Origin of the sequence: Acinetobacter portensis (genome assembly GCF_023158935.1) — a bacterium.
Lineage (GTDB): Bacteria > Pseudomonadota > Gammaproteobacteria > Pseudomonadales > Moraxellaceae > Acinetobacter > Acinetobacter faecalis.
The window spans coordinates 346,029-401,854 of record NZ_CP096120.1; the positions used below are offsets into that span (position 1 = coordinate 346,029).

Consider the following 55,826-nt stretch of genomic DNA (forward strand, 5'->3'; position numbering starts at 1 on the left):
TAAGTAACAAGTAAAGGAATCTGACAATGCCTCGTTCTCTGAAAAAAGGCCCATTCGTCGATGCGCACTTGTTCGCTAAGGTTGAAGCGGCTATCGCGGCTAATAACCGTAAGCCGATCAAAACTTGGTCGCGTCGTTCGATGATCCTCCCGGATTTTGTTGGTTTAACAATTTCTGTCCATAATGGTCGTAACCATGTTCCAGTGATCGTATCTGAACATATGGTTGGTCATAAACTCGGTGAATTCGCGCCAACTCGTACCTATCGTGGTCACGGTGTTGACAAGAAGTCTAAACGTTAAGGTGCTATGATGGAAGTTACTGCTAAATTACGCGGTGCCGCTATCTCGGCACAAAAAGCACGTTTGGTTGCAGATTTAATCCGTGGCAAATCTATTGCTCACGCGCTTAATATCTTAAACTTCAGCAACAAAAAAGCTGCAGTTTTGGTTAAAAAAGCATTGGAATCTGCAATTGCGAATGCTGAACACAATAACAGTTTAGATGTAGACGACCTTAAAGTTTCTACGATTTACGTTGATGAAGGCACTAGCCTTAAACGTATTTTGCCACGTGCTAAAGGCCGTGCAGATCGTATTACTAAGCGTACTTGTCACATTACCGTTAAGGTAGGGGTTTGATATGGGTCAGAAGGTTCATCCAATCGGTATCCGCCTAGGTGTTGTGAAACGTCATAACGCTAATTGGTATGCGAGTCCGAAACAATACGCTGAATACTTGCTTAAAGATTTGCAAGTTCGTGAGTTTTTGAACAAAAAACTTAAGAATGCAATGATCAGCAATATTCTTATCGAACGTCCTACGGGCGCTGCTAAAATTACTATTAGCACTGCACGTCCTGGTATCGTTATCGGTAAAAAAGGCGAAGACATTGAGAAATTACAACGCGAATTAACATCTATTATGGGTGTTCCTGCGCAAGTAAGCATCAACGAAATCGACCGTCCAGATTTAGATGCTCGTTTAGTTGCTGAAGGTATTGCTTCACAATTAGAAAAGCGTGTTATGTTCCGTCGTGCTATGAAGCGTGCGGTTCAAAACTCTATGCGTGCTGGTGCTAAAGGTATCAAAGTTGAAGTTTCAGGTCGTTTAGGCGGTGCTGAGATTGCTCGTACAGAATGGTATCGTGAAGGTCGTGTACCTTTGCATACTTTACGTGCTGACATTGATTACTCATCAGTTCGTGCTGAGACTACTTACGGTACGATCGGTGTTAAAGTTTGGGTATTCCGTGGTGAGATTTTAGGTGGCATGAAACAAGTCATGAACCCTGCTCCTGCTGAAGAACGTCCAGCTAAACGCGGTCGCGGTCGTGGTGAAGGTCAAGAGCGTCGTGGTCGTCGCAATGATCGTTCTGCTGAAAAAGGAGAATAATCCATGTTGCAACCTAAACGTACTAAATTCCGCAAAGTGCAAAAAGGCCGTAACACTGGTTTAGCACATCGCGGTAGCACTGTATCTTTCGGTACAATTGCACTTAAATCAGTTGAACGTGGTCAAATGACTGCGCGTCAAATTGAAGCAGCGCGTCGTACAATCAGCCGTCGTATTAAACGTGGTGGTAAGATCTTTATCCGTGTTTTCCCAGACAAACCAATTACTAGTAAGCCATTAGAAGTTCGTATGGGTAAAGGTAAAGGTTCTGTGGAATACTGGGTTTGCCAAATCAAACCAGGTAAAGTCTTGTACGAAATTGATGGTGTTAACGAAGAATTGGCACGTGAGGCATTTGTTCTTGCTGCTGCTAAGCTTCCGTTTAAAACCACTATCGTGACTCGGACGGTAATGTAATGAAAACTAAAGATCTACGTGAAAAGTCGGTAGAAGAATTGACAGCTTTGCTTGATGAGCAACAGTTGAACCAATTCCGTCTTCGTATGGCTAAAGCAACTGGTCAATTGGGTAAATCGCACGAAGTTGCGCTTACTCGTAAGACTATTGCTCGCATCAAGACCCTCCTTACCGAAAAACAGGGGAACGCACAATGAGTGAGCAAACAGTTCGCACGTTAACAGGTAAAGTAGTAAGCGACAAAATGGAGAAATCTATTGTTGTTCTTATTGAACGCCGCGTTCAACACCCGTTGTATGGCAAATCAATCCGCCGTTCAACAAAATTACACGCTCATGATGAGAACAACACTGCTAAAGTTGGCGATGTTGTAACCATTAAAGAAAGCCGCCCAGTTTCTAAAACTAAGTCTTGGACTTTAGTTGAAGTGATTGAAGCAGCTGCTGAGTAATTAGACGTTCTTGTTGCATCATCGGTTAATTTCGAGTACTCTTTGAGCCTTTCGAAATGTGACCGGTGATGCTCGGTTTTGGAGTAGGGCAATGATTCAAACCGAAAGTATGCTAGACGTAGCAGACAACAGTGGTGCTCGCCGCGTACAATGTATTAAAGTACTAGGTGGTTCACATCGTCGTTATGCTTCTGTTGGCGACATTATTAAAGTTACTGTAAAAGAAGCTATTCCTCGTGGCCGTGTTAAAAAAGGCGACGTGATGAATGCTGTAGTTGTTCGTACTAAGTTCGGCATCCGTCGTCCAGACGGTTCTGTGATCCGTTTTGATGATAATGCTGCTGTTATCTTAAATACGAACAAAGCGCCGATTGCAACTCGTATTTTCGGACCAGTGACTCGTGAACTTCGTACTGAACAGTTCATGAAAATTATTTCATTGGCTCCTGAAGTACTATAAGAGGCGATCATGGCTAAGATTAAAAAAGGCGATCAAGTAATTGTGATCGCAGGTAAAGAAAAAGGCAAACAGGGTTCTGTTCTGTCTGTTTCAAACGACCGTGTTCTAGTTGAAGGCTTGAACTTGGTTAAGAAGCATCAAAAGCCGAACCGTGCAACAGGTGCTGAAGGCGCTGTAGTTACACAAGAAGCTTCGCTTCATATCTCAAACGTGGCAATTTTTAATGCTACAACCCAAAAGGCTGACCGTGTTGGTTACCAAGTGATTGATGGCGCGAAAACTCGCGTTTACAAATCAAATGGTGAATCAGTGGCGGTAGCGAAGTAATAGGTTGATTTAGGCTATGGCCAGACTTAAAACACGTTATAACGACGAACTTAAGGCTCAGTTACAAGAAACTTTAGCTCTTAAGAATGTGATGGATATTCCACGCATTACTAAAATTACCATTAACATGGGTGTTGGTGCAGCTTCAGCTGACAAGAAATTGTTAGATGGCGCTTTAGCTGACATGCAAGCTATTGCTGGTCAAAAACCAGTTCTTACATTAGCTCGCAAATCAATCGCTGGTTTCAAAATCCGTGATGGTTGGCCGATTGGTTGTAAAGTTACTTTACGCGGCGAACGTATGTACGAATTCTTAGACCGTTTGATCTCTATCGCGATCCCTCGTATCCGTGACTTCCGTGGTTTCTCTGCGAAATCATTCGATGGTCGTGGTAACTACTCAATGGGTCTTAAGGAACAAATCATGTTCCCTGAAATCGATTTTGATAAGATTGACCGTATTCGTGGTATGGACATTACCATCACTACGACTGCTCGTACTGATGACGAAGGCCGTGCGCTTATGCGTGCATTCGGCTTCCCGTTCAAATAAGAGGTCGATATGGCTAAGAAAGGTATGATTAATCGCGAATTGAAACGCGAAGCTACTGTAGCTAAATACGCTGCGAAACGTGCTGAACTAAAAGCAATTATCGCAAACGTAAATGCATCAGATGAAGAACGTTTCGAAGCGATGATGAAATTTCAAGCATTACCACGTAATGCGTCTCCAGTACGTCTGCGTAACCGTTGTGGTTTAACTGGTCGTCCTCATGGTTACTTCCGTAAGTTCGGTCTAAGCCGTAACAAATTACGCGATACAGTAATGCAAGGTGATGTACCGGGCGTTGTTAAGGCAAGCTGGTAAGGAGCACTATAAATGAGTATGCAAGATACCGTTGCCGACATGTTAACACGTGTTCGTAACGCACAAATGGCTAAGAAACAAACTGTTTCTATGCCAAACTCAAAGTTAAAAGTTGCAATCGCTAACGTTCTTCAACAAGAAGGTTATATTGCTGAAGTAGCTGTTGCTGATGCTGAAGGTAAAGCAACGCTTACTTTGACTTTAAAATATTTCGAAGGCAAACCAGTTATCGATACTGTTAAGCGCGTAAGCCGTCCAGGTCTTCGCCAATATCGCGGTAAAGATGCACTTCCTAGCGTTAAGCAAGGTTTAGGTATTGCAATTGTTTCTACAAGCAAAGGCATCATGACTGATCGCGCTGCACGTGCTGCGGGCATCGGTGGTGAAGTTATTGCTTTTGTTTCTTAATAGGTGATTCCTCATGTCTCGTGTGGCTAAAGCCCCAGTAACTGTACCTAACGGTGTAACAGTTACTCAGAACGGCCGGCAGGTCGAAGTGAAAGGCACTAAAGGTACATTGTCTTTCAACCTGCATGCGCTGGTCGAGCTTAAACAGGAAGACGGTACATTAGTTGTTGCTCCAGTTAAAGAATCTAAAGATTCTTGGATGCAAGCTGGTACTGCTCGCGCTGTTCTTAACAACCTTGTTAAAGGTGTTAGCGAAGGTTTCGAACGCAAGTTACAACTTATCGGTGTTGGTTATAAAGCTGCGGTTAAAGGTAATGTTATTAACCTTAGCCTTGGTTTCTCTCACCCGGTAGATTACAACCTTCCTGAAGGTGTAACTGCAGAAACTCCAACTGCTACTGAAATTATTCTTAAATCTGCTGATAAAGCAGCTTTAGGTCAAGTAGCTGCGGAAATTCGTGGTTACCGTCCTCCTGAGCCTTATAAAGGTAAAGGTGTTCGTTATTCTGACGAAGTTGTACTTCGTAAAGAAGCTAAGAAGAAATAAGGCGCGAGGTTCTTATGAACGAAAAGAAACAATCCCGTTTGCGTCGTGCGAAAAGCACACGCTTGCACATTCGTGCATTGGGTGCGACTCGTTTGTGTGTAAACCGCACTCCGCGTCACATCTATGCTCAAGTTATCTCAGCAGATGGTGGCAAAGTATTAGCTCAAGCTTCTACTTTAGATGCTACTCTACGTGCTGGTACAACTGGTAACGTAAATGCAGCCCAACAAGTTGGCGCTTTAATTGCAGAGCGTGCGAAAGCTGCTGGTGTAACTAAAGTTGCATTTGACCGTTCTGGTTTTAAATATCATGGTCGTATCAAAGCCTTGGCTGATGCTGCTCGTGAAAACGGTTTGGAGTTCTAATCATGGCTAAAGTTGAACAAAACGAAGGTCTTGTTGAAAAGCTGGTTGCCGTTGATCGTGTAGCCAAAGTTGTTAAGGGTGGTCGTATCTTCTCTTTCACAGCGTTAACTGTTGTGGGTGATGGTAATGGTCGCGTAGGTTTCGGTCGTGGTAAAGCACGTGAAGTTCCAGCTGCTATTTCTAAAGCGCTTGAAGCTGCTCGTCGCAACATGATTACAGTTGATCTAGTTGATGGTACTGTTCAGCATCCTATTAATGCTCGTCACGGTGCAAGCCGCGTTTACATGCAACCTGCTTCTGAAGGTACTGGTGTAATTGCTGGTGGTGCTATGCGTGCAGTTTTAGAAGCTGTTGGCGTACGTAACGTATTAACTAAATGTTATGGCTCTACCAATGCTGCTAACGTAGTAAACGCAACTTTTAATGGTTTGCGTGATATGACTTCTCCTGAGAAAGTCGCTGCGAAACGTGGTTTGACAGTAGCACAAATTCAAGGGTAATCAATCATGAAAACGATTAAAGTTACCCAGACTAAATCTTCAGCTCATCGCTTGAAAAATCATAAGCTTAGCTTGCAAGGTTTAGGTCTGCGTCGTATTGGTCATACTGTAGAAGTGCTAGATACGCCTTCTAACCGCGGTATGATCAACCAAGTCTACTATATGGTTAGTGTAGAGGAGTAAGCCATGACTCTGCGTTTAAATGAACTTGCACCTGCAGAAGGTGCAAAACGCGACAATTTACGTAAAGGTCGTGGTATCGGTTCTGGCGTTGGTAAAACCGGTGGCCGTGGTGTGAAAGGTCAAACTTCACGCTCTGGTGGTGGTGTACGTGCTGGATTCGAGGGTGGTCAAACTGCGTTGTATCGTCGTTTACCTAAATTCGGTTTCACTAGCCAAATCGCTTTGAAAACTGCTGAAGTACGTTTATCTGAGCTTTCTAAAGTTGAAGGTGATATCGTTTCACTTGAAACTTTAAAAGCAGCGAATGTTGTTCGTAAAGACATGATTCGCGCTCGTATCGTACTTTCTGGTGAAATTACTCGTGCTTTCACTGTTAAAGGTGTTGCATTGACTAAAGGCGCTAAAGCTGCTCTTGAAGCTGCTGGCGGCAAAGTCGAGGAGTAATCCCCAGTGTCTATGACTCCTAGTTCTTCAGGTCATGTAAACATGATGAAAGGTCAACCATTTCACGTGAAATACCGTGAAATTATTCGCCGAATGATGTTCCTCATTGGTGCTTTGTTGGTTTTTCGACTAGGAGCGCATATTCCAGTACCGGGTATCAATAATGCTGCCCTAGAGAATCTTTTTAATGCAAACCAAGGTACTATCCTTGGTTTGTTTAACATGTTCTCTGGTGGTGCATTAGAGAGAATGTCTATTCTTGCTTTAGGTATTATGCCGTATATTTCTGCATCTATTATTGTGCAGTTAATGTCTACGGTTGTTCCTTCGCTCGAAGCTTTGAAAAAAGAAGGCGAGCAAGGTAAGCGTAAAATAAATCAATATACGAGACAAGGCACATTGTTTCTTGCATTAGTGCAAGCAATTGGTATGTGTGCAGGCTTAATTAGTCAGGGTATTACTTTGACAAACGGCATGGCATTCTACATTCCAGCAGTGACTTCTTTGGTTGCTGGTACAATGTTCTTAATGTGGTTGGGTGAGCAAATTACTGAGCGTGGGGTGGGTAATGGTATTTCCATGATCATCTTCGCTGGTATTGTTGCTGGATTGCCAAACTTAGTTTTGCAATCACTTACTTCGGTGGATAATGGTCAATCAAGCTTAATAGGCTTGGCAATATTTGGTTTATTATCTTTGGGGGTTTTAGCAGCAATTGTGTTTATTGAGAAGGCGCAACGTCGTATTCCTGTAAACTATGCTCAAAAACAACAAGGTCGTCGTGTATTTACTGCGCAACAGACTCATTTGCCATTGAAAATTAATATGGCTGGTGTGATTCCTGCAATTTTTGCAAGTTCATTGCTTTTGTTCCCTGCGAGCTTAGGGCAGTGGGTAGGAAGTTCTGATGAAAATGCAGGATTTATTCAACGTAGCCTACAAGATTTAGCATTAGTTCTGTCACCTGGTCAGCCGTTGTATTTGGTGCTCTTTGGTGCGTTAATTATCTTTTTCTGTTATTTCTATACTGCGCTAGTATTTAGCCCTAAAGAAGTTTCAGAAAACTTGAAACGCAGCGGAGCTTATGTGCCTGGTATACGCCCAGGTGAGCAAACTGCTCGTTACTTAGATCATATTCTCAATCGTTTGACTTTTATTGGCGCGATTTACATAACAGTGATCTGCTTAATGCCGATGATTCTACAAAGCTCTTTTGGTATACCATTTAGCTTGGGTGGAACATCTTTGCTAATTGTTGTGGTTGTTGTGATGGACTTTATGGCTCAGCTTCAAGCACATCTCACATCGCACCAATACGATAATCAAACATTAATGAGAAAAACGACTGCTCATCCTAAGGGATAAGCGCACTTAGAGGTTTCATCATGAAAGTACAAGCTTCTGTTAAGAAAATTTGTGGTAGCTGTAAAGTTATCCGTCGTAATGGGGTTATTCGCGTAATTTGTAGCGCTGAACCTCGTCATAAGCAGCGTCAAGGTTAATTTAATCAAGACCTGTTGATTTCAGTAGGCTAATTAGGTTATTATCCGCCCCTCAAGATTTTTGTGGGGCGGTTGATTATCCAATTGCCTTTTTGGAGAAAATTGAATGGCTCGTATTGCCGGTGTAAACATTCCGGATAACAAGCATGCTGTTATCTCTCTAACGTATATCTTTGGTATCGGTCGTCATACTGCTAAGTCTATTTTGGCTGCTGTTGGTATTGCAACTACTACTAAGATTCGTGAATTAGATGACGCTCAGCTTGATGCGATTCGTGCAGAAGTTGCTAAGGTTCCTACCGAAGGTGATTTACGTCGCGAAATTTCCATGAACATTAAACGTTTAATGGATTTAGGCTGCTACCGCGGTCTTCGTCATCGTCGCAGCTTGCCTGTCCGCGGACAACGCACAAAAACTAACGCTCGTACCCGTAAAGGTCCGCGCAAACCTATTAAGAAATAAGATTTCTGGAAGCTAAAAGATGGCTAAAGATACTCGCACACGCAAGAAGGTCACTCGTACCGTCTCTGAAGGTGTTGCACACATTCACGCTTCTTTTAATAACACCATTGTGACTATTACCGATCGTCAAGGTAATGCACTGGCTTGGGCTACCTCTGGTGGACAAGGCTTCCGTGGATCACGTAAATCAACTCCGTTTGCTGCTCAGGTAGCTGCTGAAGTTGCTGGTAAAGCTGCTTTAGATTACGGTTTGAAAAACCTGGACGTCCTTGTAAAAGGTCCTGGTCCTGGTCGTGAGTCTGCGGTTCGTGCTTTAGGTGCAGTGGGTTATAAAATTAACAGCATTACCGATGTGACGCCAATCCCGCACAACGGTTGCCGTCCACCTAAAAAACGTCGCGTGTAAGGAGAAACATTCATGGCTCGTTATATTGGTCCAAAATGCAAACTCTCTCGCCGCGAAGGGACAGACCTGCAACTTAAATCAGGCGTTAAACCGTTTGATGTTAAGACAAAAAAACATGCTAAAGCTCCTGGCCAACATGGCGGGGCTCGTGGTAGCAAACAATCTGAGTACTCACTACAATTACGTGAAAAACAAAAAGTACGTCGTATGTACGGTGTTTTAGAGCGTCAATTTAGTAATTACTATAAAGAAGCTGCTCGTGTTAAAGGCGCAACTGGTGAAAACTTGTTGAAATTGCTTGAAAGCCGCCTAGATAACGTTGTTTATCGCATGGGTTTTGGTTCTACACGTGCAGAAGCTCGTCAGCTAGTATCTCACCGTTCAATCACTTTAAATGGTCGTCGTGTTAACATCGCGTCTATCCAAGTTAAAGCGGGCGATGTGATTGCAGTTCACGAAGGTGCTAAACAACAATTACGTATTAAAAACGCAATTGAGTTAGCTGCTCAACGTGGTATTCCTTCTTGGATGGAAATTGACCATTCTAAGTTGGAAGGTACGTTTAAAGCTGCACCAGATCGTTCTGATTTACCTGCTGAAATCAACGAAAGCTTGATTGTAGAATTGTATTCTAAATAATCCTTGAGGAAGCAATATGACGCGTACTGCAAATGAGTTTCTAACTCCGCAAGCGATCAAGGTCGAAGCGGTTAGCGGGACCTCGGCAAAAGTTATTCTAGAACCATTAGAGCGTGGCTTTGGTCATACTCTGGGTAATGCTTTACGTCGCATCCTTCTTTCTTCTTTACCTGGCGCTGCTGTGGTTGAAGTTGAAATTGAGGGTGTTGAGCACGAGTACAGTACCTTGGAAGGCTTGCAGCAGGACATCGTCGAGCTCTTGCTGAACCTAAAAGGATTGTCTATTAAGCTGTTCGATCAAAATGAAGCTTATTTGACATTAGAGAAACAAGGTCCTGGCGACGTAACAGCCGCTGACCTTCGTTTACCTCATAATGTTGAAGTGGTTAACCCTGAACACTTGATCGGTACTCTTAGTGCTTCTGGCTCTTTAAAAATGCGCTTGAAAGTTTCTCAAGGCCGTGGTTATGAAACTTCTGATTCACGCTTCCCTGAAGGCGAAACTCGCCCTGTAGGTCGCTTACAATTAGATGCTTCTTATAGCCCGATCAAACGTGTGTCTTACATCGTAGAAAATGCGCGTGTAGAACAACGTACTGACCTTGATAAGCTGATCATTGATCTTGAAACAAATGGTACTGTAGATCCAGAAGAAGCTATCCGCAAAGCGGCAACAATTTTGCAACAACAAATTGCAATTTTTGTTGATCTTCAAAAAGATCAAGCACCAGTTGCTCAAGAGCCTCGTGAAGAAGTTGACCCAATCTTGCTTCGTCCAGTAGATGATCTAGAGCTTACTGTTCGTTCTGCTAACTGTTTGAAAGCAGAAAATATTTACTACATCGGTGATCTTGTTCAACGTACTGAAGTTGAGTTGTTAAAAACTCCTAACTTAGGTAAAAAATCGTTGACTGAGATTAAAGATGTTCTGGCTTCAAAAGGCTTGCAACTCGGCATGCGTTTAGAGAACTGGCCACCGGCTAGTCTCCGTATGGACGATCGCTTTGCCTATCGTAGCCGTTAATTAAGTAGGACTATCACCATGCGTCATCGTAATAGTGGTGTGAAATTAGGCCGTACAAGCAGTCATCGTAAAGCGATGTTCCAAAACATGGCTAATTCTTTGTTCGAACATGAGTTAATTAAAACTACTGTTCCTAAAGCTAAAGAATTACGTCGTGTTGCTGAGCCTTTAATCACTTTAGCTAAAGTCGATACAGTAGCAAACCGTCGTTTGGCGTTTGCTCGTACTCGTTCAGCAGCAACTGTTGGTAAATTATTTACCGTTCTTGGCCCTCGTTACAAAGAACGTAACGGCGGTTATCTACGTGTGCTTAAAGCAGGCTTCCGTGCAGGTGATGCTGCGCCAATGGCTTATGTTGAGCTTGTAGATCGCGAAGTTAAATAATTTCGTAAGAATAGCTTCTGTTGTTCTTAGAAAAAGCCGGTTTTTAACCGGCTTTTTTTATTTTTAAAATAAGTAAAAAATCTGTCGTGAATAAATATTTTTAAGTTATATAAATAATAATTGATCGAGTCTTATTGGGTGGTAAATAAATTTGTATTTATTGTCTTCTGTATGAATAAGCTTAAATTTAATTCGTATCATGACTTTGCATATAAATACATCGAAACTTTTTAAGGGCTAGGTTACACTAGAGATTATTGAAATACGTTTAAATTTTGGATAAAACGATGACTGAAGAAATTAGTTTAGAAGAACGTAAAGTTATTTACCGTGCACGTCGTGGCTTAAAAGAAATTGATGTGTATTTTGATCCGTACGTTAAAAACTACTATTTGAAAGCAGATGTTGAAGAAAAAGAGATGTTTAATGAGTTAGTCGCTCAAGAAGATCCTGATCTTTTAGACTGGTTTATGGAGGTTTCTGAGCCACCACGTCCAGAACTTAAAGATTTTATTAAGAAATTGAAATTTTATGTGCATGGTGCATAGGGAATTTCATTTGAAACACAGTCGAATTTCGATTGTGTTTCAATTGGTGATTATTCTCTTAATTATTTTCATTCTATATCAATTATTAAATATTCTATTTCTAATCTTTTCTATTATTCTTTTAGTTATTTCATTTTTATTCTTTAATAAAAAAGAAAAAATTGAGTATTTAGCTTATTTAGATGATGATGTTTGGAGTCTTAAATTTAAAAATAATAAAGAAATATATAGAGTTGGTATTAAAAATATTTTAAATCATCAATTATATGTAGTGGTTCAATTCAAGCAATCTGAGCAAAAACCAATTGTTATTTGGTTTGATCAGTTAAATCGTACACAGTGGAAAAACTTAAAAGTATTGTCGGTGTTAAAATAAAAATCATGTAATAAATATGAAAAACTAAGCATTGTTAGACAATTTTTATACAATATTATTTCATTTCAATATACATTGTTGTAAGAGAGAACCTTACCTCTAAAGATCTTTTTTATTATTTTCGAACAAGAGAGCCTATTTAGGCTATCAGTTTATAAGTAGCATGTGCAGAACCGTCGCAGTGCTACTTTTTTTTATTTAAAGTTTATAAAAGTATTATTTTGATTTTAGCTATTTTTTAGTTTGTTTTGTAATAATGGACTACATAATAAAATGGCAGATAAAATAAATGCAAAGCCAATGATGCTATAGATATCTGGCATTTCATACCAGAAGAAATATCCCCAAATTCCAGCAAAAATAATAGCAATGTAATTTACTGGTCCAATTTGACCTGCTGGTGCAAGTTTATAAGCATTTGACATAAAAATTTGACTGATATTTGCAAGAATTCCTGCACAAATTAAATAACCAAGTTCTGTATAGGTGTATGGGCGCCAGACAAAAAACATAGGAATTGATGAGATTATTGTGCCGAAAAAGCAAAAATAGAAAACAATACGTTCAGGTGGTTCTGTTGAAGTTAATGCACGTACAGTCACAAATGCCATTGCGGCTAGAAAGCTTGAAACTAGACCGATGATAGAGAGTAAATTAAATAAGCCTGAGTCTGGTTTTGCAACAAAAAGTACGCCAAATAATCCAATAACCGCAGCTAAAAGCATCGTTTTGGTAATTTTCTCTTTCAAAAAAAGCCATGCTATTAATGGAATAAAAATTGGAGATGAATAAGAAAATACCATTGCATTTGAAAGCTTTAAATGTGCAATTGCATAAAAGAAACCATACATTGCTATAAGCCCGATGATTGAGCGCCAAGTATGCATCCAAAGCTTTTCAGTTTTAAAAAATACAGAACCATATTTTATGATGAAGGGTATGAAAATACATAGACCAACAATATTTCTAAAGAATACAACTGTTGCGTTATCTACTGTATAAGACGCATAGCGAATACAAACACCCATGAGTGAAAATAGAAGTGCTGAACAGGTTAAGCAAAGAATCGCGATTGGAAGATTCTGCTTTGAAGAAACATTGGTCATAAAAAAGGCTAGAATGGGTTTTAATTATTCTAGCCGAATTATCTATAAATGATAATTTATTTCGATTCAGTAAGTTGTGCTTCAAGTAATTTGATTTGTTCTTCTTTTAGCTGAATAAGTTGGTCAGCATCTGAATGTTGTGCTTTCAAAAGATCTTCCTGTTCTTTTAGCTGACTTTGAATATCATCTAATTTAGCAGCTTCTTCTTTTGCTAAAGATGCATTTTCAGGAACAGCTTCTTTAAGAATATCTTCTGAAACTAAAACTGAACTACTTTCCTCAAGAGTAATAATTTCACTTGCAGGTATTTCATTCGTCTTATTGAGTGCAATAGCTTCAGAAGCAGGTGATGTGTTATCACTTGGGTTTTCATCTTGCTTAGATGAAAAATTTAAATAAGCAAAAATACCCGCAATAATGAGAAGTAAAAAACCAATAATTCCCAATATTTTTTTTGAATTCTTTGTTTCTTTTATTGCCATGTGATCAATCCTGTCATTATTTTTGACGTGGTTTGAATTGTATTACCCCAATATCATCGGGAATAGCTGGAACCTCAGGCTCATCAATATGAGTCGGGCGGTTTTCGCTATAGCCACAATCAATACATTCAATCCACTCATTATCACCAGAAGTAAGCATGACAACACGGTCTAAGGCCTGACATTTTGGGCATTTTGCACCAGCGATGAAACGACGCTTAAGAGTCATCATACTTACCTAAATTTAAACTAAGACAGGTAGTTTAAGATTTTACTAGGCATTCGTCCAACCTTGATGACGTAATAATGCATCAATTTTCGGCTCACGTTTTCGGAAATTGATAAATGCATCAAGTGCTTGATCTTTTCCGCCAACTGCTAGAATAAACTTTCTAAACTGTTTTCCTGTTTCTGTGTTGAAAATGCCATCTTGCTCGAAACGATCAAAGGCATCACTTGCTAAAACCTCTGCCCATTTATAAGAGTAATAACCCGCAGCATAACCACCTGCAAAAATATGACTAAAACCATGTTGGAAGCGATTATAAGATGCTGTAGGCGCAACTGAATATTTATGGCGAATATCATCCATAGTTGCTTGGATGTTTGCCGCATTTAAAGCAGGATTGGCTTTATGAATATTTAAGTCAAATAAGGCGAATTCAATTTGACGTAAGGTTTGCATACCAGATTGGAAGAAACGTGCATCTAAGAGCGCTTTTAAAAGTTCTTTAGATAAAGTTTCTTTGGTTTCGATATGTTCGCTGAGCAAATCTAAACTTTCATGATCCCAAGCCCAAAACTCCATAAATTGGCTTGGAAGCTCCACAGCATCCCACGCTACGCCATGTGTACCTGCAACAGAAATATTGTCTACTTCAGTTAACATGTGATGTAAGCCATGTCCAAATTCATGGAATAGGGTAATCACTTCATCATGGGTTAATAGCGCAGGTTGGTCGCCCACAGGTGGAGTGAAGTTACACACCATGTAGCAAATTGGGTTTTGTAAACCGTTGCTTGTTTGCATGCGAGAACGGAAGCCACTCATCCATGCACCGCCACGTTTTCCGCTACGTGCATAAAGATCGAAGTAGAAGCCACCAACAACTTTACCTTGATCTTCCAGTTCAAAATAGCGTGCATCTTCATGCCAAACAGGTGCTTGGCGTTCCACAATATTGATGCCATAAAGACGATTCACAATGCTGAATAAGCCTTGCAAAATTTTAGGTGCAGGGAAGTAGGGTTTTAATGCTTCTTGTGAAAGATTAAATTGCTGAACTTTGAGTTTTTCTGAGTAGTAAGTGGTATCCCAAGGTTCTAAATTTGAAATACCATCTTCAGATGCAATGGCTTTTAATTCTGCAATTTCTTTTTCCGCAGGTGCGCGTGCATGTTCTGCTAAATCGATAAGGAACTTATCTACAGTTTCAACATCTGGTGCCATTTTGCTTGCAAGAGAAAGTTCTGCATAGTTTTGGAAACCAAGAAGTTGCGCCATTTCTTGACGTAAACTTAGAATTTCTTCCATCACCGCTGTATTGTCAAATTCAGGATGATCACTTATTTCTGATGCACGTGTTGTATAGGCTTTATAAAGCTCTTCACGTAATTCGCGGTTTTCGGCATACGTCATAATCGCAAGATAAGATGGAATATCTAAAGTTGCGACAGTTTGTTCTAACTCACGTTGTTGACCATATTGTTTTAATAGTTCAACACTGCTTTGCGGCAAGCCTTTAAGTTGATCTTCAGAAAGTGCTTTGAAGTAAGCTTGTGTTGCATCTAACACATGGTTTGAAAAGTCAGATGATAGTTGAGATAAACGTGCAGAAATTTCTGCATAACGTTTTTTTGCTTCGCCCTCTAACGCAACACCTGAAAGTTTGAAGTCACGTAAGGCAAGTTTAATAGCACTTTGTTGTGCTTCAGAAAGTGTCTCAAAATTCGCAGAATCATGCACATTTTGATAAGTTTGATAAAGCGCAGTGTGCTGACCAAGCTCTGTGTAATATTCACTTAAAGAAGGAAGTAATGCTTGATAAACTTCACGTGTTTCTGTGTTGTTCATAACTGCATTAAGGTGCGATAAAACACCCCAAGCTTCACTCATATTATTTTCAAGCGCATCAACTTGATCGAGTGTTGCAAGTTGTTCATTTGTAGATGCAGGAACTTCTGTAAGAGCTTTTAAGAAGCTTTGTCCTTGTTGAATGGCGTGTTCAATATTTTGTTTTAATGATTCAAGTGTAATTTGATCGAACTGTGGTACTGGCAAAGTTGCCTTTTCTAAAGTCATCGCAATGCGCCATAAATTTTCTAAGTTGATAGTAGATGTAAGGGCGGTAGGAAGATAAATCAAGAAGATTTATACGCTTTACTTGAATTAATCATTTAGATTTACTTTTTATAGATAAAAAAGAGCGCCGAAGCGCTCTTTTTTAGTTTTAAGAATTAATCTATTTTTGCTTTCGCATTAGATTTTTTCTTTTTTGCTTTGGCTTTTTTCTTCGCCTTCGCTTTCTCTATTTTTTCAGCCGATTTTTTCGTTGGCTTTGTATAAGAGCTTGGCTGACCTTTAGCTTTTTTCTTACGAAGCGGTTTTTCACCATTTTCGCTAGACACAGTTTTTGGATGCTCCCCAAAAACTTCTTCTTTAGTGTGAGAAGGGGCTTTTGCTGCAACTCTTGGTGCTCGGCTACGAATAGTTCGACCTGCATGCGTTAATTGTTGAAGCAATTCGAAGTCAATCTTACGATCTTCCAAGTTTACTGCTGCAACTTTAATTTTAACTTCATCGCCTAAGCTAAACGTTTGCCCACGGCCTTGACCCACCAAACTTTGACTTGCTTGATCGAATACAAAGAAGTCATCGCCCAATTGGCTGACGTGAATCATGCCATCTACATAAAGGTCTTTGAGTGTTACAAATAGACCAAATTCAGCAACGGCAGAAATAACACCTACAAACTCTTCACCTAGGTGCTGATGCATGTAGTGGCATTTCAACCATGTTGTTACAGAGCGAGATGCTTCATCTGCACGACGTTCAGTTGCAGAAAAATGAGTTCCTGCTTCTTCTAAAGCACCGCCAGAAAGTGGAGATGGCTTTTGTTTTAAGTGTGCTTTGATTGCTCTATGTAACAACAAGTCAGGATAGCGACGAATTGGCGATGTGAAATGCGTATATGCATCGTATGCCAAACCGAAGTGACCTGCGTTATTTGGACCATAGTAAGCTTGCATCATTGAGCGTAAAAGTACGGCATGAATGCTTGGTGCATCAATACGGTCTTTGGTTGCTTCAATAACAGCTTGATAGTCTGCTTGAGTAGGTTGTTCTGGGAATTGCAAACCTAATAATTTTACAAAGTCGCGAACTTTTTGAATACGTGAAAATTCAGGTGACTCGTGAATACGGTAGAGCATTGGAATTTCATTTTTCAATGCATATTCTGCTGCTGCAACGTTAGCAAGCAACATGCACTCTTCAATTAGTTTATGTGCATCGTTACGGCTACGTGGCAAGATTTGATTAATTCCACCAAGTTCGTCGAATGTCATGTATGTTTCAACAGTTTCAAATTCCATAGCATGACGTTCTGCACGTAAGCCTTTTAGAACTTGGTATAACTGGAACAACGTATTTAACGATTTGCGAACGTCACGATCTTCTGTAATTGCACTGCTGTCGCCATCAAAATATTGGGCAACTTTGTCATAGGTTAAACGTGCTTTTGAATGCATAACAGATGGATAGAATTCATAACCAGTTACTCGACCTGCACGTGATAATTTTAAATCACACACCATGCATAGGCGGTCAACATTTGGGTTTAATGAACATAAGCCATTTGAAAGCGCTTCTGGAAGCATTGGTAGAACGAAATGAGGGAAATACACAGAAGTACCACGTTCTTGTGCTTCATCGTCTAGTGGCTTGCCTGTACGCACGTAATGGCTTACATCGGCAATAGCAACAACAACACGATAACCGCCACCTGGACGTTTTTCTGCATATACAGCATCATCGAAGTCACGAGCATCTTCACCATCAATAGTGACTAATGGTAAATCACGTAAATCGATACGATCTTTTCGGTCTTGTGCAGTTGGTTCTTTGAAGCTTTCAGCATCCTCAATCACTTCAGCAGGGAATTCATACGGCAAACCAAATTCTAAAATAGTTTGCGGAATAATAATTTCCGTATCTGCTTTATCTGCCATAGATTGAACAATATGACCTGTCGCAAATTCTTCACGTGTTGGATAGCTGTCTAGCTCTACACGTAAAGAATCACCAACATTCACTTTTGCATGTTCAATCAGTTCTTTTTCTAAAGTAATAGGTTGATGTGCATTTGGATTTGAAGGTTGAATGAAATATTCGCCTTCATGCACAGCCAATTTACCAATAATTTGTTTCACACGATGTTGCACAACTTCTGTAATAAAGCCCCAAGCTTTACCTTTACGATCTACAGATGTTTGGCGCACTTTAACGCGGTCGCCATTAAACACAAGGCGAAGTTCACGCTCAGGAAGCAATAAATCATCATGACCTGAAATATTTGCGTTACCCATACCTTTTGAATTGATATAGACAGTTGCTTCGTGAACAGGTTGTTCTTCTGCAATTTGGAACTTAAACCCATCTTTCATGAGTTGACCGTCACGCACCATTGCAATTAAACGATGGCTTAAAGCATCAATACTTTTTTGATCTACAATTTTAAAATGCTCGACTAAATCTGCATGAGATAAAGGCGTAGCTTGTTTTTCAATAGTCTCAGTAATGAGAGTACGGCTTGGAATGGGATTTTCGTAACGTTCAGCTTCTGCTTTCGCTTCAGGATCGACCCAATTTTTCATAATATCTATGACTTCAAGTTAGAAGAATAGGTTTAGCATAAGTCATGCAAGGAAATACTGCACGCAATTGATGACAATATTGTGCATTCAGTCGGATTTTATAAAATAATTTGTGTAAACAGATTTTAAAATATCAAAAAACAACCAAAATTTAGAAAATAAACATTAAATTGTTTAAAAAGTATTTAATTGATCGAAAATATGAAAAATATATAAAGACTAGGCTTGCAGTAATTTCATTATCTTTGTATTATGGCGCCTCGTTACGGTGAGATGGGTGAGTGGCTGAAACCACATCCCTGCTAAGGATGCATACGGGTAACTGTATCGAGGGTTCGAATCCCTCTCTCACCGCCAACGAATAACTTGAAATGCGCTCATAGCTCAGCTGGATAGAGCACTTGGCTACGAACTAAGGGGTCGGGAGTTCGAATCTCTCTGAGCGCACCAATCAAGTTAATCGTGAACGAAGTCGAAAGACACTCAGGTACGCGCTCATAGCTCAGCTGGATAGAGCACTTGGCTACGAACTAAGGGGTCGGGAGTTCGAATCTCTCTGAGCGCACCAACTTAAACATTATTGCAAGTGTTTAAAATAAAGAACCGCACATGTTGCGGTTTTTTTGTGTCTGTAAATTTTGAAGATTAGGCTTATTAGCTCGGAATTTTTATTTTTCAACTTATAAAATAAATATGTGAATTGCTTAAAATGGTAAAATAGATGAAAGATTGTGCACAAAAGTGCATATCGAATAATTACTAAACACTTGAAAACTTATTTTAGAAATAAGGCTTAACATCTTTGAATTATCACGTATAATGCGTCACATCAAGACATCGCGCTCATAGCTCAGCTGGATAGAGCACTTGGCTACGAACTAAGGGGTCGGGAGTTCGAATCTCTCTGAGCGCACCAACTTGATCATCTTAACGATGTAAAACTAGAAAGAAACTGCACTTGTTGCAGTTTTTTTTGTGCCTGAAATTTATAAAAATAAAAACCGTCACTCAATTAGCTGAATGTTTAGCATATAAAAACATAAGATCGCCATATTTCTAGTGTAATATTTAGCTCACTTTATAAAATATTGATGATGCATAGATGTCTGAAACTAAGCCTACTTTATCTTTACGTTATTTTCTAAACTTAGAAGAATCGCAAGATGGTTTCGCACTTGCGACTTTTGGTAAAAAGCAATTTACACGTTTCATTACGCCTGCTGTAAGCCTTGGTATTATGATTTGGGGCTTTTATTTGGGTTTTGAAGGTGTTGGGCGTTATTACGTTGCTTTAGGTGCAGTATTTTTATTATTACAATTATTTATGCGCTATTGGTTTTTACCGATGATGTTTAAGCGTCAATTTGTGAAATATCAGTTTGGTAAAAGCGAGCAAGGTTTAGATTTATACCAAGACTATGCAGATTTATATGCAAATGGTCGTAAAGCAACTGTGAATTATACTGATGTGCAAAATTTTGCCAGTGGTAAATTGACATATATGCTTGAGCTAAAAAATAAAACTGTGATTATTGTGCCAAAGCGTGCAATTAATGATTCGGCAGACAAAACCATCTTTGAAAATACGTTTAATAAAAAATAGTTTAACTTCAGTGATAGAAAGGGAACATCATGAATACACGTCCATCTAAAATTGTTTGTGTCGGTCGTAGCTATGCAGATCATGCGAGAGAATTAGGAAATGCAATTCCTGATCGTCCTGTTTTGTTTATGAAGCCACCAAGTAGTTTAATTTCGTTGGAAGAGGGTATTTCGTGGAACTCTGACTGGGGAAGTTGTCATTATGAGTGCGAACTTACTTTGCGTATTGACCGCACTTTAAAAGCGGAAACAGACCCGAAGAAAGCATTAGAAGCAATTGGCGCAATGACTTTGGGTTTAGATTTAACCTTGCGTGATGTACAAGATGATTTGAAAAAGAAAGGTCATCCTTGGGAACGTGCGAAAGCATTTGATGGTTCATGTATTCTTGCAGATTGGATTGATGCTTCTGAAGTTCAAAATTGGGATGATGTGCATTACACACTTCATATTAATGATGAGTTGCGTCAAAAAGGCGATACATCTTTCTTAATTTTTGATATTGGTTCTTTACTTGCAGATATTAGCCAAGTTTTTACATTAGAAGCTGGTGATGTGGTGATGACGGGTACGCCTGCAGGTGTTGCTGCACTTGCAAAAGGTGACCGTTTAAAAATGACGTTAAAAGGTCAAGCACAAGATTATGTTTGGAATGCGGAAGTGAAAGCTTAAGTATTTCATCTAAGAATCTAAGGTGTTAAAAAAGGACTGCATGTGCAGTCCTTTTTGTTGCTTGGCATTTTAAATAATGTGCATATAGATTATTTAAGTAAATCTGAAAATTTACTGCTTAATTTTAATAATTTAGGTGGAATAGCAAAGTTGCAGTAGCCTTGCGTAGGATTCTTTGCAAAATAATTTTGATGATATTCTTCAGCAGGATAGAACGTTGGAACTGGGCTAAGCTCTGTCACAATGTTCAAGTCTTCATCTTTTAAAGATTGAATCATTTTTTCTGCTTGTCGCTTTTGCTCATCATTAAAATAATAAATTACAGAGCGATATTGTGTGCCGACATCATTCCCTTGGCGGTTTAGCGTTGTAGGATCGTGAATCGCAAAAAATACATTCAATAATTGCTCATATGAAATTTGAGTTTCATCAAACTCAATTAAAATAACTTCAGCATGGTTGGTATCGCCACGGCAAATATCATCATAAGTTGGGTTTGTTGTATGTCCGCCTGCATAGCCGCTTGTGCTGTGTGTTACCCCTTTAAGTTGCAAGAAAACAGCTTCTGTACACCAAAAACATCCGCCACCAAATAATGCTTTTTGCATGAAATTATCCTAAATATTTATATTGTTTAAATATATGGGGAAGTTTTGAATGTTTACAATATTATTCATATAAATAGATACAAAAAAAGCCTGCATAAAGCAGGCTCTTTTTATTTGATTAACGCGGTTGAATTGCGCTTTCAAATTGAATCATTGTTGTGCCTTGAGCATCTAGTAAAGATAAAGTTTTACCTTCTACTTTGTAGTTTGTTACTTGCGCTAAAGCTTTGTTGAACAGTTGATCAACATTTGAATTATTTAGGCAAGCCATACGTGTTGTTGCAACTTGGCTGAAAGAAATTGAGTTTTTACCAGCGTCGAAAGAACCCATTAGGCGGTTACAGCCATCTGAACCTGTTACACGCTTAGTTGCTTCATCAAACTGTAAGCTTGCAATATTACGTTCTGAAGGATTTGTGATAAGTGCTGCATTACCAATTTTAGTTGCAACCCAAGTTTTGTTTTGTAATTGATTAAGGTTTGCTGTTGTCCCTGGTAATTGTGGTAATGATTGGCAACCAACGAAAGCCAATGTTGAACCTAAAAGCGAAACTGCTAAGAATTTTTTCAATATTTTTAAATGTCCTTATGAATTGATTTAATTAATATAACTAAAAAAATTAGAAACTTATGCAATTATTTGTATATAAATTTTACAAATTTATAGGCTTCTTGTTTTAATCTGCTTGTGACTTTGGTTTGAGTAGTTGCTCTCGAATAATTTTTGAGTACTTTTCACTCGTTAAATCATCTATATTTTTTACTTTTGGATTTACATGTGCTTTTTCATACCAAGTTTTCATAGACCAATCGTGGTTAAGAGCATTCAAGTCGTATAAATAATTAGGTAAGTAGCCAGAAGCAAGAAGACGATAATCGACAGGTAATTGATTGTTTGAAACTGATTGAATCATGTCAAAAACAAGCGTGGTGCAGTTGCTTGTAAGTGTGTTGTACCATTTAGCTTCTTGTTCTAATTTGGCAGATTTCTTTAAGTACTCTTCAAATAATGCACGCATTTCAGGTTTAGGCATTGCGACAGGAAAAAAATAAACTTGTTCACCGCGAACGTTGCTACGCGTATAAATAATATCTTTTTCATCTGCTGCAATTAGGCTTAATTCAAACTTTCTAAAAAAACCGCCAAGTGCAGAAAAATCTTCATTTTTTTCTTTGCGAATTTCAATAGAAAAAGTTAAAGGTGCATTATTTTTAAAATCGAAACTGACAAGCGTGTGAGCAATTTCTGGACCCATCCAATAAGATGTAATGATATTTACACCTGAAAGATCATTTAAATTAAAGGTGCGTGTTTCCCATTTTTCATCAAAGTCTTGTTCTGTACGCCATGTGAAATTTCGAACATTATGAAGCGTAACAATATCGCCGTGTTGTTCAAAACTTAGTGATTTTGCAACGTCGGGATTCCATTCACGGTCTTGAAGTGGTGGGATACTGAAATACCAAATTAAGGCGCATAAAAAGGCAAAAGAATAAATGAGGATGTTTTTAGTTCGGCTTAAAAGTTTTTTACAAAAATGAATACCTAAAATACTCAGTGCAAAAAGAATCCAAAGACCAATAATAATTTTGCTAAAAAGTGGGCTAATAGGTTCTTGAAACCAGATTGCCATGCATAGCCATATGGAGCTAAAAAGAACAAATAGATTAAAAAGGGAATGAGCGATGGTCATTCCCAGTTTTTTTAAATTTTGATTTTTACCAATATTTTGCATATGGCGTCTATTTTATAAAAATAATTATCTTTATTTTCGGTAAGTTGCGAACTCAAAAGCAATACCTGTTTTGTCATCTATATGTTTTTCAGAAGCAACTTTCATAAAGTTGTCTGGAATTTCTGGATAGTGTGCATCGCCTTGTACGTCAAGCTCTACATGAGTGAGTTCTAAACGGTCTGCAATACCAATGGTTTGTTTGAAAATTTCACCACCACCAATAATAAATACAGTGTCAGGTTTTTCTGATGCTTTTACATCTTCAACAGCTTGAGTTAATGCATCTTCAATGCTGTAAGCAACTTTAGTGCCTTCAAAAGCCCAATTTGTATCTCGGGTAATAATCCAGTTCACACGCTTTGGTAGTGTACGCCCCATAGATTCTAGGGTTTTACGTCCCATGACTACAACGCCACCTTGGGTAATTTCTTTGAAGTGTTTGAGGTCTGCAGAAATATGCCAAGGTAAGTCATTACCTTTACCAATGCAGTGTTTCTGATCCATTGCAACTACGTGAACAACTTCTAAATTTTGAAATGACATAAGACTTTAACCCTTTGAATCCTTCCTAATTTTCCCTTTATTAAATCAAAAGGTCTATATAAAAACTCCCCCTTTTACAAAAGGGGGATTTAGGGGATTATTTTATAAAAATTAAACCGCTACAGGCGCTTTAATACCTGCATGTGATTCATAACCTACAATTTCAATATCTTCAAATTTAAAGTCAAAAATATCTTTAATTTCAGGATTAAGCTTCAATTGACATAAAGGCAAAGGTTCACGGCTAAGTTGTAATTTGGTTTGTTCAAAATGGTTTGCATATAAATGTGTATCGCCACCAGTCCAAACAAAATCGCCAACGTCTAAGTCACAAACTTGCGCAATCATGTGTGTAAGTAAGGCATAACTTGCAATATTAAATGGTACACCTAAGAACACATCTGCACTACGTTGATAAAGCTGACAAGATAATTTGCCGTTATGTACAAAGAATTGGAACAATGTATGGCAAGGCGGTAATGCAACTTGACCTGCTTCGTTTGGGTTCCAGCCAGACACAATTAAACGACGTGAGTTTGGATTGGTTTTTATTTCATTAATGAGCCATTTAATTTGGTCGAAACCATCTTGCTCATATAAACCATTTTCTTTTTTTGTGCCGCCAAAGTTACGCCATTGGTGACCATAAACAGGACCAAGTTCGCCTTCAGGACGACCAAAACGTGCAGTTTGTTCTGCCGTAGACCATTCATCCCAAATACTTACTTTATTGTCTTGTAAATATTTAACGTTAGTATCGCCTTTAAGGAACCAAAGTAGCTCAATAACAATTGAGCGGAAATGTACTTTTTTGGTGGTTAAAAGCGGGAAGCCTTTAGAAAGGTCAAAACGCATTTGGTGACCGAATACAGAACGTGTACCTGTACCCGTGCGATCACCTTTATCGCCACCGTTGTCTAGGATATGTTGTAGTAGGTCTAAATACGCTTTCATAAATGTCCTGTCATTTTCCTCTATAAAAAAGTAGCTTTTAGCTAAAAGTTTAGAGGCGATATAAAATAATTTTCTACAACGAGTATACTCATGTATAGAAATTTTTAATAGATGATGAAGATAAAGTTAAGTTTTTATGAGATTAATTATTTAGCAGTTTTTTGAATTGTAAATATTAAATTAAAACAAATACTTGATGTGATTTTTAATGTTTTTTAGTATTAATAAAAATGCAGTTAAAAGTCATTATTTGTCTATATTTTTTACTTGTAAAAGTGAAGAAATAAGAAAGGATGGGAAATTAAATTTTGCATTCCTAAAAGTTTTTGAACTAATAAAAATGATAAATTAGATTTATATCATATGCAGGCTATAATCAAATTAATCCAAAAATATACCCAGTCTAGTGGAGTCAATCGACATGGCAGGCGAAATCCAAAAAGCAAAGACATTGTACGATAAATTGTGGGATGACCACTTAGTAAAACAACGTGATGATGGTTCGGCTTTACTTTATATCGATCGTCATTTATTGCATGAAGTAACATCTCCACAGGCATTTGAAGGCTTACAACTTGCAGGTCGTAAACCTTGGCGTTTAAGCGCTAACGTTGCAACACCTGACCATAACGTTCCTACATCTAAAAAAGAACGTTCTGAAGGTATTTCGGGAATTGAAGATGATACGTCTCGTATCCAAGTACAAACTTTAGATGACAACTGTAAGACTTTTAATGTTGTTCAGTTTGATATTAACGATGTACGTCAAGGTATTGCACACGTTGTTGGCCCTGAACAAGGTTTAACTTTGCCAGGTATGACAGTGGTTTGTGGTGATTCGCATACTGCTACGCATGGTGCTTTTGGTTGTTTAGCACATGGTATTGGTACATCTGAAGTTGAACACGTATTGGCAACTCAATGCTTAGTTCAAAAGAAAATGAAAAATATGTTGGTACGTGTTGACGGTAAATTAGGTCAGGGTGTAACACCAAAAGACGTAGTTTTAGCGATTATCGGTAAAATCGGTACCGCAGGTGGTACAGGTCATGCAATTGAATTTGGTGGTCAAGTATTCCGTGATATGTCGATTGAAGGACGTATGACTGTATGTAACATGGCGATCGAAGGCGGTGCGCGTGTTGGTATGGTTGCTGTTGATGAAAAAACTATTGAGTACGTAAAGAATCGTCCTTATGCACCGAAAGGCGAGCAATGGGATCAAGCGGTTGCGTATTGGAATACTTTACATTCTGATGAAGATGCACACTTCGATACAGTTGTTGTATTACAAGGTGAAGAGATTGAGCCACAAGTATCTTGGGGAACTTCTCCTGAGATGGTAATTCCTGTTTCTCAAGCTGTTCCAACTTTAGAACAAGCTAAAGATGAGGTTCAGCGTAACGATTGGATGCGTGCTTATAACTATATGGGCTTAAATGCAGGTCAGGCATTGTCTGATATTCAATTAGACCGCGTATTTATTGGCTCTTGCACAAACTCACGTATTGAAGATATTCGTGCTGCTGCTGAAGTTGCGAAAGGCAAAAAAGTAGCATCATCTATTAAACAAGCGATGGTTGTTCCAGGTTCAGGTTTGGTGAAAGCACAAGCAGAAGCTGAAGGCTTAGACAAAATTTTAATGGAAGCTGGTTTTGAATGGCGTGAGCCAGGTTGTTCAATGTGTTTAGCTATGAATGCTGACAAATTACAACCAGGTGAGCATTGTGCATCGACTTCAAACCGTAACTTCGAAGGTCGTCAGGGTAATGGCGGTCGTACGCATTTGGTGAGTCCAGCAATGGCAGCAGCTGCTGCAATTGCAGGTCATTTTGTTGATGTTCGTACATTCTAATAGGAGCTAAAAGATGAAAGCTTATACCGTTGAACAAGGTATTGTTGCACCATTAGACCGTGCTAACGTTGATACAGATTTAATTATTCCAAAGCAGTTTTTGAAATCAATTAAGCGTACTGGTTTTGGCGAAAACTTATTTGATGAATTACGTTATTTGGATGAAGGTTATTTAGGTTTAGATAACTCTAAGCGTCCTAAAAACCCAGATTTTGCATTGAACCAACCGCGTTACCAAGGTGCTTCAATCTTAATTTCACGTGCTAACTTTGGTTGTGGTTCAAGCCGTGAACATGCGCCGTGGGCATTGGAAGAGTATGGTTTCCGTACTGTAATTGCGCCAAGTTATGCAGACATTTTCTTTAATAACAGCTTTAAAAATGGCATGTTGCCTGTGATTTTATCTGAAGAGATTGTAGATCAGTTATTTAAAGAATGTTTTGCAACTGAAGGCTATCAATTAACGATTGACCTTGAAGCACAAGAAGTACGTACACCAAGTGGCGAAAGCTTTAAGTTTGAAGTAGATCCATTCCGTAAACATTGTTTATTGAATGGTTTAGATGATATTGGTTTAACTTTACAAGCAAGCGATGATATTCGTGCTTATGAAGAAAAAACTAAAGCATCACGCCCTTGGGTTTTTAGTGAAATTAAGGGCTAATTTTTCAAAGATTTTATCGTAGTTTAATGCTTTAACTCTTGATAATATCAAAGCATAATAATTTCTATTATGAATTTGACATTCTTGGGTTGGTCTAAAATGAAAATAAAATCTTTTGGTCAAATTATTTTATTGTGTAGTGCTGTTATGACTTTAGCAGCCTGCCAAAGCTTAGACACTGCTAGATTAAAAAAAATTCAGGAAACACCAAGTACACAAGCGAATACAAAACTTTATTGCTCGGGTGTAGAGGTGTGTGAATTTGAACGTTTGGGACCAACCTTCATTGTAAAGGAAAGAAACCATCGAATTAATCGAGATGCGATGGAACAGGGAATTGTCAGAATTAATCTGCAAGCCATAGATGCAAACAAAGTGTATTTGTCTGTTCAACCTAAGCAACATGAAGTGGTTATTCGTTTTTATCCAGTGTCTAAGGATCGTGCTGAAAAGTTGTATGTCATACATAACTTTAAGGCAAATCAGAAATACACATTTAATATGTACCGTAAACGAAATAATGTAAGCGGTAGCCTTCTGAATGTATCTGCACCAGAGCCGTTATGTGTAGATCTAAAAGAAGGGCAAAAAGTGATTCGACGTTTCTGTAAGCCTTACAATGTCTTGAGTGGACTTGGTGAGTTTACAGAGAAAAAACTTTAATATTTCATCAATCTTAGATTGATACTAAAAATGGAAAAACTCATGTCAAAACATATATTGATTTTACCGGGTGACGGCATTGGTCCTGAAATCGTAAAAGCTGCTGAACAAGTGCTTACACGTGTAAATGAAAAATTCAACTTAGGTTTGACGTGGGAACAAGGTTTATTGGGCGGTGCTGCAATTGATGCACACGGTTCACCATATCCAGAAGTGACAGCAGAACAAGCGAAAAAAGCTGATGCGCTTTTGTTAGGTGCTGTTGGTGGTCCTAAGTGGGACACAATTGAGCGTTCAATTCGTCCAGAACGTGGTTTGTTAAAAATTCGTAGTGAATTAAATTTATTCGCTAACTTACGTCCTGCAATTCTTTACCCACAATTGGCAGATGCTTCTAGCTTAAAGCCTGAAATTGTTGCTGGTTTAGATATTCTAATTGTTCGTGAATTAACAGGTGGTATTTACTTCGGTCAACCACGTGGTATTCGTGAATTAGAAAATGGCGAAAAACAAGGTTTCAACACAGATGTTTATTCTGAGTCTGAAATTAAACGTATTGCTAAAGTTGCTTTTGAATTAGCAGGTTTACGTGGCGGTAAAGTATGTTCTGTAGATAAAGCAAACGTACTTGAAGTGACTGAGCTTTGGAAGCAAACAGTAACTGCACTAAAAGAAGAGCAATATTCAAATATCGACTTATCTCATATGTATGTAGATAACGCTGCTATGCAATTGGTACGTGCGCCTAAACAGTTTGATGTAATTGTGACTTCTAACCTGTTTGGTGATATCTTGTCTGATGAAGCTGCAATGTTGACAGGTTCTATTGGTATGTTGCCATCTGCATCTTTAAATGAAGAAGGTAAAGGGATGTATGAGCCATGTCATGGTTCTGCACCAGATATCGCAGGTCAAAACATTGCAAACCCATTAGCAACTATTTTATCTGTTGCGATGATGCTTCGTTATACATTCCGTGAAGAAGCTGCTGCTCAAGCAATTGAAGATGCTGTAGGTAATGTATTAGATCAAGGTCTACGTACTGCTGACATTATGTCTGAAGGCAATACAAAAGTAGGTACGGTAGAAATGGGTCAAGCAGTTGTATCTGCATTGAATTAAGTTTTACGTGTATTAAAAAACGCAGCGTATTCGCTGCGTTTTTTTATTTCAGTATTTTTTTAATTGAAAATTAATTTTCCAATATTTACATATTTGACATTCATTTTTTAGACATATAAAAAAAGCCACTTCACAGTGACTTTTTTTGCTATCGCTAAAACTTAACGTGCACGGTAAGTGATACGACCCTTAGTTAAATCATAAGGTGTCATTTCAACTTTAACACTGTCGCCAGTTAAAATACGAATATAGTGTTTACGCATTTTACCAGAAATGTGGGCAATCACTTCGTGACCGTTTTCTAAACGTACACGGAACATAGTATTAGGAAGCGTTTCGGTGACAACGCCTTCGAACTCGATGAGTTCCTCTTTATTGGCCATAGCCTACCTGAGTATCAAATTGGAAAGGCGCAAATTATAGTCAATTTTTTTGCATATTACAAGGTTCTAAGCCTTGAAGTATGGTCATCTGTCAATCAAATAAGCGAATAGTGCGTTTAAAGTTTTTTTGATAAAACAAGGGTTGCTCTGTTGTCAGTTTGGTCAATCACAGTTAATCTAATTTGAATGTTTTAAGTATAAATGAAGAACATACAAGGAAGGTTTTTGAGTGAGTCAGCAAACAGATGCATCGGTAATACTGCGGTTGGGCTACCAAGCGATTCGTCGTGCTGGTTTACCTACAGATGAAATTTTGACAAAGGCAGGTGTTGCTTTAGGTCAAGTTGATGCCAATGATCGTACTCCACTAAATGCCCAATATGCGTTTTGGGTGGCAGCAGAAGAAGTCAGTCGTGACACAGATATTGGTTTGCATTTAGGGGAACACTTACCGCTATATCGTGGGCAAGTCATTGAACATCTGTTTATTTCTTCTGAGAATTTTGGTGAGGGCTTAAAACGTGCCTTAGCATATCAGCGTTTAATTAGTGATGCATTTAATGCAACATTGGTGGTTGAAGATGGACGTTGCTACCTTACCAATGGCATACAAGCTCATGCTGAAAATATTGTAAATCGGCATTTTTCTGAATGTGCGATGAGTGGTGTACTTCGGTTCTTTAAATTTATTACTGAAGGTCGTTTCGAACCCATCTATATCGATTTTAATTTTAGTCAGGGTGCTTCTGACGATGAATATTTACGTGTGTACGAATGCCCTGTAAGTTTAGGGCAAAAAGAAACGCGTCTTTATTTTGATCCTGCAATTTTAGATTATCAATTATGGCAAGCAGAGCCTGAACTTTTTCATATACATGAACAATTAGCATTAGAAAAATTACAAGAACTTGCACGTTATGATTTGGTGGGTGAAGTAAGACGTGCGATTGGTTTTACATTAGAAAGTGGTGAAACAACTTTAGAAACAGTTGCTTCGCAGTTGAATATCACACCAAGACGCTTACGTACGCAATTAAGTGAAGCGCATACAAGCTTTCAGCAAATTCTTTCAGATTATCGTTGTCGTTTAGCAAAACGCTTATTGGCAGGAACAAATGAAAGTGTAGAGCGTATTGTTTATTTAACGGGTTTTTCTGAGCCAAGTACGTTTTACCGCGCATTTAAGCGTTGGACAAATGAAACACCTGTGGAATATAGAAAAAGAAAGCAGCGTTAATTCTTATCCTAAGTCCCTCCTTTCTTGCGCTTCAGCTTAAAGCAGTGCTTAAGCTTTGCTCAGGAGGGGAGTTCCTCCCTTTATTAAAGGGAGGTTAGGAGAGATTATTATTCGGGCATATTCAGCCAATGTGGTCCTAAAGGTATTTTAGGTAAATCAAATTGTTCAGGATAATCTGCATGAATGAAATATAAGCCATCAGGCGGAGCAGTAATACCTGCAGCTTTACGATCTTCTGCTGCAAAAATTTCATCTATATGATCAACATCATACATACCTTGCCCAATTTCTAATAAACAGCCCACAATATTTCTGACCATGTGATGCAAGAAACCATCGGCTTGAATATCTAAAACTAAATAACAGCCGTGTCGAATGAGTCTTGAATGAGTGACATGTCGAACAGGTTGATTCGATTGGCAAGCCGCTGCACGGAAGCTTTCAAAATTATGTGTACCTTTAAACTTTTTAGCCGCTTCCATCATTTTTTCAACATTTAATGGATGAAATACATGCGTCACTTGTTTGTGTAAAAGTGCAGGACGTTGTGGATTGTTATAAATAACATAGCGGTAGCGACGTGCTTGAGCTTTAAAACGCGCATGAAAGTCTGAATCCATTTCTTTAATCCATTGGATAGAAATGTCTTTAGGCAATGTGCTATTTGCACCCATTAACCAACCACGAATTGGACGAATAGCATTGGTATCGAAGTGTGCAACCATATTTGTTGCATGCACGCCTGCATCGGTGCGACCTGCGCCGTGAAGCATAATGGGTTCATTGGCAATTTTGGATAAAACCGTTTCAATGGTTTCTTGCACGCTTACTACGCCAGCTTGTTGAGTTTGCCACCCTCTATAATGAACGCCAGAAAACTCAATACCGACTGCGAAACGTTGCATATTCACCTCAAAAACTTAATTAATCCAATGGTCGTGCCATTGTTCTACGGAGTCGTATTTTAAATACATTTTTAATGCTTTTGCATAAAGATCTGCATGACTAAAGCTATTACTTACCAAAAAATTTGCATGTGTGATCCATTCACTCACCGCGTAGCGTTGATCGAGTGAACCGAAAGGGACTTGGCTATTAATAATCACTGCACAGTTTTTTGCTTGAATACTTTTTAAAACCTGAATGAGTTTGTCATTCATAGCAATATTTCCAGTGCCAAATCCTTGTAAAATTAAAGCATGTGGTGGATTTTCAATGAGTTGTTCTAAGTTCTGTATTTGAGCATCTACTGCAATGGGTTGCCACATGATATTTAAGCAATTAAAACGTTGAGCTTTAAGAATAAGCTGATCATCTACCCTAAATGCTTCTGTATTCGCTGAGATGGTTTGGTTTGCATCTATCCCTGTAAATGCATCAAGTTCTGTTGTATGTCGTTTTAACGCAGTTTGAGCGTGAATTAAACGATGGTGAAAAGCCAAGTAAACGCCACTTGAGCATTTTGAAACTGAATCTAATGCAAAATTAAGATTATCTGTGGCATCTGTAAATTCGCGTGTATCATTGCCATTTACATTAAGCAGAGGATATTGGCTACCAGTAAGAACAACACTTGCAGAATTTCCTAAGCAATGCGCTAGAACAGCACTTGCATAACTTAAAGTATCTGTACCGTGAATAATCACAAAATGTTGATATTGATTTTGTTGTAATTCTTGAATGTATTTTACAAGTTTCAGCCAATCCTCAGCGGTGCAAGCACTACTGTCTTTAATAATAGGCGAAACAAAGCATTCAATATTAAATTGAGGCGGAAGTACTCGTTGTAATAATGGAATAAATTTTTCAGCAGGCATTGGTGCTAATGGTTCGCCAACACAGCCGAAAGTTCCACCCATATAAATTAAAGCAATTTTTTTCATCATAAAAAAAGCAGCCAATAATGACTGCTTTAGTGTAATTCGTTTTTTATAAAGATGCGATTTGATTCAGTAATTGATCTGCAACTTGATGTTGTTCATCTGAAAAGTTCACGTTGCTGTCTGCTAAAATTTCACGTGCAGCATCATAAGCACCTAGCTCGATATATTTTTTAGCTAAGTCTAAATTCAATTCAGCTTCATTAACCTCTGAAAGAGAAGGGAATGATTGAACTAAAGGATCTGCAAGATTTATATCAGATACAGCAACAATAGGTGTTTCTGTAGCAACAGGCGCTGGTGTAGTATTTTCTAAAACTGATGCATCGAAACTTTTTGCAAGCTCTACTTCAGTTGTTTTTACATCTTCAACAACAGGTGCAGAATCTAGATTGAAACTAAATTCAGGTTGTTCATCTAATTTAGTGTTTGGTTGTTCAGGTTCTACAGCAGGTGTTTGATCTATCACAAAATCTAAATTAAATTCATTCGATTTTTGTGGTTCATCATTTACATTAGCTTGAACTGGTTCACTTGATTTTTCTTCAATTGTTTCATTACTTGAAATTGTGAATGAAAAATCAAGAGGTTTTATTTCATCAATAGCAGACTTTTCTTCAACTTGTGGTTGAATTTCGTTTGTCGTAAATTCCGTAGAAAATTCTAGTGTATTATTTTCTACAAGAGGTTCAACAGTTTCTTGGGCTTCGGAACTAGAAGATGTGGTGAACTCTAATTCCGTATTTTCAAACTTAGGTTTTTCTTCAGTAATTGTTTGAACAGGTGCAGATGGATTGTTGATTAGTGCATCAAAAGCATCATCTGAAAATGAGTCATGAGTTACAGGTTTTACTGGCTGCTGGGTAGTTTCCTCATGGCTAGGTGTAAACTGAATAAAATCATTAGATTTAGCTTTAGACTTTTCAGTAGCAACTTTCTCTTCAGCTTTTTGTGCAATTTCATGCAATTCTAAGGCATTGATATGACTTAAAAGTTGATTAACTGCAAATTCATCTTTTTGTTCAAGATGGACATCCAGTAATAATAAATATAATTCGTGTTGAGAGTTATCACGTTTTAAAGCTTGGTTAATTTGAGCTTCTGCTGCAAAGAAATTACGATCTTGAATTAAGGTCTCAATTTTTTTACGTGTTTCAGTTGCAAGAGGCTGAGTTTGTTTAGGCTCAACAACTTCATCTTCAACAATTTTTGTTGGTTTTGCTTGGACACGTGTAGAACTTGATTTTTTAGCCTTAGTTTTCGTATTTCCTTTATTTTTAGGCTGACCTGATTCTTGAGCATCTTGACGCTTTTTGACAACAAGTAAAACGACAATCAAAATGATGAGTGGAATCACATACATCAGCATATCTATACCCCTTATGGATATTGCCTTTTTTAGTAAGGGCAAATCCTTGAAAACTTAGTGTGTAACAAATTAGTTATGAGATTTTTTTGCGTCTTGTTGATTTTTCAACTGTTGTTGAAGTTGAGCAAGACGAGCATTTAATAATTGAATTCTATGATCCTTTTGATTCAATGCTATTTCTAACTGAGTTACGTTTCTCTGTAATTTAACGGTTTTTTCTCGAGATGTCATAACCTTTGATGATAATTCTGGAGAAGTTACATTACTTTTTGCATTTTTTGATGCAGAACCGTGCGCTGAGTTGTCTTCACTCTCTGCAACTAAACTCATTTCTGCTTGGCTTAAACGATATTTTGCCGTTCCAGACTGTTTAGTTTTAGGATATGTTGCTTTATTTTTAGCTACTTTACGCGCATTATCGTCAGTTGATGTTTCTTGTAAATTTAAAGTTACCCCGCGCTTTAGGCGGTTAGCATCACCTTGAATAAAGGCATGTTCATTATTGGCTTTAATTTGTTGCATCACAGAATTGACAGAGCGATTTTGTTCACTAGCAACTCTAGATGCAATTGCCCATAAAGATTCATTGCTTTGAACTATGTGTTTGTCATTACTATTTGGTAATGTTGCGGGTTCAACCTTTTTAGGTTCAGGTTTATTTTCCGTTTTTAAAGCTTTCTTTTCACGTTCTGCATTTGCAAACTTTTTAACTAAAGGGTCAGCAGAAACGTTTGATTGTGGAATAGGTGGTGCAATTTGAATATTTTGAGCTGACACCGACTTTGAAGCTGTATTTTGTGCTTTTACTGGTTCTGGAGGAGTAATTTTCTCTATAGTTTCTTCAGATTGAGCTGATTTGGTTAATATTTCCTGTGTATTGGTAGAAGGAGTAGACTGAAATACAACAGGTGCTGGTGTTGTTAAAGTCGGTGCTTGAGTAGCTGTACTTGTAACCTTCAATGGTTCAAACTTTGTAGTTGATGGTGTTGTTATTTGTGGTGCATACGTACTACTTGTGGGTAAATTTAAAGCAATATCTTTTTCATTAACAACCATAATAGGGGTTAATGAATTTTCTTTGGATGTCGTTCTGCTGCTTGTAGAAGTGTTATTACGAGCAAGTGGTTTTTTAATTTGCTGTAAACGTGTAGTAGAGCCTTCTTTAATTTTTACAATAATATTAATTTCAGAATCAATAATTGGTCTAGAAGATGTAATTGTGATTACACCTGAACCATTTGGATTTCTACGTGTGAAAAAATTTAAATGTCCAGGAGGCTGATGTGTTGCACCAATAGACATTAAATCTTCAGGTTTAGCGAGGCTTACCTCAAGAGGTGTATTTATGTCAGATTGACGGAAATTTAATTCGGCATAAAGTAGCTCGCCTGCACTTGATTGAATAATGGCAGGGTCGACATTGAGTGCATAAATATTTTGTGATGCAAAAATTGCTAAAATCGCGATTTTTAACTTGTTATATGTGGTCATATTAATCTTTAGCTCGGTCACAATCGCAAAGCGGAAATTATAATTATAGATTAGCGATTTGTTGACTATTTGTAAAACAATTACCATGAACTGTCATAAAAAAGCCGATCATGAATGACCGGCTTTTTTTTGTTTTTAATTGAGATTAAGCACTTTTAAAGTCAATTAAAATACGAAGCATACGACGTAAAGGTTCAGCAGCACCCCAAAGTAATTGGTCGCCAACAGTGAATGCACCTAAGTACTCTTTACCCATATTCAGCTTACGTAAACGACCTACAGGAACACTTAAAGTACCTGTTGCAGCAACAGGAGTAAGGTCTGTCATAGACGCTTCACGTGTATTTGGAACAACTTTAGCCCATTGGTTTGCATTGCGTAACATATCTTCAATTTCATCAAGCGGAACATCTTTTTTCAATTTCAATGTTAATGCTTGAGAGTGACAACGCATTGCACCAATACGTACACAGTGACCATCAATAGGAACAATTTGCTGATTGCCTAAGATTTTGTTTGTTTCAACTTGGCCTTTCCATTCTTCTTTCGACTGACCGCTTTCAAGCTGTTTGTCGATATAAGGAATGAGGGAACCAGCTAAAGGCACGCCAAAGTTTGCAGATGGGAAACCTTCGCCACGTTGTAGTTCAGCAATTTTTGAATCGATATCAAGAATTGGTGAGCGTGGGTCATCTAACAAATCTTTTGTATTGTTGTATAAGTAGCCCATACCGCTAATGAGTTCACGCATATTTTGCGCGCCTGCACCAGAAGCTGCTTGATATGTCATTGATGTTGCCCATTCCACTAAATTGTTTTGGAATAAACCACCAAGACCCATCAACATAAGGGAAACTGTACAGTTACCACCTACAAATGTTTTAGTGCCATTCACTAAACCATCTTTAATGACATTCATGTTTACAGGATCGAGCACAATAATTGCTTCATCATCCATACGTAATGTAGATGCAGCATCAATCCAGTAACCAGCCCAGTTTTCCGCTTTTAATTTAGGGAAAACTTCAGACGTGTAATCACCACCTTGGCAGGTAATAATGACATCCATTTGCTTCAGACTATCAATGTCTGTCGCATCCATAAGTGCTGGGGCAGTTTTACCGCCAAACGCAGGGGCTTCACCACCTGCATTACTGGTAGAGAAATAGAACGGCTCGAAATGAGCAAAATCATTCTCTTCAACCATACGTTGCATAAGGACAGAACCAACCATCCCGCGCCAACCGACCAGACCTACTTTCATGTCACTTTGCCTCGGTGCGTTAAAATAAAAAAAGGGGGTTTGAGTGTATCAAAAGAGTACGTAACTGCAAGTGCTACACAAAGAAAACAGCATTTATATTGTGAAATATAACTTGTTTATGTTACATGGAAAATTGATATAAATTTATGAATCAATAAAAAATTAAGAATATAAGAGAAAAGTTATGGTCTGGATAGAGATATTAGCAGTTGTGGTGATTTGGCTAAGCTTCTGGTCGCTCATTCCTCGCGATGAGTGGTGGTTTCGTGGTGCAGATTTTCCACGCTTACAAATACTTGTACTCGGAATTATTGCTTTTATTTTACTACTGGGTTGGGATTCACCGTGGGATATTTGGCGTGAAATTATATTTATAGGTTTAATTGCAGCACTGGCTTATCAGCTAAAAATGGTGTTGCCTTATACCTTTATTTGGAAAAAACAGGTAAAACAAGTTCGTAAGGAACAACTCGATGCGAGTAAACAAATTTCAATATTGGTTTCAAATGTGCTGACACCCAATAAAAAATATGATGCTTTAATTGCTCAAATTAACGAATATCAACCAGATGTGGTTTTAACGCTAGAAACAGATGAGGTATGGCAAAAACAATTAGAAGTGATTGAGCCTAATTATCCATATCGAGTTCCTGTGCCATTAGACAATTTATACGGAATGCATTTGTATAGCCGACTTAAATTATCCGATACAGAAGTAAAATTTATTTTAAGTGATGAAATTCCATCTATTCATACGACTGTGACTTTAGATTCGGGTAATCAAGTTCAGCTGTATTGTTTACACCCGAAACCACCAAGCCCAACAGAAGCTAAAGATTCTAAATTACGTGATGCTGAGTTGCTTATTGTGGGGGATCAAATTAAAGATTTAGATGAAAGCTGCATTGTTATGGGGGATTTAAACGATGTTGCATGGTCACGCACAACACGTTTATTTCAGCGCATTAGTGGTTTATTAGATCCGCGAGTTGGACGTCATTATGTCAATACTTTCCACGCAGATTATCCGTTACTTCGTTGGTCGCTCGATCATGTATTTCACAGTACCGACTTTGCCTTGGTTGAAATGAAGCGCTTAGAGCATATAGGGTCAGATCACTTTCCTATTTATGTGGTTTTGCAAACAGGACGAATTTTTGAACAAGTTCAACAAGAGCTTGAGCAAACTGAGGAAGATGAAGGAAAAGCACAAGAGGCAATTCAAGAAGGTATTGAAAAGGCAGAAAAAGAGGAAAAAATTGTGACAGATGCAATTGCGCAAGATTATAAATCTTAAAGGAAGGATACATGTCTTTGTAGTCAATCTCCTACAAGCCTTTGAGGAAATAGAGGCTATGAAGACTCAGGTTAAAATCTTATTGTTACTACATCAGCACATGGAACGGGAATGGATAGTCCCACTAAGGAAGACCAAGCTGAAGGAAAAACATCAAGGAAATGATGTGTGGTTAGGATAACCAAATATAAAATAAAAAATACATGAACAGCACAACCCCATATAGCCCGAGTTTTACAGGATGTAGAACTCGGGTTGTTGTTTTTTAGGGGTAATAAATTTTTAAATATTAATATAACCTTTCAGAACCATTTGGACGTGTTTTAAAACGACGATGGAACCACATATATTGTGTAGGTGCTATACGAAGCTGACGTTCAATAATTAAATTGGTGCGAGTCGCATCGTCAAGTTCATCATCACTTGGTAGGTTTTCTACAGGTGGTTCAATTAAAACTTTATATTTTGGATTTGAAATATTACCATCACGATAGAAATAAAGCGGAATGGCTTCTGCTTTAGTCATTTTTAGTAAACGACGATGTGCTGTAACTGTGGCAGCAGGAACGCCAAAGAAAGGTGCCATTACGCCTTGTTTTAAACCAAAATCTTGGTCAGGGCTATACCAAATTGCACGTCCATTTTTTAAATGACGAATTAAGCCACGCATATCATCATGGTCAATTTGATTGGTATAAATAGTGGAGCGACAACGGTAAATCAACATATCGAGTAATGGGTTATTCTGCGGACGATAAACCACATCTGGGTCGAAATACTGCGCACAAACATAACCACCTGCATCAAGTAGCGTAGAATGCGTTCCTAAAAGGAGTGCGCCTTTGCCTTGTGCCTGTGCATTTTGAATATGTTCTAAACCTTCAATTTCTACTCGACCTTCAAACCATTTTGGGCAGTACCAAGCATTTAGTGTTTCAAAAATCCCAAGCATTTGATCGATAAAGACTTGCTCAGATTTCTCTAAAACTTCAGCTTCAGACCATTCAGGGAAACATAATTCTAAATTGCGAATAGTGGTTTGTTTGCGAGATTTTAAGCTTTTAAATGCAATTGAGCCTAATACACGGGCAATTCTGTGCTGAATTGACCAAGGTAAAATTGCCAAAATCATCAGGAAGATAATACCCACCCATATTCCCCAATATTTAGGCAATAGAAATGACCATTGAAATTCACCTGGTTTGTAGTCTGGCTTTTTACTCATTGCAACAAAGTAACCTTAAAAATTCGATGTAGTTTAACACGATTGATTTATGCAAATAAAAAGACATCTAAACCAAAGGCATAGATGTCTTTTTGAATCAGAAATTAAGCTTAGTTGCCTTTGCTTAAATTCTCAAGCGTTTCCCATTGTTCTAACTTTTCAAGCAAAAGCTCGTCAATTTCACTTAAACGATTAGAAAGTTTCATCGCTTTGTCTGCATCAGATACAAACATAGAGCCATCTGCAAGTTGTTCATTAATTTCAGCTTGCTCTTTTTCTAAAGCTTCCATTTCAGCAGGTAGTTGTTCTAAAGCACGTTGATCTTTATAGCTCAACTTGGCTTTTTTAGGAACAGCAGCTTCTGCTTTCGCAAGTGCTTTTTTCACATCGCTTTTTTGATCTACAGCAGTTTGATCAGGACGTTGCTCTAGGTAATCTTGATAACCACCAATGTATTCATCAATTTGACCTTTACCGTCGAATACCCAAGTAGACGTTACAACGTTATCCATGAATGCACGGTCATGTGAAATCAATAGAAGTGTGCCTTTATAACCACCTAACATTTCTTCGAGTAACTCTAAAGTCACCATGTCTAAATCGTTTGTTGGCTCATCCATTACAATTAAGTTAGATGGTTTAAGCAGTAATTTTGCCAATAAAATACGATTACGTTCACCACCAGAAAGTGCTTTAACAGGCGTACGAGCACGTTCAGGTGAGAATAAGAAATCTTGTAAATAGCTGTAAATATGGCGACGACCACCATTTACATCAACAAAGTCTGAACCTTCAGAAACGTTATCTTTTACAGATTTTTCTAAATCAAGCGCATTACGTAGTTGGTCAAAATAAGCAACTTCTAGCTGAGTACCTGTTTTCACAGAACCTGTGTGTTCAAGTTCACCTAAAATTGCTTTGATTAATGTTGTTTTACCAACACCGTTGTCACCAACTAAACCAATTCGGTCACCACGAAGAACCAATGCAGAGAAATCTTTGATGATTGGTGCATTGTTGCCAAAGCTAACGCTAAGATTTTCGATATCAAATACAAGTTTACCTGAGCGGTTGGCATCTTGTGTTGCCATGCTCACTTTACCTTGCTGTGAACGACGTGCTTTAGATTCTTCACGGAGTTCTTTCAATGCACGAACACGACCTTCGTTACGAGTACGACGTGCTTTAATACCTTGGCGAATCCAAACTTCTTCTTCTGCAAGACGCTTATCGAAAAGCGCATTTTGCTTTTCTTCAGCTTCCATTTGTTGTGCTTTAAGCTCTAAGTAACGTGAATAGTTACCCTCAAAGCTACGTAAAGTACCGCGATCAAGCTCTACAATACGTGTTGCAATGCTGTCTACAAATGAACGGTCATGCGAAATGAACAATAATGTTAAGTTATTTTGATCAAGCAAAAATTTCTCTAACCATTCAATACTTTCAACATCCAAATGGTTTGTTGGTTCGTCTAGTAATAGAACGTCTGGTTGAGTCAGCAAAGCACGTGCAAGAAGTACACGACGCTTACGACCACCTGATAAATCTGCAAGGTCTGCATCTGGGTCTAAGCCCATTTTGCTTAAAATAGAGTTTACTTTAGTTTCTAAAGACCAGCCATCTAACTGATCCATTTTATGCTGTAAGTCGCCCATGCGCTCACATGCATCCATATCGCCAAGTACACAAGCATCACTTGCTTCGTGATATGCACGAAGAACTGAGGCTGCTTCACCTGCACCATCTGCAACAATATCGGCTACTTTGCCAGAATCCATGGGCACATCTTGAGCAAGCATTGAAATTGTAATGCCGTTTTGTAATGAAACTTCACCAGCATCTGGTAATAAAGTTCCCTCAATCAGTTTAAGTAAAGTAGACTTACCCTCACCATTACGACCGATTAAACACACTCGTTCGCCACGCTCTAAACTGAAGTTCGCGCCGTCGAGTAGGGCAGGTCCGCCAAACGCTAGTTGGACATCCCTTAAAGTAATATAGGCCATAATGTTTCCTAAAATCCTACATGAGGAGTGTAAAGTGACTAAACAACAAAATCTTGATGAACAGGCGTCATTTTCCGCACCCATTGAAGATTTGCAAGTGCGAATTGCATTTTTAGATGATTTAGTTGATCAGTTGAATGAACAATTGATTATTCAAGGTCAAGAACTTGCTGATTTAAAAAAACAAATGCGGATTTTGTATCAACGTGTAGATGCATCAGATATTTCTGATGGAATTGCACCGTTTGACCCATTGACGAACAAACCACCGCATTATTAATGAGTTTTGTTTTATTCACAACTTGTTTGGTCTAAACAGCGATATAAGGTCGAATTTTATTTGACCTTTTTTGCGCTTATCTGTCTAATAAAATTAACTATTGAGCATAATTGTATCTATGAGCCAAAAAGTCGTTCTATTCGATTTAGAGCAAAATATTCCAACAGCATCTTTATTGCGTAAAGTGATTGAACATTATTCAACGCTCTATGTATTTAATTGCAGTGGTAAATTTGAGTTTGCTTTAGAAGATTTAACCGAATTTGCAAGCTGGATTAGCAGCGGTCAAGTTGTGGTATTAGACACACCTCAAGCATCGCAACGAGAGTTTGAATATGCTGTTGTGGTTGGACAGTTATTAGCATTATTAGATGCAGATACACATGTTGAAGTTATTTCAGCAATGCCAAGCAGTGACATGCTTATTTTAATGCTACAAAGTTCAAATATTAGTTGTAGCTTAATTCAAGTTGAATTAGAAAATTCTGCAACAAAAGTGACCAAGCAAGTTGTGCCAAGTGTTCAAGCCATTTTGAATAATTCAGACTTAATGCTTGTGAAGCAGTATTGTGATGTTTTGGACACAATGTCAGGTAAGCCAAATACAATTGAGAAACTTAAAAACTCAATTTTAAATGTATTAAATGTAGAAGCAGATAAAGCACAACATTTAATTGGCATGTTGATTAATTTGAAACTTGTGAAAAAATTTGAAGATCAAATTTCATTTCGCAAGAAAGTTTTAAAACAATGGGTTGCATTAGATTTAGAAAAGGTTGATGAGCCCGAAAAATTGACGCAATCTGCATTAGAGTTTATTGCCGATATTAAAGCGGAAAAAGCGCAAGCAGAAAATGAATTGAATGCTAATGCAGACATTCAGAATGCACAAAACGGATTGTTCAAAAACTTTGCGGTAATTGATCCTGTTCAATTGGAAGTTGCACAAAAACTTCGAGAGTTAAAGTCTAATAAACCTAAAGATATATATGAATTGCGTGATTTGTTGGAGCAATTATTTCCACAATCGAATATTCGTTTATTGCTTAAAGAGCTTTTAGATAAAGGCTATATTTATTGGAATGGACATGAAGTTTTGTATAGTCATGAGATGTTTTTGAATTAAAGATATGAGAAGAACATTGTGAATATTGATGAAGTTTTTGGGCGATTAGGTAAATTTTTCTTCTTTATTTCAACACTTTTTATTGTATCTATTTCGCTTGGTGGGATTTTATATACTGATTCTTTTGCACAGGCACTAGGTTTTAATTTTTCAATTTTTGATTTAAATGTTTATACATCATTTACTCAAGTTTTAGTGTCCGATCAGTACAATGTTTTTGCAAATGGCATTGTTATAACAATATTTATAATGTCCTTCATTTTTGTTTATCCTAAATCATTAGACTTCCGTCATAAATCAAAAAACGTACAATTTATTTGATCTTAAATTAATCAGCAAAATTATTTAATCCAAGGGATAATCCTTGGATGAAATTCAAAGATATTCAAAAATTATCAGACGTTAAGTTTCGTAGGCTTACCGGTGTTAGTTGGGCTACATTTAACCTCATGTTGGCCGAGCTAAATAAGGAGTTACCTTGTCATATTGGTAAAGGACGACCACATAAATTACCGTTGGAAGATCGTTTGCTCTTATGTATAGAATATTGGAGAGAATATCGAACATTTTTCCATCTTGGTATGAGTTACGGTGTATCTGAAACGAGTGCAATTCGTATCACACGCGTTATTGAAGATACCTTAATCCGTTCTGGAAAATTTAACTTGCCAAAACAACTTCCTAATCGAGATGAAGTGGATTGGGAAGTTGTTGTGATTGATGCAACTGAAATATTAGTTCAACGTCCAAAAAAAACAGAAGAAATGGTATAGCGGTAAAAAAAAGCGACATACCTTTAAATTTCAGCTATCTATGCACTATACAACAGGTGAAATACTGAGTGTATGTGGAAGTCATGGAAGCATGCATGATTTTAAAATATTTAAAAAAAGCATGAGGAAATTAAAATTTAAGCCCTTTTTTATCGTTGATAAGGGGTATTTAGGGATAAAGAAATTGGGTTTTGGATGCCTCATGCCATCTAAAGCAAAGAAAACTGAAAAACTAGATTCTGAATTAAAAAAGTTAAATAAAGAGATTGGTCGTAGACGAATTCAAGTAGAGCATGTATTTGGAAGGATGAAATGTTTTAAGATTTTATCTTGTGTATATAGAAATCGTCGTAAACGATTAAACCTGCGGTTTAATTTACTTGCTGGCATATACAATTTAGATTGGGTGAAAGATAAACAATTAAATTGATTGAAAAATGATTTATGAAGGAAGTCTAATATTTATTGTGCTTTACCTTCCAAATTTTTTCTTCTTTTATTCTTGGTAATTTCTCCATTTTTATTGCCATTATTTTTCTTGACTCTAGTACTCGTATCAATTGTCTTAAAACTTAGAGAGTTTTATTGTTTAAAAAAATATGTAGAGAAGTTAATTTAAAATTAGAGAAAAATGAATATTATAAAAAAAGCGATAAGCGTATTCCTTCTAATTTTTCACCATATATTAAAGCCACATTTTTGTTTGTACTTATGGCTTTACCATTACAGTTGTGGAGCAATTGGATATTAAGCGTTGGGAAGCAAGGCGAGAAGCATGCAAAAATATACTTAGAATCCCAAATTATAAGGCTGTAATGCTAACAAACAACATAAAACTTAAAGCCGTCTTAATTAGCAAAGTGAAAAATGGCTATCTTTTTGTTTTACATGAGGATGGTAAGAATAATAACAAAGCAACTGTTATCTCTGATAGCGCTATTTTAAGGATTGATTAAATCTAAACTTGCCTTTTATATAAACCTTATGTAACTCTAATATAGGAATATTGAGGCTTTTCTATGGAAAATACTGGAATTTGGGTTGCAGTTGTCATTGTTATTTTTGTTTTAGGATCAATTTTTGGTCTGCGTGTAAGTCCTAGAGAAAAAGCTTTAGGAATAATGCGTGACAAAGCAAGAAAGATGGGGCTACATCCTCGATTGGTGGCAGCACCAGAGTGGACTAAAATCCCAATGGCATCTGAAAAACGTGCCAGCATGGTTGCGTACTACAGTATTTTACTTCCAGAAGCTCGACTTCCATTAATGCGTGCACGAATTGTAGATCAGCAGTTTGATCTAGTGCATGGGGATGAAAAGTTTAAAAATTTTCCCATTGCATTAAAAGGTATTTATGCTATTGATATGCAAGCTAACTGTGTAGGACTATATTGGGATGAAGAATCCGATTTAAGAGCCACGCAGTTAGAAGATATGAAAGCATTACTTACTTCATTGGCTGAATTTTAATTTATACCCATATAAACAGGAATAACGGTTCATTATGGCGAACGCTCCTCGGTCCACATCCAAAAGCACTACAGCAAAATCTTCCGAAGCTGGGAAAAAACGTGCGCTCGTGATTGTGGAGTCGCCTGCAAAAGCGAAAACAATCAATAAGTATTTAGGTTCAGAATACATCGTAAAATCATCTGTTGGTCATGTTCGTGACTTACCGACAGGTGGTTCTGCAAAGTCGACAGAAAAAAAGGCTGCAACACGTACAAAATTAACTGATGCGGAGAAAGCTGAAAAAGCTCAAAGTGCATTAATTAATCGTATGGGTGTCGATCCTGAACATGACTGGAAAGCTAAATATGAAGTGCTTCCTGGTAAAGAACATGTAGTCGCAGAACTTAAAAAACTTGCATCGCAAGTCGATGAAGTCTATCTCGCAACGGATATGGACAGAGAAGGGGAAGCAATTGCGTGGCATTTAAAAGAAGTCATTGGTGGAGACGATTCACGTTACCAACGTGTTGTTTTCAACGAGATTACAAAAAATGCGATTCAAGAAGCTTTTAAACAACCTTCTCGCCTTGATACAGATAAAGTTAATGCTCAACAAGCACGTCGTTTCTTAGACCGAATTGTTGGTTTTATGATTTCGCCATTGCTGTGGGAAAAAATTGCTCGTGGTTTATCGGCAGGTCGTGTGCAATCTGTTGCTGCAAAACTTGTTGTTGAACGTGAACGTGAAATTCGTGCATTTATTCCTGAAGAATATTGGCAAGTCTTTGCAGACACGCAATCTCAAAATGATGTCATTCGTTTAGAAGCAGTTAAACAAGGTGGTAAAACCTTAAAACTGCAAAATAAAGCACAAACAGATGCTTTGTTAAAAATCTTAAATGATGCTGAATATAAAGTTTCAACACGTGAAGATAAGCCAACTAAGGTCAATCCTAGCGCACCATATATCACTTCAACACTTCAACAAGCCGCAAGTACACGTCTTGGTTTTTCTGTGAAGAAAACCATGACTATGGCGCAGCGTTTGTATGAAGCAGGTTTTATTACTTACATGCGTACGGATTCAACATTCTTAAGTGATGATGCCGTAAACATGGTTCGTACACATATTGAATCTGAATATGGTGAAAAGTATCTGCCTGCGAAGCCAAATAAATACGGCAATAAGGCAGGTGCACAAGAAGCCCATGAAGCCATTCGTCCATCGAATGTTGCTTTAAAAGGTGATCAGCTTGTAGGTGTAGACCGAGATGCTCAACGTCTTTATGACTTAATTTGGCGTCAATTTGTTGCGTGTCAAATGACACCAGCGCAATATTTGTCATCTACTATTTTAGTGGATGCAAATGGCGTAGAACTTAAAGCGAAAGGTCGTACTTTAGTATTTGATGGTTTCACCAAAGTTCGTGGTCAAAACAAATCTGATGATGATGTGTTATTACCTGCAGTAAAAGTGGGTGAAGTGCTTAAACTTGAGAAGTTAGATCCATCTCAACACTTCACAAAACCACCTGCACGTTTTACAGAAGCATCACTTGTAAAAGAACTCGAGAAAAAAGGTATTGGTCGTCCATCGACATATGCTGCAATTATCTCAACGATTCAAGATCGTGGTTATGTGAAAATTGATAACCGTCGTCTTTTTGCCGAAAAAATGGGCGAAATTGTGACGGATCGTCTCGATGAAAACTTCAATAACTTAATGAATTATGCGTTTACCGCAGATTTAGAAAGTCAGCTCGATAAAGTTGCCGATGGTGATCGTAACTGGAAAGAGCTATTAGATAGTTTCTATGGCGATTTCAAAAAACGTTTAACGACGGCTCAGGGCGAAAACGGTATGCGCCGTAATCAACCTGTGGAAGTTGAAGCGGTTCATTGTAAAGAATGTGACCGTCCAATGCAGATTCGTACAGGTACAACAGGTGTATTCTTAGGTTGTTCAGGTTATAACTTACCACCAAAAGAACGCTGTAAAGGTACGTTTAACTTAACGCCTGTAGAATCGCTTGCAGCATTATCTGATGATGATGCAGCTGAAACTGCTGACTTAATGTCTAAAAAGCGTTGTCCAATTTGTGAAACAGCAATGGACAGTTACGTGATTGATGGCGGTCGTAAATTACATGTTTGTGGTAATAACCCAGACTGTAATGGTTATGAACTCGAAGAAGGTGAGTTCAAAATCAAAGGTTACGATGGTCCAACCATTCCATGTGACAAATGTGAAGGTGAAATGCAATTGAAGACAGGTCGTTTTGGACCATACTTCGCTTGTACGAGCTGTGATAATACGCGTAAAGTCTTGAAAAGCGGTCAACCTGCGCCTCCTCGTGTAGATCCAATTAAAATGGAACATCTGCGTTCTACAAAGCATGATGATTTCTTTGTATTGCGTGATGGTGCGGCTGGTTTGTTCTTGGCTGCAAGTAAGTTCCCTAAAGTGCGTGAAACTCGTGCACCTAAGGTTGCTGAACTTCGTTCTGTTGCAGAACAGCTCGATCCAAAATATCAATTTATTTTGCAAGCACCAGATGTTGACCCTGAAGGGAATCCTACATTGGTAAAATTCAGTCGTAAAAATCAAGCGCAATATATTGGTTCTGAAACGCCTGAAGGTAAGCAAACGAAGTGGAGCTTAGTTTACCAAGATGGTAAATGGGCAGAAGCTTAAAATTAAATAGATAGAAAATGCTGACAATGGTCGGCATTTTTTATGTCAAAATAGCGTGAATAAGAAACTAAAAAATTGAAATTATGTGGAAAAAAATACGAATTACGCTTTTATTAATGGTTTTGCTCATTGTTGGGGTAAATACTTATAGGGATCAAAACCAAGATTGGATGAAACCTATTATTGTTGTGGTTCATCCAATTAATGCAGATGGCTCGGTGAAAACACAGCAGTATATTTCACGATTATCTGTACAAGATTTAGATGATGCTCGGGAATATTTAAAAGAACAAGCGCAATCCTATACAAAGGAGCCTATTCATCTTTATTTTCGCTTAGGGCGGGAACTGAAAGAACATCCACCCAAAGTTCCTGAAAATGGTTCAATACTAGATTCAATGTTGTGGAGTCTTAAATTTCGTTACTACGCGTGGAAACAGCATGAAAGTGCAGATGGTTCATCTAGCGTAACGTTATATCTCAATTATTATGATCCAGAGCATCATCCAGTTTTAAAGCATTCCACCGCACTTGAGAAAGGTAGAATAGGTACAGTTAATCTATTCGCCTCTCAAAAATATTCACAAACCAATAAAGTTGTTTTAGTGCACGAATTACTACATGCTTTTGGTGCTCAAGATAAATATGATCTATTAACAGGTCAGCCGATATATCCTGATGGTTATGCATATCCAGAGAAAAATCCATTATTTCCTCAAGCAAAGGCTGAGTTGATGGGTGGTTATGTTCCCACTTCAAAAGATACAAGCAAAATTCCTGAATCTTTGAAACAAACAATTATTCGTGAAACAACAGCGAAAGAAATTGGTTGGTTAAAATAGTGTAAATAAACTGACTGTGGATAATGTCTAATTTATCCTCAGTTATTTTATGTGCTATGGATAACTGAATGCCTAGAAAAATCATTAAAAGATGATTAACGTATTTTGTGTATGATAAAACTCATTCAAATATAAGAATATTACAATGACACAACCGATATTTGTTCTTGCACCAGATTCATTTAAAGAAAGTATGACAGCAGAGCAGGCTTGTCATGCTATGCAACGTGGTATTCAGCAGATCTTTCCTCAAGCAACATGTATTCACGTTCCTATGGCAGATGGTGGCGAAGGAACGGTAGATGCACTGATTCATGCATTGAGTGGACAGAAAATATTTTGTGAAGTTCAAGGACCTTTGCCACATCAAAAAATTCAAACGTATTTTGGTTTGGTTGATGGTGGTCAAACTGCCATTATGGAAATGGCAAAAGCCAATGGCATAGATTTATTAAAAAAAGAAGAGCGAAATCCGCTACTGACAAGCACGTTTGGTACAGGGCAAATGATTCGCGATGCTTTAGATTTGGGTGTGAAAAAAATTATCATTGGTTTGGGCGGTAGTGTGACCAATGATGGTGGAAGTGGTATGGCACAAGCTTTGGGTGTGAAGTTTTTAGATCAATTGGATAATGAAATTCAGGCTTGTGGTGGTTTACTAAATCAAATTTCAAAGATTGATATATCTGAGCTTGATATACGTTTAAATGATGTTGAAATTTTAATTGCTTCAGATGTGAATAATCCTTTGTGTGGGGAAAATGGCGCATCTTATGTATTTGCTCCGCAAAAGGGTGCTACGCCTGAAATGGTGAAGCAACTCGATGCGAATCTGCAATATTTTTCCTTACTTGTAGAAAGTACTTTGAATTTTGATGTTCAAAATATTGCGGGCGCAGGTGCAGCTGGTGGTTTGGGTTTTGGTTTAATGGCATTTGCGCATACAAATATTCAGTCGGGTGCGAGTTTAGTCATTGAACAAACAAAGTTAGCTGAAAAAATAGCGAAAGCAGATTATGTGTTTACAGGTGAAGGCAGTATAGATTTTCAAACAAAATTTGGTAAAACGCCTTGGGCGGTGGCACAAGTGGCTAAGCGTTTAAATAAGCCTGTTTATGTTTTTGCAGGGCGTGTGGGTGACGATATTGAGTCTTTGTTTGATGAGGGTTTTACGCAGATTATTTCGATTAATGAGTCAAATTGTGATTTGGAAACAGCTTTGAAAAATGCAGAAAAGAATTTAGAAAAGGCAGTTAGTTTTACTTTTAAAAATATTGTTTAAATATCATTTTGTTAAGTTTTAATGAGGCTTTTTAAGCAATATTTAAATCAGCTTAAATTGAATGTTTTTTGTTACTTTGAGGGCAAAGTAACCAAACCCTTTGTTATTCAGATGATGCGTCCATGCATCACTGAATAACGGCTGCATCCATGCAGCCATCACGAAATCAATTGCGCATGATTTTTCTATTAAGCTTTATAAGGAGAGCTCTGCTAAACTATCTTTTCAATATGTACGATGAGATACCATGAGTTTAGCCAGCCTAATTGATGAATTAAATCCACAACAGAAACAAGCTGCGACAACAGAGTCAAAGCATAGTCTAGTTTTGGCAGGTGCGGGCTGTGGTAAAACAAAAACCATCGTAGCGCGTGCGGCCTATTTAATTGATCAAGGTGTGCCTGCAAACCAAATTCAAATTTTGACCTTTACCCGTCGCTCTGCGAGTGAAATTGTGGCGCGTGTGGAACTTGCATTGGGCGAGCAAGCAAAAGGCTTAAGAGCATCGACATTTCATACGTTTTGCATGTATTTATTGCGCCGTATTCCAAAAGCATTTGGCTTAGAGCAATTCTCGATTATCGACAGAGATGATCAATTGATGATGTTCCGCCTTATTCGCGGAAAAGATGATAAGAAAAATCCAAATCAATTACCCAAGCCGCAAGAACTTTGCGACTTATATTCATTTGCACGAAATACACGTCAAAAATTGAGTGATGCTTTGGAAAAACAGCATCCTGAACATATTGTTTTTAAAGACCAAATTGCAGAAATTATGAAAGAATACGAAACACGTAAACGTGCTCGTAGCTTTTTAGATTATGACGATATTTTAGCAATCGTTGCTTCGGCTTTAGATCAGTCTGAAGGTTTGGTCGATTATGTTTCTTCAATTTGTCGTCACATGTTAGTTGATGAAATGCAAGATACCAATCCTTTGCAATGGGCACTGTTAGAACCATTAAAAGAGAAAGTTAGCCTATTTTGTGTAGGTGATGATGCGCAGTCGATTTACGGTTTCCGTGGTGCAGATTTTGAAAATATCCACCATTTTAAAGACCGTGTGCCCGATGCAAAAATTCATAAATTAGAAAAAAATTATCGTTCTACGCAAGAAATTCTAGATCTTTCGAATTGGTTGTTAGATCAAAGTGAAATTAAGTACGGCAAACGTTTAGAAGCACATCGTGGAGAAGGGGTTAAGCCAAAACTTCATGTTTTTCCAAATGAGTTTGATGAAGCAAAATGGATTGCTGTTGATATCAAAGAACGTCATTTTTTAGAAGGAAAACCGTGGAAAGATCACATGGTTTTGGTGCGATCTAGTTTCGCTGCTCGTCATATTGAAGCTGCATGTATTGCGTCAAATGTTCCTTACCGATTTATTGGCGGTATGAAGCTTTTAGAAACTGCACATGTGAAGGACTTGGTGAGTTTACTTCGTGTGATTGCAAATCCATTAGATGATATTGCGTGGATGCGTTTTCTCACTTTGTGGAATGGCGTGGGTGATGTAGGCGCAAGCCGTTTAGCACAGCAATTATTGATTGAACCCGATTTTGATAAAATTTTTGAAAAATTAGAAAGTTTTGGACGTATTCCTGAAAAATCTTTACTTATGATGAAGCAAATGAATGTGCTTCGTGGAGAAGTGAAAGAGTGCGTAAGTTTAGGTGTTCAAGCACTTGAAGATCCGACGGCAGAAAACTATAAAAAAGATTGGAATAGACGCCAAGGTGATTTTGAGCTGGTAAAACAATTGGCATCTAAACATAATCAATTGAGTGAATTTTTAGAAGCGTATGTGCTCGATCCTGTTTCAATTTCTGAAATTGAACGTCAGTCCGATACAGATGTAGTAACACTGATTACCATTCACTCTGCAAAAGGTACAGAGCAAAAGGTTTGTTATGTGGCAAACGTGACAGCAGGGCAATATCCTCATGCGCGTGCGCAAGGAAATTTTGATGAAGTTGAAGAAGAGCGTCGTGTGCTTTATGTGGCTTTAACCCGTGCGCAAGATGAATTGATTTTAACCAAGCAAAATTTAAATTTATGGGCGCGAGATGTTATTGATGAACAAGGTCGAAAAGTTGAAAGTTATTTCTTAAATGATTTAACACGTCATTTATGTACCATGGAAACCCATCATAAACCACGCCAACAAACTGTAAAAACTGCATTAATTGAGCGTCAGTCGATTAATTTAGATTTTGGTATCGATCTCGATTAAACTATAGCGAGATGTTTTGTACAAAAAGTAGAGTAGGCGAGTGCTTTTTGGTGATTTTTGCCTATTTTAAGGTTGTAAGATGAAAATTTTAGTTCGTAACTTAGAACGTACTGTAACAGAGCCAGAAATTTTAAAATTGTTCCAAGGCTTTGGTACTGTTGAATCTTGTACATTGGTTTTAGATGCTGCAACAGGCAAATCTAAAGGCTTTGCTTTTGTTGAAATGCCACATGCGCGTGAAGCAATTAAAGCAGTAAAAGGATTGAACACTTTACGTTTACATGGACATGGTATTCGTGTGAAATTGGCTGAAGATAAGCCGAAAGCGGAAGAGCAGTCTAAAGCTGCTGAATAAAAGTGATATAAAAAGGGAGCAAATAAGGCTCCTTTTTTATGCATTGATTAAACTGAAATAGATCATGCATAAATTTTATTGTGAATTATCAATAATTACGTTTAATCTAGATGATGACAAAAACGCCAAATATTAGGAATCATCTTTATGTCACGAGTTGCTCGCTTTCACGCAGATCGCACGAATCAAAAATTATATTTTGCACGTCTTTCGTGTCAACAAGCAGAGCAAACCGAACATATTCAACAAGCACAAGCACATCGTGAAGCAGCTGTTTTTCATTTGCATGGTGCTGTATTGGCATTTTTACAAGAATTGGTTCGTTACTACAGGTTGAGTGATGCAACCCCAACTTTAAAGTCTATTGAAGAACATATGGCGGCAAAAGGGCAGGTTTCACCTGAAATTAGTATTTTGCAAAAACTAGCGAAAGATGGTTTTATTGCAGAATTAAAACGCGCGTATCGTTTAAGTCAGTACACGCCAGAGCCAAGCGCGCCAGAACCAGAACAAGAAACTTCATCTAACTTAATTATAAAAGTAACTCAAACACCACAAGCTTGGTTGCCAGATACAGCAATTTTAAGAGAATGGCACCGAGATATTACTCAGCTAATTGACGGTTTTCGTAACGAGATGGTCGAATTTTAGTTTAAATTTTAGCGCTTGAATTTACCAAACTAGACCTTATATAAACTAATTCAAACAATGCAAAGCGCATAAATGCCTTTGTCACCATGTTGAACATGGAGGATATATGTCGATAGAACAGTTGAAAGAATTATTTGGTAGCCAAGAAGCAATTTTAGAGCTTGTTCAACTTGAAGGTGGTGAGTTGGCATTACGCAATGCTGGTTCTGAAGATCCTTTAGTTAAAATTCAGTTTAATGATGAAGTGCGCGCCTTATTGGGTGATCAAATTCCTGTCGTTGCTCAGCATATGATTCAGGCTGCTTTGTTTGCTTTAATGGAAAAGCAAGGCAATGTGTTTGATGAAACAGCAGTTGTAGATGAAAAGCCAAAATATCTGAGTTAAATTTTTTTATTTAGCGAAAAAAGCGCACTCAATAGTGCGCTTTTTTTAATTTATTTTGAATGCTTTAAGGGGTAATAAACATTGAACCTGCAAATACAAATCCGATACCAATAAGTTGAAGGAAGAAGGGATTTTTTGCTTCTTGCCAATGCAAAATTAAAAATACAATTGAAATAGGGTAAAACAAGAAGCAACCTAAGCCCCATAAAATACTGGTTTTGAAAGCTGCAATTAAAAAACCAATTGCACCAATGATAATAATGGCAAAGCCTAAATACATAAGTAACATATTTTTCCCTATTGAATTTTAAAAAAGATTATTGGTAATAATTTAAATTAATATTTTGATACTAAGTTTACGGCGTGATTATAGTAGATATTTTAATTATTTATAAAGAATAGACTTCCGTCATAAATCAAAAAACGTACAATTTATTTGATCTTAAATTAATCAGCAAAATTATTTAATCCAAGGGATAATCCTTGGATGAAATTCAAAGATATTCAAAAATTATCAGACGTTAAGTTTCGTAGGCTTACCGGTGTTAGTTGGGCTACATTTAACCTCATGTTGGCCGAGCTAAATAAGGAGTTACCTTGTCATATTGGTAAAGGACGACCACATAAATTACCGTTGGAAGATCGTTTGCTCTTATGTATAGAATATTGGAGAGAATATCGAACATTTTTCCATCTTGGTATGAGTTACGGTGTATCTGAAACGAGTGCAATTCGTATCACACGCGTTATTGAAGATACCTTAATCCGTTCTGGAAAATTTAACTTGCCAAAACAACTTCCTAATCGAGATGAAGTGGATTGGGAAGTTGTTGTGATTGATGCAACTGAAATATTAGTTCAACGTCCAAAAAAAACAGAAGAAATGGTATAGCGGTAAAAAAAAGCGACATACCTTTAAATTTCAGCTATCTATGCACTATACAACAGGTGAAATACTGAGTGTATGTGGAAGTCATGGAAGCATGCATGATTTTAAAATATTTAAAAAAAGCATGAGGAAATTAAAATTTAAGCCCTTTTTTATCGTTGATAAGGGGTATTTAGGGATAAAGAAATTGGGTTTTGGATGCCTCATGTCATCTAAAGCAAAGAAAACTGAAAAACTAGATTCTGAATTAAAAAAGTTAAATAAAGAGATTGGTCGTAGACGAATTCAAGTAGAGCATGTATTTGGAAGGATGAAATGTTTTAAGATTTTATCTTGTGTATATAGAAATCGTCGTAAACGATTAAACCTGCGGTTTAATTTACTTGCTGGCATATACAATTTAGATTGGGTGAAAGATAAACAATTAAATTGGTTGAAAAATGATTTATGAAGGAAGTCTAATAAATAGAATATAAAAGAGGATTAATAAAGTAATTAATCCTCTTTTAGTTTGTTTTAGTTTTGATTAATGCGATGAAGATTGATGATGCGCGACTTCAATTTGATGAAGAATATGATTGGTCATATTTTTCGCCATTTCTTCTTTCGCAAAATAAACCTCGCCAATATTATCTTTACGAATAACTTCAGCTTCGGCTTTGCTTTCCGCACATACCAGAACTTGAATTTGTGGGTTCAATGTTTTTGCGATATCTACAATTTTATGAATATCTAAAATATCCATAGGTGAAAGTACTAAAAGGCGTGCATGTTGAATGTGTGCTTGAATCAGTACGCTTGGTTCTGTTGCAAGACCACAAACTGCTGCAATATCTTTTTCACGCAAGTTTTCTACAATTTCACGGTTCTCTTCAGCAATTACAACTTTAATATCTTTTTCCATTAAAGTTTTTGTAATACGACGACCAACCTCACCATGACCAACAATAACCACCTGATCACGTAGGTAATCTTGAGAAACAGCATCTGGAAGCATTGCTAATGGATCACCACTACGTTCAAGCAAACGTGCCAAATGCGAGCGATTACGTATCCAATTTTGAATAGGTTCTACCGCAGAGAAAATAAATGAGTTTAGGGTGATAGAAATTAAGGCACCTGCCAAAATCAAATTTTGACCTTCAAGTGATAATAATTGAAGTGAAACGCCCAAAGTTGCCAAAATAAATGAGAACTCACCAATTTGGGCTAAGCTTGCTCCAACTGTAAGCGCGGTATTAATTGGGTATCTGAAGAATAGAACCAATGCCATTGCAGCGATAGTTTTACCAATCATAATAATAGCAACAGTGCCTAAAACGTGAATAGGTTGTTCAATTAAAATTCTTGGATCAAACAGCATTCCTACAGAAACAAAAAATAGGATGGAGAAAATTTCACGAAGTGGAAGTGTTTCGGCTTCTGCTCGTTGGCTAAAGTCAGATTCTTTTACAACCATACCTGCAAAGAAAGCGCCCAATGCCATAGATACGCCAAATACTTTGTATGCGCCAAAAGCAATGGAAACGGCTGCTGCAACAACGGTGAGCGTAAATAGTTCACGAGAACCTAAACGAGCAACTACTTGCATAATCATTGGTACAAGTCGTTTGCCAATAATAAGCATAAAGGCAATAAAACCAGCAACCTTAAGTAAGGTAATGCCTAATGTTAACCAAATGTTTTCGTTTTCAGCCCCGCTAGATAAAGCTTGTCCGCCAAGTAGTACAGCCATTGCAGGTAAAAGCACTAAAACTAAGACCATCACAAGGTCTTCGACCAAAAGCCAACCAACAGCAATCTTACCGTTTACAGAATTGAGTAAACCACGGTCGCCTAAAGCTTTAAGTAAAACAACAGTACTTGCACAAGATAAGCTTAAACCAAAGACTAGCGCAGATCCAAAGCTCCATCCCCAAAGCATTGAAATACCAATACCCAGCAATGTTGCAACGCTAATTTGTAAAATAGCACCAGGCAAAGCAATACGACGAACCTGCATTAAATCTTTTAAAGAAAAATGCATACCCACGCCAAACATGAGGAACATTACACCAAGTTCAGCAAGTTGATTTGCGAGATGTAGATCGCCCACAACTCCTGGGGTGTTTGGGCTAATA

At 37.8% G+C, this 55,826-nt stretch carries 67 protein-coding genes, 4 tRNA genes and 3 pseudogenes (2 of these 74 cut by a window edge); 54 read left to right on the forward strand and 20 right to left on the reverse strand.

The annotated features are described in order from the left end of the window. The 26 genes and pseudogenes from rplB to MZO21_RS01810 form a co-directional block, all read left to right on the forward strand. Positions 1–7 carry the 3' portion of a 50S ribosomal protein L2 gene (rplB, locus tag MZO21_RS01685; protein ID WP_154771858.1) on the forward strand. Its footprint begins 818 nt before the window's first position, so 7 of the gene's 825 nt are visible here — the last part of the coding sequence; its start codon lies off the left edge, out of view; its stop codon occupies positions 5–7. Between the two features lie 19 nt (positions 8–26). Then, on the forward strand, positions 27–302 hold the full coding sequence (rpsS, locus tag MZO21_RS01690; RefSeq protein ID WP_004281508.1) for a 30S ribosomal protein S19: 276 nt from the start codon (positions 27–29) through the stop codon (positions 300–302). A gap of 9 nt (positions 303–311) precedes the next feature. Further along, positions 312–641: a 50S ribosomal protein L22 gene (gene rplV, locus MZO21_RS01695; RefSeq protein ID WP_086189609.1), complete on the forward strand. Its 330-nt coding sequence runs from the start codon at positions 312–314 to the stop codon at positions 639–641. Position 642: 1 nt separating this feature from the next. Then, a pseudogene (rpsC, locus tag MZO21_RS01700) lies at positions 643–1,459 on the forward strand (30S ribosomal protein S3). Then, positions 1,399–1,812 carry a 50S ribosomal protein L16 gene (rplP, locus tag MZO21_RS01705; RefSeq protein ID WP_154771859.1) on the forward strand — a complete coding sequence of 138 codons (414 nt, stop codon included), beginning with the start codon at positions 1,399–1,401 and terminating at the stop codon, positions 1,810–1,812. Before rpsC ends, rplP begins: the two are co-directional and overlap by 61 nt. Further along, positions 1,812–2,009, forward strand: a complete 198-nt coding sequence (gene rpmC, locus MZO21_RS01710; RefSeq protein ID WP_004825188.1) for a 50S ribosomal protein L29 — start codon at positions 1,812–1,814, stop codon at positions 2,007–2,009. The genes rplP and rpmC overlap by 1 nt, the downstream gene beginning before the upstream one ends. Next, positions 2,006–2,263: a 30S ribosomal protein S17 gene (gene rpsQ, locus MZO21_RS01715; RefSeq protein ID WP_154771860.1), complete on the forward strand. Its 258-nt coding sequence runs from the start codon at positions 2,006–2,008 to the stop codon at positions 2,261–2,263. Before rpmC ends, rpsQ begins: the two co-directional genes overlap by 4 nt. Positions 2,264–2,354: 91 nt before the next feature. Beyond that, positions 2,355–2,723: a 50S ribosomal protein L14 gene (gene rplN / locus MZO21_RS01720; RefSeq protein WP_067762909.1), complete on the forward strand. Its 369-nt coding sequence runs from the start codon at positions 2,355–2,357 to the stop codon at positions 2,721–2,723. Positions 2,724–2,732: 9 nt separating this feature from the next. Continuing rightward, positions 2,733–3,050 carry a 50S ribosomal protein L24 gene (gene rplX, locus MZO21_RS01725; protein ID WP_154771861.1) on the forward strand — a complete coding sequence of 106 codons (318 nt, stop codon included), beginning with the start codon at positions 2,733–2,735 and terminating at the stop codon, positions 3,048–3,050. A gap of 16 nt (positions 3,051–3,066) precedes the next feature. Continuing rightward, positions 3,067–3,603: a 50S ribosomal protein L5 gene (rplE, locus tag MZO21_RS01730; protein WP_154771862.1), complete on the forward strand. Its 537-nt coding sequence runs from the start codon at positions 3,067–3,069 to the stop codon at positions 3,601–3,603. Positions 3,604–3,612: 9 nt separating this feature from the next. After that, complete coding sequence (gene rpsN / locus MZO21_RS01735; RefSeq protein ID WP_120373538.1) at positions 3,613–3,918, forward strand: 30S ribosomal protein S14; 306 nt, start codon at positions 3,613–3,615, stop codon at positions 3,916–3,918. Between the two features lie 12 nt (positions 3,919–3,930). Continuing rightward, a complete protein-coding gene (gene rpsH, locus MZO21_RS01740) occupies positions 3,931–4,326 on the forward strand; it encodes a 30S ribosomal protein S8 (protein WP_154771863.1) in 396 nt (131 codons plus the stop codon). A gap of 13 nt (positions 4,327–4,339) precedes the next feature. Further along, positions 4,340–4,873, forward strand: a complete 534-nt coding sequence (gene rplF, locus MZO21_RS01745; RefSeq protein WP_248102004.1) for a 50S ribosomal protein L6 — start codon at positions 4,340–4,342, stop codon at positions 4,871–4,873. 14 nt (positions 4,874–4,887) lie between these two features. Continuing rightward, on the forward strand, positions 4,888–5,238 hold the full coding sequence (gene rplR / locus MZO21_RS01750) for a 50S ribosomal protein L18 (protein WP_152874603.1): 351 nt from the start codon (positions 4,888–4,890) through the stop codon (positions 5,236–5,238). A 2-nt stretch (positions 5,239–5,240) separates the two neighbouring features. Further along, positions 5,241–5,738, forward strand: a complete 498-nt coding sequence (rpsE, locus tag MZO21_RS01755) for a 30S ribosomal protein S5 (RefSeq protein ID WP_154771865.1) — start codon at positions 5,241–5,243, stop codon at positions 5,736–5,738. A 6-nt stretch (positions 5,739–5,744) separates the two neighbouring features. Further along, positions 5,745–5,921, forward strand: a complete 177-nt coding sequence (gene rpmD / locus MZO21_RS01760) for a 50S ribosomal protein L30 (RefSeq protein ID WP_154771866.1) — start codon at positions 5,745–5,747, stop codon at positions 5,919–5,921. Between the two features lie 3 nt (positions 5,922–5,924). Next, positions 5,925–6,365 (forward strand): 50S ribosomal protein L15, encoded by a 441-nt coding sequence (rplO, locus tag MZO21_RS01765; RefSeq protein ID WP_154771867.1) that lies wholly within the window; start codon positions 5,925–5,927, stop codon positions 6,363–6,365. Between the two features lie 45 nt (positions 6,366–6,410). Then, complete coding sequence (secY, locus tag MZO21_RS01770; protein WP_171501184.1) at positions 6,411–7,730, forward strand: preprotein translocase subunit SecY; 1,320 nt, start codon at positions 6,411–6,413, stop codon at positions 7,728–7,730. Positions 7,731–7,750: 20 nt separating this feature from the next. Beyond that, complete coding sequence (rpmJ, locus tag MZO21_RS01775) at positions 7,751–7,867, forward strand: 50S ribosomal protein L36 (protein ID WP_000867907.1); 117 nt, start codon at positions 7,751–7,753, stop codon at positions 7,865–7,867. A gap of 106 nt (positions 7,868–7,973) precedes the next feature. Further along, positions 7,974–8,330 (forward strand): 30S ribosomal protein S13, encoded by a 357-nt coding sequence (gene rpsM, locus MZO21_RS01780; protein WP_154771868.1) that lies wholly within the window; start codon positions 7,974–7,976, stop codon positions 8,328–8,330. A 19-nt stretch (positions 8,331–8,349) separates the two neighbouring features. After that, the gene (rpsK, locus tag MZO21_RS01785) at positions 8,350–8,736 is read left to right on the forward strand and encodes a 30S ribosomal protein S11 (RefSeq protein WP_001040166.1); all 387 of its coding nucleotides are present in this window, start codon (positions 8,350–8,352) and stop codon (positions 8,734–8,736) included. A 12-nt stretch (positions 8,737–8,748) separates the two neighbouring features. After that, positions 8,749–9,375 (forward strand): 30S ribosomal protein S4, encoded by a 627-nt coding sequence (gene rpsD, locus MZO21_RS01790; protein ID WP_154771869.1) that lies wholly within the window; start codon positions 8,749–8,751, stop codon positions 9,373–9,375. 16 nt (positions 9,376–9,391) lie between these two features. Then, positions 9,392–10,399, forward strand: a complete 1,008-nt coding sequence (locus MZO21_RS01795) for a DNA-directed RNA polymerase subunit alpha (RefSeq protein ID WP_154771870.1) — start codon at positions 9,392–9,394, stop codon at positions 10,397–10,399. A gap of 18 nt (positions 10,400–10,417) precedes the next feature. Continuing rightward, positions 10,418–10,783: a 50S ribosomal protein L17 gene (rplQ, locus tag MZO21_RS01800; protein ID WP_034587447.1), complete on the forward strand. Its 366-nt coding sequence runs from the start codon at positions 10,418–10,420 to the stop codon at positions 10,781–10,783. Between the two features lie 287 nt (positions 10,784–11,070). Continuing rightward, positions 11,071–11,331, forward strand: a complete 261-nt coding sequence (locus tag MZO21_RS01805) for a succinate dehydrogenase assembly factor 2 (protein WP_154771871.1) — start codon at positions 11,071–11,073, stop codon at positions 11,329–11,331. Positions 11,332–11,341: 10 nt separating this feature from the next. After that, positions 11,342–11,707, forward strand: a complete 366-nt coding sequence (locus MZO21_RS01810; RefSeq protein ID WP_154771872.1) for a hypothetical protein — start codon at positions 11,342–11,344, stop codon at positions 11,705–11,707. Between the two features lie 227 nt (positions 11,708–11,934). Here the strand turns inward: MZO21_RS01810 and MZO21_RS01815 are convergent, their stop codons facing one another. The 5 genes from MZO21_RS01815 to rnr form a co-directional block, all read right to left on the reverse strand. Continuing rightward, on the reverse strand, positions 11,935–12,813 hold the full coding sequence (locus tag MZO21_RS01815; RefSeq protein ID WP_248102007.1) for a DMT family transporter: 879 nt from the start codon (positions 12,811–12,813) through the stop codon (positions 11,935–11,937). Between the two features lie 56 nt (positions 12,814–12,869). After that, positions 12,870–13,295, reverse strand: a complete 426-nt coding sequence (locus tag MZO21_RS01820; RefSeq protein ID WP_154771874.1) for a hypothetical protein — start codon at positions 13,293–13,295, stop codon at positions 12,870–12,872. A 16-nt stretch (positions 13,296–13,311) separates the two neighbouring features. Beyond that, positions 13,312–13,524 (reverse strand): YheV family putative zinc ribbon protein, encoded by a 213-nt coding sequence (locus MZO21_RS01825; RefSeq protein WP_427986188.1) that lies wholly within the window; start codon positions 13,522–13,524, stop codon positions 13,312–13,314. Between the two features lie 45 nt (positions 13,525–13,569). Next, positions 13,570–15,597: a M3 family metallopeptidase gene (locus MZO21_RS01830; RefSeq protein ID WP_154771876.1), complete on the reverse strand. Its 2,028-nt coding sequence runs from the start codon at positions 15,595–15,597 to the stop codon at positions 13,570–13,572. Between the two features lie 155 nt (positions 15,598–15,752). Further along, on the reverse strand, positions 15,753–18,173 hold the full coding sequence (gene rnr / locus MZO21_RS01835) for a ribonuclease R (protein WP_248102022.1): 2,421 nt from the start codon (positions 18,171–18,173) through the stop codon (positions 15,753–15,755). 264 nt (positions 18,174–18,437) lie between these two features. Between rnr and MZO21_RS01840 the strand changes: the two genes are divergently transcribed. From MZO21_RS01840 to MZO21_RS01865, 6 genes are all read left to right on the forward strand, one after another. Beyond that, positions 18,438–18,527 (forward strand) — tRNA-Ser (locus MZO21_RS01840). Between the two features lie 16 nt (positions 18,528–18,543). After that, positions 18,544–18,620 (forward strand) — tRNA-Arg (locus tag MZO21_RS01845). A gap of 41 nt (positions 18,621–18,661) precedes the next feature. Beyond that, positions 18,662–18,738: transfer RNA gene (locus MZO21_RS01850), tRNA-Arg, on the forward strand. 271 nt (positions 18,739–19,009) lie between these two features. Beyond that, positions 19,010–19,086, forward strand: a tRNA-Arg gene (locus MZO21_RS01855). Positions 19,087–19,272: 186 nt separating this feature from the next. Then, positions 19,273–19,773: a YcxB family protein gene (locus MZO21_RS01860; protein WP_248102010.1), complete on the forward strand. Its 501-nt coding sequence runs from the start codon at positions 19,273–19,275 to the stop codon at positions 19,771–19,773. A gap of 29 nt (positions 19,774–19,802) precedes the next feature. Then, entirely contained in the window at positions 19,803–20,444 is a 642-nt protein-coding gene (locus tag MZO21_RS01865; RefSeq protein ID WP_154771879.1) for a fumarylacetoacetate hydrolase family protein, read from the forward strand. Positions 20,445–20,533: 89 nt separating this feature from the next. On the opposite strand, the gene msrA is transcribed toward MZO21_RS01865, so the two are convergent. The 5 genes from msrA to thyA all read right to left on the reverse strand — a co-directional run bounded on the left by msrA (position 20,534) and on the right by thyA (position 24,285). Next, positions 20,534–21,052, reverse strand: a complete 519-nt coding sequence (gene msrA / locus MZO21_RS01870) for a peptide-methionine (S)-S-oxide reductase MsrA (protein ID WP_154771880.1) — start codon at positions 21,050–21,052, stop codon at positions 20,534–20,536. Positions 21,053–21,170: 118 nt separating this feature from the next. Beyond that, entirely contained in the window at positions 21,171–21,626 is a 456-nt protein-coding gene (locus MZO21_RS01875) for an META domain-containing protein (protein ID WP_171501185.1), read from the reverse strand. A 103-nt stretch (positions 21,627–21,729) separates the two neighbouring features. Next, on the reverse strand, positions 21,730–22,788 hold the full coding sequence (locus tag MZO21_RS01880) for an Lnb N-terminal periplasmic domain-containing protein (RefSeq protein ID WP_154771882.1): 1,059 nt from the start codon (positions 22,786–22,788) through the stop codon (positions 21,730–21,732). A 30-nt stretch (positions 22,789–22,818) separates the two neighbouring features. Beyond that, positions 22,819–23,331, reverse strand: a complete 513-nt coding sequence (locus tag MZO21_RS01885) for a dihydrofolate reductase (RefSeq protein WP_154771883.1) — start codon at positions 23,329–23,331, stop codon at positions 22,819–22,821. 111 nt (positions 23,332–23,442) lie between these two features. Next, a complete protein-coding gene (gene thyA / locus MZO21_RS01890) occupies positions 23,443–24,285 on the reverse strand; it encodes a thymidylate synthase (protein WP_154771884.1) in 843 nt (280 codons plus the stop codon). Positions 24,286–24,706: 421 nt separating this feature from the next. Between thyA and leuC the strand changes: the two genes are divergently transcribed. From leuC to leuB, 4 genes are all read left to right on the forward strand, one after another. After that, entirely contained in the window at positions 24,707–26,140 is a 1,434-nt protein-coding gene (gene leuC, locus MZO21_RS01895) for a 3-isopropylmalate dehydratase large subunit (RefSeq protein WP_154771885.1), read from the forward strand. A gap of 13 nt (positions 26,141–26,153) precedes the next feature. After that, the gene (gene leuD, locus MZO21_RS01900; protein ID WP_248102013.1) at positions 26,154–26,804 is read left to right on the forward strand and encodes a 3-isopropylmalate dehydratase small subunit; all 651 of its coding nucleotides are present in this window, start codon (positions 26,154–26,156) and stop codon (positions 26,802–26,804) included. Positions 26,805–26,903: 99 nt separating this feature from the next. Beyond that, positions 26,904–27,467 carry a hypothetical protein gene (locus tag MZO21_RS01905; RefSeq protein WP_248102016.1) on the forward strand — a complete coding sequence of 188 codons (564 nt, stop codon included), beginning with the start codon at positions 26,904–26,906 and terminating at the stop codon, positions 27,465–27,467. Positions 27,468–27,509: 42 nt separating this feature from the next. Beyond that, entirely contained in the window at positions 27,510–28,589 is a 1,080-nt protein-coding gene (leuB, locus tag MZO21_RS01910) for a 3-isopropylmalate dehydrogenase (RefSeq protein WP_154771888.1), read from the forward strand. Positions 28,590–28,750: 161 nt separating this feature from the next. Here the strand turns inward: leuB and infA are convergent, their stop codons facing one another. Beyond that, complete coding sequence (infA, locus tag MZO21_RS01915) at positions 28,751–28,972, reverse strand: translation initiation factor IF-1 (RefSeq protein ID WP_001284370.1); 222 nt, start codon at positions 28,970–28,972, stop codon at positions 28,751–28,753. Positions 28,973–29,201: 229 nt separating this feature from the next. Between infA and MZO21_RS01920 the strand changes: the two genes are divergently transcribed. Further along, complete coding sequence (locus tag MZO21_RS01920) at positions 29,202–30,209, forward strand: AraC family transcriptional regulator (RefSeq protein WP_171501180.1); 1,008 nt, start codon at positions 29,202–29,204, stop codon at positions 30,207–30,209. Positions 30,210–30,316: 107 nt separating this feature from the next. On the opposite strand, the gene truA is transcribed toward MZO21_RS01920, so the two are convergent. From truA to asd, 5 genes are all read right to left on the reverse strand, one after another. Continuing rightward, a complete protein-coding gene (gene truA / locus MZO21_RS01925; protein ID WP_154771889.1) occupies positions 30,317–31,114 on the reverse strand; it encodes a tRNA pseudouridine(38-40) synthase TruA in 798 nt (265 codons plus the stop codon). A gap of 15 nt (positions 31,115–31,129) precedes the next feature. After that, entirely contained in the window at positions 31,130–32,095 is a 966-nt protein-coding gene (locus tag MZO21_RS01930) for an asparaginase (protein WP_154771890.1), read from the reverse strand. 43 nt (positions 32,096–32,138) lie between these two features. Continuing rightward, complete coding sequence (locus tag MZO21_RS01935; RefSeq protein WP_154771891.1) at positions 32,139–33,458, reverse strand: hypothetical protein; 1,320 nt, start codon at positions 33,456–33,458, stop codon at positions 32,139–32,141. 69 nt (positions 33,459–33,527) lie between these two features. Beyond that, positions 33,528–34,949 carry a type IV pilus assembly protein FimV gene (locus MZO21_RS01940; protein ID WP_248102019.1) on the reverse strand — a complete coding sequence of 474 codons (1,422 nt, stop codon included), beginning with the start codon at positions 34,947–34,949 and terminating at the stop codon, positions 33,528–33,530. Positions 34,950–35,094: 145 nt separating this feature from the next. After that, positions 35,095–36,213 (reverse strand): aspartate-semialdehyde dehydrogenase, encoded by a 1,119-nt coding sequence (asd, locus tag MZO21_RS01945; protein WP_154771893.1) that lies wholly within the window; start codon positions 36,211–36,213, stop codon positions 35,095–35,097. A gap of 184 nt (positions 36,214–36,397) precedes the next feature. Between asd and MZO21_RS01950 the strand changes: the two genes are divergently transcribed. Then, positions 36,398–37,510, forward strand: coding sequence for an endonuclease/exonuclease/phosphatase family protein (locus MZO21_RS01950; RefSeq protein WP_154771894.1), 1,113 nt, complete (start codon positions 36,398–36,400; stop codon positions 37,508–37,510). 289 nt (positions 37,511–37,799) lie between these two features. Here MZO21_RS01950 and MZO21_RS01955 read toward each other — a convergent pair whose 3' ends face one another. Both MZO21_RS01955 and MZO21_RS01960 read right to left on the reverse strand, forming a co-directional pair. Continuing rightward, positions 37,800–38,735: a lauroyl acyltransferase gene (locus MZO21_RS01955; RefSeq protein ID WP_154771895.1), complete on the reverse strand. Its 936-nt coding sequence runs from the start codon at positions 38,733–38,735 to the stop codon at positions 37,800–37,802. Positions 38,736–38,845: 110 nt separating this feature from the next. Then, a complete protein-coding gene (locus tag MZO21_RS01960; protein WP_154771896.1) occupies positions 38,846–40,741 on the reverse strand; it encodes an ATP-binding cassette domain-containing protein in 1,896 nt (631 codons plus the stop codon). A gap of 1 nt (position 40,742) precedes the next feature. Here MZO21_RS01960 and MZO21_RS01965 point away from each other — a divergent pair, with 1 nt between their 5' ends. The 14 genes and pseudogenes from MZO21_RS01965 to MZO21_RS02030 all read left to right on the forward strand — a co-directional run bounded on the left by MZO21_RS01965 (position 40,743) and on the right by MZO21_RS02030 (position 52,817). Beyond that, positions 40,743–41,021 (forward strand): SlyX family protein, encoded by a 279-nt coding sequence (locus MZO21_RS01965; protein WP_154771897.1) that lies wholly within the window; start codon positions 40,743–40,745, stop codon positions 41,019–41,021. 118 nt (positions 41,022–41,139) lie between these two features. Then, a complete protein-coding gene (locus tag MZO21_RS01970) occupies positions 41,140–42,147 on the forward strand; it encodes a hypothetical protein (RefSeq protein ID WP_154771898.1) in 1,008 nt (335 codons plus the stop codon). A gap of 18 nt (positions 42,148–42,165) precedes the next feature. Next, a complete protein-coding gene (locus MZO21_RS01975) occupies positions 42,166–42,468 on the forward strand; it encodes a hypothetical protein (RefSeq protein WP_154771899.1) in 303 nt (100 codons plus the stop codon). 47 nt (positions 42,469–42,515) lie between these two features. Further along, on the forward strand, positions 42,516–42,920 hold the full coding sequence (locus MZO21_RS01980; RefSeq protein WP_152872730.1) for a transposase family protein: 405 nt from the start codon (positions 42,516–42,518) through the stop codon (positions 42,918–42,920). 37 nt (positions 42,921–42,957) lie between these two features. Beyond that, a pseudogene (locus MZO21_RS01985) lies at positions 42,958–43,350 on the forward strand (transposase family protein); the annotation flags it as partial. Positions 43,351–43,660: 310 nt separating this feature from the next. After that, a complete protein-coding gene (locus tag MZO21_RS01990) occupies positions 43,661–43,876 on the forward strand; it encodes a hypothetical protein (protein WP_154773712.1) in 216 nt (71 codons plus the stop codon). A gap of 63 nt (positions 43,877–43,939) precedes the next feature. After that, a complete protein-coding gene (locus tag MZO21_RS01995; RefSeq protein ID WP_154773713.1) occupies positions 43,940–44,389 on the forward strand; it encodes an ammonium transporter in 450 nt (149 codons plus the stop codon). A gap of 34 nt (positions 44,390–44,423) precedes the next feature. Then, positions 44,424–47,066 carry a type I DNA topoisomerase gene (gene topA, locus MZO21_RS02000; protein WP_248104082.1) on the forward strand — a complete coding sequence of 881 codons (2,643 nt, stop codon included), beginning with the start codon at positions 44,424–44,426 and terminating at the stop codon, positions 47,064–47,066. Positions 47,067–47,149: 83 nt separating this feature from the next. Next, positions 47,150–47,908: a hypothetical protein gene (locus MZO21_RS02005; RefSeq protein WP_154773715.1), complete on the forward strand. Its 759-nt coding sequence runs from the start codon at positions 47,150–47,152 to the stop codon at positions 47,906–47,908. 145 nt (positions 47,909–48,053) lie between these two features. After that, complete coding sequence (locus MZO21_RS02010; RefSeq protein WP_154773716.1) at positions 48,054–49,190, forward strand: glycerate kinase family protein; 1,137 nt, start codon at positions 48,054–48,056, stop codon at positions 49,188–49,190. Positions 49,191–49,437: 247 nt separating this feature from the next. Further along, positions 49,438–51,426 (forward strand): ATP-dependent helicase, encoded by a 1,989-nt coding sequence (locus MZO21_RS02015; RefSeq protein WP_248104084.1) that lies wholly within the window; start codon positions 49,438–49,440, stop codon positions 51,424–51,426. 79 nt (positions 51,427–51,505) lie between these two features. Continuing rightward, positions 51,506–51,781, forward strand: coding sequence for an RNA recognition motif domain-containing protein (locus tag MZO21_RS02020; RefSeq protein ID WP_154773718.1), 276 nt, complete (start codon positions 51,506–51,508; stop codon positions 51,779–51,781). A 147-nt stretch (positions 51,782–51,928) separates the two neighbouring features. Continuing rightward, positions 51,929–52,432, forward strand: a complete 504-nt coding sequence (locus MZO21_RS02025; protein WP_154773719.1) for a DUF6586 family protein — start codon at positions 51,929–51,931, stop codon at positions 52,430–52,432. A 106-nt stretch (positions 52,433–52,538) separates the two neighbouring features. After that, entirely contained in the window at positions 52,539–52,817 is a 279-nt protein-coding gene (locus tag MZO21_RS02030; RefSeq protein WP_154773720.1) for a hypothetical protein, read from the forward strand. A 64-nt stretch (positions 52,818–52,881) separates the two neighbouring features. Here MZO21_RS02030 and MZO21_RS02035 read toward each other — a convergent pair whose 3' ends face one another. Then, on the reverse strand, positions 52,882–53,106 hold the full coding sequence (locus MZO21_RS02035; protein ID WP_154773721.1) for a hypothetical protein: 225 nt from the start codon (positions 53,104–53,106) through the stop codon (positions 52,882–52,884). Between the two features lie 198 nt (positions 53,107–53,304). Here MZO21_RS02035 and MZO21_RS02040 point away from each other — a divergent pair, with 198 nt between their 5' ends. Beyond that, a complete protein-coding gene (locus MZO21_RS02040) occupies positions 53,305–53,709 on the forward strand; it encodes a transposase family protein (protein ID WP_152872730.1) in 405 nt (134 codons plus the stop codon). 37 nt (positions 53,710–53,746) lie between these two features. After that, positions 53,747–54,157: pseudogene (locus tag MZO21_RS02045) on the forward strand (transposase family protein); the annotation flags it as partial. A 75-nt stretch (positions 54,158–54,232) separates the two neighbouring features. Here MZO21_RS02045 and MZO21_RS02050 read toward each other — a convergent pair. Then, positions 54,233–55,826 carry the 3' portion of a cation:proton antiporter gene (locus tag MZO21_RS02050; RefSeq protein WP_171501333.1) on the reverse strand. It continues 125 nt past the right edge of the window, so only the last 1,594 of its 1,719 coding nucleotides appear in the window; its start codon lies beyond the right edge, outside the window; the stop codon is at positions 54,233–54,235.

Coding starts and splice junctions, on each gene's coding strand:
- rpsS (WP_004281508.1), top strand. CDS start 27: ATGCCTCGTTCTCTGAAAAAAGGCCCATTCGTCGATGCGCACTTGTTC.
- rplV (WP_086189609.1), top strand. CDS start 312: ATGGAAGTTACTGCTAAATTACGCGGTGCCGCTATCTCGGCACAAAAA.
- rplP (WP_154771859.1), top strand. CDS start 1,399: ATGTTGCAACCTAAACGTACTAAATTCCGCAAAGTGCAAAAAGGCCGT.
- rpmC (WP_004825188.1), top strand. CDS start 1,812: ATGAAAACTAAAGATCTACGTGAAAAGTCGGTAGAAGAATTGACAGCT.
- rpsQ (WP_154771860.1), top strand. CDS start 2,006: ATGAGTGAGCAAACAGTTCGCACGTTAACAGGTAAAGTAGTAAGCGAC.
- rplN (WP_067762909.1), top strand. CDS start 2,355: ATGATTCAAACCGAAAGTATGCTAGACGTAGCAGACAACAGTGGTGCT.
- rplX (WP_154771861.1), top strand. CDS start 2,733: ATGGCTAAGATTAAAAAAGGCGATCAAGTAATTGTGATCGCAGGTAAA.
- rplE (WP_154771862.1), top strand. CDS start 3,067: ATGGCCAGACTTAAAACACGTTATAACGACGAACTTAAGGCTCAGTTA.
- rpsN (WP_120373538.1), top strand. CDS start 3,613: ATGGCTAAGAAAGGTATGATTAATCGCGAATTGAAACGCGAAGCTACT.
- rpsH (WP_154771863.1), top strand. CDS start 3,931: ATGAGTATGCAAGATACCGTTGCCGACATGTTAACACGTGTTCGTAAC.
- rplF (WP_248102004.1), top strand. CDS start 4,340: ATGTCTCGTGTGGCTAAAGCCCCAGTAACTGTACCTAACGGTGTAACA.
- rplR (WP_152874603.1), top strand. CDS start 4,888: ATGAACGAAAAGAAACAATCCCGTTTGCGTCGTGCGAAAAGCACACGC.
- rpsE (WP_154771865.1), top strand. CDS start 5,241: ATGGCTAAAGTTGAACAAAACGAAGGTCTTGTTGAAAAGCTGGTTGCC.
- rpmD (WP_154771866.1), top strand. CDS start 5,745: ATGAAAACGATTAAAGTTACCCAGACTAAATCTTCAGCTCATCGCTTG.
- rplO (WP_154771867.1), top strand. CDS start 5,925: ATGACTCTGCGTTTAAATGAACTTGCACCTGCAGAAGGTGCAAAACGC.
- secY (WP_171501184.1), top strand. CDS start 6,411: ATGAAAGGTCAACCATTTCACGTGAAATACCGTGAAATTATTCGCCGA.
- rpmJ (WP_000867907.1), top strand. CDS start 7,751: ATGAAAGTACAAGCTTCTGTTAAGAAAATTTGTGGTAGCTGTAAAGTT.
- rpsM (WP_154771868.1), top strand. CDS start 7,974: ATGGCTCGTATTGCCGGTGTAAACATTCCGGATAACAAGCATGCTGTT.
- rpsK (WP_001040166.1), top strand. CDS start 8,350: ATGGCTAAAGATACTCGCACACGCAAGAAGGTCACTCGTACCGTCTCT.
- rpsD (WP_154771869.1), top strand. CDS start 8,749: ATGGCTCGTTATATTGGTCCAAAATGCAAACTCTCTCGCCGCGAAGGG.
- MZO21_RS01795 (WP_154771870.1), top strand. CDS start 9,392: ATGACGCGTACTGCAAATGAGTTTCTAACTCCGCAAGCGATCAAGGTC.
- rplQ (WP_034587447.1), top strand. CDS start 10,418: ATGCGTCATCGTAATAGTGGTGTGAAATTAGGCCGTACAAGCAGTCAT.
- MZO21_RS01805 (WP_154771871.1), top strand. CDS start 11,071: ATGACTGAAGAAATTAGTTTAGAAGAACGTAAAGTTATTTACCGTGCA.
- MZO21_RS01815 (WP_248102007.1), bottom strand. CDS start 12,813: ATGACCAATGTTTCTTCAAAGCAGAATCTTCCAATCGCGATTCTTTGC.
- MZO21_RS01820 (WP_154771874.1), bottom strand. CDS start 13,295: ATGGCAATAAAAGAAACAAAGAATTCAAAAAAAATATTGGGAATTATT.
- MZO21_RS01825 (WP_427986188.1), bottom strand. CDS start 13,524: ATGACTCTTAAGCGTCGTTTCATCGCTGGTGCAAAATGCCCAAAATGT.
- MZO21_RS01830 (WP_154771876.1), bottom strand. CDS start 15,597: ATGACTTTAGAAAAGGCAACTTTGCCAGTACCACAGTTCGATCAAATT.
- MZO21_RS01860 (WP_248102010.1), top strand. CDS start 19,273: ATGTCTGAAACTAAGCCTACTTTATCTTTACGTTATTTTCTAAACTTA.
- MZO21_RS01865 (WP_154771879.1), top strand. CDS start 19,803: ATGAATACACGTCCATCTAAAATTGTTTGTGTCGGTCGTAGCTATGCA.
- msrA (WP_154771880.1), bottom strand. CDS start 21,052: ATGCAAAAAGCATTATTTGGTGGCGGATGTTTTTGGTGTACAGAAGCT.
- MZO21_RS01880 (WP_154771882.1), bottom strand. CDS start 22,788: ATGCAAAATATTGGTAAAAATCAAAATTTAAAAAAACTGGGAATGACC.
- MZO21_RS01885 (WP_154771883.1), bottom strand. CDS start 23,331: ATGTCATTTCAAAATTTAGAAGTTGTTCACGTAGTTGCAATGGATCAG.
- thyA (WP_154771884.1), bottom strand. CDS start 24,285: ATGAAAGCGTATTTAGACCTACTACAACATATCCTAGACAACGGTGGC.
- leuC (WP_154771885.1), top strand. CDS start 24,707: ATGGCAGGCGAAATCCAAAAAGCAAAGACATTGTACGATAAATTGTGG.
- leuD (WP_248102013.1), top strand. CDS start 26,154: ATGAAAGCTTATACCGTTGAACAAGGTATTGTTGCACCATTAGACCGT.
- MZO21_RS01905 (WP_248102016.1), top strand. CDS start 26,904: ATGAAAATAAAATCTTTTGGTCAAATTATTTTATTGTGTAGTGCTGTT.
- leuB (WP_154771888.1), top strand. CDS start 27,510: ATGTCAAAACATATATTGATTTTACCGGGTGACGGCATTGGTCCTGAA.
- infA (WP_001284370.1), bottom strand. CDS start 28,972: ATGGCCAATAAAGAGGAACTCATCGAGTTCGAAGGCGTTGTCACCGAA.
- truA (WP_154771889.1), bottom strand. CDS start 31,114: ATGCAACGTTTCGCAGTCGGTATTGAGTTTTCTGGCGTTCATTATAGA.
- MZO21_RS01930 (WP_154771890.1), bottom strand. CDS start 32,095: ATGATGAAAAAAATTGCTTTAATTTATATGGGTGGAACTTTCGGCTGT.
- MZO21_RS01935 (WP_154771891.1), bottom strand. CDS start 33,458: ATGCTGATGTATGTGATTCCACTCATCATTTTGATTGTCGTTTTACTT.
- MZO21_RS01940 (WP_248102019.1), bottom strand. CDS start 34,949: ATGACCACATATAACAAGTTAAAAATCGCGATTTTAGCAATTTTTGCA.
- asd (WP_154771893.1), bottom strand. CDS start 36,213: ATGAAAGTAGGTCTGGTCGGTTGGCGCGGGATGGTTGGTTCTGTCCTT.
- MZO21_RS01950 (WP_154771894.1), top strand. CDS start 36,398: ATGGTCTGGATAGAGATATTAGCAGTTGTGGTGATTTGGCTAAGCTTC.
- MZO21_RS01955 (WP_154771895.1), bottom strand. CDS start 38,735: ATGAGTAAAAAGCCAGACTACAAACCAGGTGAATTTCAATGGTCATTT.
- MZO21_RS01960 (WP_154771896.1), bottom strand. CDS start 40,741: ATGGCCTATATTACTTTAAGGGATGTCCAACTAGCGTTTGGCGGACCT.
- MZO21_RS01965 (WP_154771897.1), top strand. CDS start 40,743: ATGTTTCCTAAAATCCTACATGAGGAGTGTAAAGTGACTAAACAACAA.
- MZO21_RS01970 (WP_154771898.1), top strand. CDS start 41,140: ATGAGCCAAAAAGTCGTTCTATTCGATTTAGAGCAAAATATTCCAACA.
- MZO21_RS01980 (WP_152872730.1), top strand. CDS start 42,516: ATGAAATTCAAAGATATTCAAAAATTATCAGACGTTAAGTTTCGTAGG.
- MZO21_RS01995 (WP_154773713.1), top strand. CDS start 43,940: ATGGAAAATACTGGAATTTGGGTTGCAGTTGTCATTGTTATTTTTGTT.
- topA (WP_248104082.1), top strand. CDS start 44,424: ATGGCGAACGCTCCTCGGTCCACATCCAAAAGCACTACAGCAAAATCT.
- MZO21_RS02005 (WP_154773715.1), top strand. CDS start 47,150: ATGTGGAAAAAAATACGAATTACGCTTTTATTAATGGTTTTGCTCATT.
- MZO21_RS02010 (WP_154773716.1), top strand. CDS start 48,054: ATGACACAACCGATATTTGTTCTTGCACCAGATTCATTTAAAGAAAGT.
- MZO21_RS02015 (WP_248104084.1), top strand. CDS start 49,438: ATGAGTTTAGCCAGCCTAATTGATGAATTAAATCCACAACAGAAACAA.
- MZO21_RS02020 (WP_154773718.1), top strand. CDS start 51,506: ATGAAAATTTTAGTTCGTAACTTAGAACGTACTGTAACAGAGCCAGAA.
- MZO21_RS02025 (WP_154773719.1), top strand. CDS start 51,929: ATGTCACGAGTTGCTCGCTTTCACGCAGATCGCACGAATCAAAAATTA.
- MZO21_RS02030 (WP_154773720.1), top strand. CDS start 52,539: ATGTCGATAGAACAGTTGAAAGAATTATTTGGTAGCCAAGAAGCAATT.
- MZO21_RS02035 (WP_154773721.1), bottom strand. CDS start 53,106: ATGTTACTTATGTATTTAGGCTTTGCCATTATTATCATTGGTGCAATT.
- MZO21_RS02040 (WP_152872730.1), top strand. CDS start 53,305: ATGAAATTCAAAGATATTCAAAAATTATCAGACGTTAAGTTTCGTAGG.